This window comes from Vibrio neptunius (genome assembly GCF_000967495.1).
Lineage (GTDB): Bacteria > Pseudomonadota > Gammaproteobacteria > Enterobacterales > Vibrionaceae > Vibrio > Vibrio neptunius.
This window is the reverse complement of the sequence record NZ_JXXU01000059.1, coordinates 1-42,867: the sequence shown is the minus strand read 5'-3', so window position 1 is coordinate 42,867 and position 42,867 is coordinate 1. Positions and strand designations below refer to the sequence as shown.

At 45.7% G+C, this 42,867-nt stretch carries 33 protein-coding genes and 1 pseudogene; 11 read left to right on the top strand and 23 right to left on the bottom strand.

The features are described 5' to 3' along the window. Positions 1-280: 280 nt before the first annotated feature. From rlmB to kefG, 10 genes are all read right to left on the bottom strand, one after another. Positions 281-1,018 (bottom strand): 23S rRNA (guanosine(2251)-2'-O)-methyltransferase RlmB, encoded by a 738-nt coding sequence (gene rlmB / locus TW84_RS19850; protein ID WP_045977365.1) that lies wholly within the window; start codon positions 1,016-1,018, stop codon positions 281-283. Positions 1,019-1,030: 12 nt separating this feature from the next. After that, on the bottom strand, positions 1,031-3,496 hold the full coding sequence (rnr, locus tag TW84_RS19845; protein ID WP_045977364.1) for a ribonuclease R: 2,466 nt from the start codon (positions 3,494-3,496) through the stop codon (positions 1,031-1,033). A gap of 310 nt (positions 3,497-3,806) precedes the next feature. After that, the gene (motX, locus tag TW84_RS19840) at positions 3,807-4,445 is read right to left on the bottom strand and encodes a flagellar protein MotX (RefSeq protein ID WP_045977363.1); all 639 of its coding nucleotides are present in this window, start codon (positions 4,443-4,445) and stop codon (positions 3,807-3,809) included. A 72-nt stretch (positions 4,446-4,517) separates the two neighbouring features. Continuing rightward, positions 4,518-4,664, bottom strand: coding sequence for a hypothetical protein (locus tag TW84_RS24935; RefSeq protein ID WP_167336335.1), 147 nt, complete (start codon positions 4,662-4,664; stop codon positions 4,518-4,520). A gap of 53 nt (positions 4,665-4,717) precedes the next feature. After that, on the bottom strand, positions 4,718-6,034 hold the full coding sequence (locus tag TW84_RS19835) for an adenylosuccinate synthase (RefSeq protein ID WP_045977362.1): 1,317 nt from the start codon (positions 6,032-6,034) through the stop codon (positions 4,718-4,720). Positions 6,035-6,167: 133 nt separating this feature from the next. Then, positions 6,168-7,109, bottom strand: coding sequence for an isoaspartyl peptidase/L-asparaginase family protein (locus TW84_RS19830; protein ID WP_045977361.1), 942 nt, complete (start codon positions 7,107-7,109; stop codon positions 6,168-6,170). Between the two features lie 102 nt (positions 7,110-7,211). Continuing rightward, positions 7,212-7,793 carry a peptidylprolyl isomerase gene (gene slyD, locus TW84_RS19825; protein WP_045977360.1) on the bottom strand — a complete coding sequence of 194 codons (582 nt, stop codon included), beginning with the start codon at positions 7,791-7,793 and terminating at the stop codon, positions 7,212-7,214. A gap of 96 nt (positions 7,794-7,889) precedes the next feature. Continuing rightward, positions 7,890-8,084 (bottom strand): YheV family putative zinc ribbon protein, encoded by a 195-nt coding sequence (locus TW84_RS19820; protein WP_045977359.1) that lies wholly within the window; start codon positions 8,082-8,084, stop codon positions 7,890-7,892. Between the two features lie 67 nt (positions 8,085-8,151). Next, positions 8,152-9,945, bottom strand: coding sequence for a glutathione-regulated potassium-efflux system protein KefB (kefB, locus tag TW84_RS19815; RefSeq protein WP_045977358.1), 1,794 nt, complete (start codon positions 9,943-9,945; stop codon positions 8,152-8,154). Next, the gene (gene kefG / locus TW84_RS19810) at positions 9,935-10,528 is read right to left on the bottom strand and encodes a glutathione-regulated potassium-efflux system ancillary protein KefG (protein WP_045977357.1); all 594 of its coding nucleotides are present in this window, start codon (positions 10,526-10,528) and stop codon (positions 9,935-9,937) included. The genes kefB and kefG overlap by 11 nt, the downstream gene beginning before the upstream one ends. A 167-nt stretch (positions 10,529-10,695) precedes the next feature. On the opposite strand from kefG, the gene TW84_RS19805 reads away from it, so the two are divergent. The 6 genes from TW84_RS19805 (at position 10,696) to crp (ending at position 16,164) form a co-directional block, all read left to right on the top strand. Then, on the top strand, positions 10,696-12,618 hold the full coding sequence (locus tag TW84_RS19805; RefSeq protein ID WP_045977356.1) for an ABC transporter ATP-binding protein: 1,923 nt from the start codon (positions 10,696-10,698) through the stop codon (positions 12,616-12,618). Continuing rightward, positions 12,615-13,091 (top strand): TIGR02444 family protein, encoded by a 477-nt coding sequence (locus TW84_RS19800; protein ID WP_045977355.1) that lies wholly within the window; start codon positions 12,615-12,617, stop codon positions 13,089-13,091. Before TW84_RS19805 ends, TW84_RS19800 begins: the two co-directional genes overlap by 4 nt. 11 nt (positions 13,092-13,102) lie before the next feature. After that, the gene (locus TW84_RS19795) at positions 13,103-14,080 is read left to right on the top strand and encodes a hydrolase (RefSeq protein WP_045977354.1); all 978 of its coding nucleotides are present in this window, start codon (positions 13,103-13,105) and stop codon (positions 14,078-14,080) included. Positions 14,081-14,119: 39 nt separating this feature from the next. Continuing rightward, positions 14,120-14,332: a YheU family protein gene (locus TW84_RS19790; RefSeq protein WP_045977353.1), complete on the top strand. Its 213-nt coding sequence runs from the start codon at positions 14,120-14,122 to the stop codon at positions 14,330-14,332. An 87-nt stretch (positions 14,333-14,419) separates the two neighbouring features. Then, a complete protein-coding gene (locus tag TW84_RS19785) occupies positions 14,420-15,289 on the top strand; it encodes a phosphoribulokinase (RefSeq protein ID WP_019276788.1) in 870 nt (289 codons plus the stop codon). Positions 15,290-15,531: 242 nt separating this feature from the next. Beyond that, positions 15,532-16,164, top strand: a complete 633-nt coding sequence (gene crp, locus TW84_RS19780) for a cAMP-activated global transcriptional regulator CRP (protein WP_004410522.1) — start codon at positions 15,532-15,534, stop codon at positions 16,162-16,164. 266 nt (positions 16,165-16,430) lie between these two features. On the opposite strand, the gene TW84_RS19775 is transcribed toward crp, so the two are convergent. From TW84_RS19775 to TW84_RS23790, 7 genes are all read right to left on the bottom strand, one after another. After that, entirely contained in the window at positions 16,431-17,222 is a 792-nt protein-coding gene (locus tag TW84_RS19775) for a DUF1338 domain-containing protein (RefSeq protein WP_045977352.1), read from the bottom strand. A 179-nt stretch (positions 17,223-17,401) separates the two neighbouring features. Continuing rightward, on the bottom strand, positions 17,402-18,859 hold the full coding sequence (gene astD / locus TW84_RS19770; protein ID WP_045977351.1) for a succinylglutamate-semialdehyde dehydrogenase: 1,458 nt from the start codon (positions 18,857-18,859) through the stop codon (positions 17,402-17,404). Between the two features lie 17 nt (positions 18,860-18,876). After that, complete coding sequence (gene astA / locus TW84_RS19765; protein WP_045977350.1) at positions 18,877-19,896, bottom strand: arginine N-succinyltransferase; 1,020 nt, start codon at positions 19,894-19,896, stop codon at positions 18,877-18,879. A 196-nt stretch (positions 19,897-20,092) separates the two neighbouring features. Then, positions 20,093-21,307 carry an aspartate aminotransferase family protein gene (locus TW84_RS19760; protein ID WP_045977349.1) on the bottom strand — a complete coding sequence of 405 codons (1,215 nt, stop codon included), beginning with the start codon at positions 21,305-21,307 and terminating at the stop codon, positions 20,093-20,095. Between the two features lie 391 nt (positions 21,308-21,698). Continuing rightward, a complete protein-coding gene (locus tag TW84_RS19755; protein WP_045977348.1) occupies positions 21,699-22,277 on the bottom strand; it encodes an aminodeoxychorismate/anthranilate synthase component II in 579 nt (192 codons plus the stop codon). A 155-nt stretch (positions 22,278-22,432) separates the two neighbouring features. Further along, positions 22,433-22,696: a hypothetical protein gene (locus TW84_RS19750; RefSeq protein WP_045977347.1), complete on the bottom strand. Its 264-nt coding sequence runs from the start codon at positions 22,694-22,696 to the stop codon at positions 22,433-22,435. Then, positions 22,686-23,909 carry a hypothetical protein gene (locus TW84_RS23790; RefSeq protein ID WP_052707946.1) on the bottom strand — a complete coding sequence of 408 codons (1,224 nt, stop codon included), beginning with the start codon at positions 23,907-23,909 and terminating at the stop codon, positions 22,686-22,688. The genes TW84_RS19750 and TW84_RS23790 overlap by 11 nt, the downstream gene beginning before the upstream one ends. Positions 23,910-24,277: 368 nt before the next feature. Here TW84_RS23790 and TW84_RS19740 point away from each other — a divergent pair. Further along, a pseudogene (locus TW84_RS19740) lies at positions 24,278-24,691 on the top strand (IS110 family RNA-guided transposase); the annotation flags it as partial. A gap of 649 nt (positions 24,692-25,340) precedes the next feature. Here TW84_RS19740 and TW84_RS19735 read toward each other — a convergent pair. The 4 genes from TW84_RS19735 to TW84_RS19720 all read right to left on the bottom strand — a co-directional run bounded on the left by TW84_RS19735 (position 25,341) and on the right by TW84_RS19720 (position 33,128). Continuing rightward, on the bottom strand, positions 25,341-25,670 hold the full coding sequence (locus tag TW84_RS19735) for a hypothetical protein (protein ID WP_157634075.1): 330 nt from the start codon (positions 25,668-25,670) through the stop codon (positions 25,341-25,343). Positions 25,671-25,756: 86 nt separating this feature from the next. Next, a complete protein-coding gene (locus tag TW84_RS19730; protein WP_045977346.1) occupies positions 25,757-26,743 on the bottom strand; it encodes an Imm49 family immunity protein in 987 nt (328 codons plus the stop codon). A 9-nt stretch (positions 26,744-26,752) separates the two neighbouring features. Beyond that, entirely contained in the window at positions 26,753-30,703 is a 3,951-nt protein-coding gene (locus TW84_RS19725; RefSeq protein ID WP_157634074.1) for a DUF637 domain-containing protein, read from the bottom strand. A gap of 16 nt (positions 30,704-30,719) precedes the next feature. After that, complete coding sequence (locus TW84_RS19720; RefSeq protein WP_045977344.1) at positions 30,720-33,128, bottom strand: two-partner secretion domain-containing protein; 2,409 nt, start codon at positions 33,126-33,128, stop codon at positions 30,720-30,722. 435 nt (positions 33,129-33,563) lie between these two features. On the opposite strand from TW84_RS19720, the gene TW84_RS19715 reads away from it, so the two are divergent. Beyond that, positions 33,564-33,941 carry a hypothetical protein gene (locus TW84_RS19715; RefSeq protein WP_045977343.1) on the top strand — a complete coding sequence of 126 codons (378 nt, stop codon included), beginning with the start codon at positions 33,564-33,566 and terminating at the stop codon, positions 33,939-33,941. A gap of 52 nt (positions 33,942-33,993) precedes the next feature. Here TW84_RS19715 and TW84_RS19710 read toward each other — a convergent pair whose 3' ends face one another. Both TW84_RS19710 and TW84_RS19705 read right to left on the bottom strand, forming a co-directional pair. Further along, positions 33,994-36,591: an ExeM/NucH family extracellular endonuclease gene (locus TW84_RS19710; RefSeq protein WP_045977342.1), complete on the bottom strand. Its 2,598-nt coding sequence runs from the start codon at positions 36,589-36,591 to the stop codon at positions 33,994-33,996. 347 nt (positions 36,592-36,938) lie between these two features. Further along, positions 36,939-37,454: an FxsA family protein gene (locus TW84_RS19705; RefSeq protein WP_045977341.1), complete on the bottom strand. Its 516-nt coding sequence runs from the start codon at positions 37,452-37,454 to the stop codon at positions 36,939-36,941. Between the two features lie 319 nt (positions 37,455-37,773). Here TW84_RS19705 and aspA point away from each other — a divergent pair, with 319 nt between their 5' ends. The 3 genes from aspA (at position 37,774) to TW84_RS19690 (ending at position 42,626) form a co-directional block, all read left to right on the top strand. Continuing rightward, positions 37,774-39,225, top strand: coding sequence for an aspartate ammonia-lyase (aspA, locus tag TW84_RS19700; RefSeq protein ID WP_045977340.1), 1,452 nt, complete (start codon positions 37,774-37,776; stop codon positions 39,223-39,225). Between the two features lie 169 nt (positions 39,226-39,394). Beyond that, positions 39,395-40,702 (top strand): anaerobic C4-dicarboxylate transporter, encoded by a 1,308-nt coding sequence (locus TW84_RS19695; RefSeq protein WP_045977339.1) that lies wholly within the window; start codon positions 39,395-39,397, stop codon positions 40,700-40,702. A gap of 475 nt (positions 40,703-41,177) precedes the next feature. Continuing rightward, the gene (locus TW84_RS19690; RefSeq protein ID WP_045977338.1) at positions 41,178-42,626 is read left to right on the top strand and encodes a YfcC family protein; all 1,449 of its coding nucleotides are present in this window, start codon (positions 41,178-41,180) and stop codon (positions 42,624-42,626) included. Positions 42,627-42,867: the final 241 nt, after the last annotated feature.

The window sequence follows — 42,867 nt, the reverse complement described above, 5'->3', positions numbered from 1 at the left end:
GGGATGCGGGATGCGGGAACGGACTTCGTCCTATGGAGAGCTGGAGAGTTGGAGAGCTGTAAATGATTCCCCGCAAAGCAAAAGCTGTCATCCTCAAGAATGAGGGACGAGCGAATTGGGGATCTCGTAATTCAAGTAGATGTATTTGATAGATTCCCTACTCCCTCATTCTTCGGTCTATGGAATGACATACCTAGAGTCAAAGATTCCATTTAGCGATGTAACAACGTAAAAGAGCGGGCTGAAAAAACAGCCCGCTCTTTATATGTATTCCAACTTTTTACGCTAAACGCTGACGTACCGCTTCAAATAGACAGACACCAGAGGCAACAGAGACATTTAGACTTGAGACACTCCCTGCCATTGGGATCTTGATTAAGTCATCACAAGTTTCACGTGTCAGGCGACGCATACCATCGCCTTCTGCGCCCATGACGATCGCAAGAGGCCCAGTTAACTTGGCTTGGTAGAGGTCATGAGTTGCTTCGCCAGCCGTGCCAACAAACCAGATCCCCTGTTCCTGCAATGCGCGCATTGTTCGAGCTAAGTTGGTTACGCGAATCAAGGGGACTGTTTCTGCTGCGCCACATGCGACTTTGCTAACCGTAGCCGTAATATTCGCTGACTTATCCTTAGGAACAATCACCGCCGCCACTCCTGCAGCATCAGCATTGCGTAGACACGCACCTAGGTTATGCGGATCAGTGACTCCATCCAATACTAGCAATAACGGTGTGGAATGTTGGGCAAGAATGTCATCGAGATCATTTTCATTCAGCTGCTTAGCTGGCTTCACCTTAGCCATAATGCCTTGGTGATTCGCACCACGTGCTTTGTCATCCAGAGTTTTACGTGTCATTTGTTGAATCGACACACCACACATCTGGAGTTCATTCAAGATTGGCATTAAGCGGTCATCTTGACGACCTTTTAATACGAAGGCTTCAACAAAGCGCTCTGGCTCTTTTGCCAGTACCGCTTTTACTGCGTGAATGCCGTAAATAAATTCATTACTCATTAATTTATCCGATTACTGTTTTTTACCACGCGCTTTCTTTGCTTTGTGACGTGGCTTTTTCTTACGCGCTTTTTCTGAAGGTTTCTTCGAAGTTTTACTGCCTTTGCCTTCTTCCTGGCTGCCATCCGGGCGTTTTGTTGGTTCAACCATAGGCTTAGCTTTATCTGCGGAACGACGACCATTCGCTGCCGCATTTTTTTTGGCCTTAGCTTTTTTCTGTGCCTCGGCTGCACGTTTTTTGGCTGTTTTTCCTTTGCCGCGTAGCTTACGACTAGTTTCGACTAATTCAAAGTCAATTTGTCGATCATCTAGATTTACAGACAGTACTTTCACTTTCACTGCATCACCAAGGCGATAGATAGCGCCGAAAGTTTCACCAATTAGTCGCTGTCCAATCGGATCAAACTGGTAGTAGTCGTTTGCCAAAGCAGAAATATGCACTAGTCCGTCAATATGCAGTTCAGTTAAACGGACAAAGAAACCAAAGCCAGTCACATTGGCAATCACACCTTCCAGCTCTTCACCAACGTGATCTTGCATGTACTCACATTTGAGCCAGTCAGAGACTTCGCGAGTCGCGTCATCGGCACGACGCTCAGTCATCGAACATTGCTCACCATAGAAGTCCATGTCATCAAATGAATAGTGGCAACCACCTGTCGGTGTCCAGCGATCTTTCAATGTGCCATTCTCCTTGGCAATTAGATATTTGATCGCGCGATGCAATAGCAAGTCTGGGTAGCGACGAATTGGCGAGGTAAAGTGCGCGTAGCGTTTTAGTGCCAAGCCAAAGTGACCGCAGTTATCTGCGTTATAGACCGCCTGCTTCATTGAACGCAACAACATGGTTTGAATCAGCTCTTTATCTTGACGCTCGCTAATTTGCTTAACCAAATCAGCGTAGTCTGTTGGAGATGGCTCTAAACCGCCATTTAAATGCAGACCTAGCTCACCTAAGAAGTCACGGAAACCCTGCAAGCGTAGTTCACCCGGAGATTCGTGAATTCGATAAAGGGCTGGTTCTTTTGCTTTTTCGACCAAAGAAGCAGAAGCGATATTGGCTAAGATCATACATTCTTCAATGATCTTATGCGCATCATTGCGAATCACAGGTTCAATACTGTCAATCTTACGCTCCGCATTGAAGATGAACTTGGTTTCCACCGTTTCAAATTCAATCGCGCCGCGATTATCACGAGCATGCTTAAGCACTTTGTACATCTTATGCAGCTCTTCTAAGTGAGGAACTAACGGTTGGTATCTTTGGCGTAGCTCTTCATCCCCTTCAAGGATATGGTGTACCTTGTTATAAGTCAGGCGAGCATGGGAGTTCATCACCGCTTCGTAGTGCTTATAGCCAGATAACTTACCCGTCTCAGAGATGGTCATCTCACACACCATACATAGGCGATCAACCTGCGGGTTGAGAGAACATAAGCCGTTAGACAATACCTCCGGAAGCATAGGAACGACTTGCGATGGGAAGTAAACCGAGTTACCGCGGTTAATCGCTTCTTTATCCAGTGCACTGTCTGGGCGAACGTAATAGCTGACATCAGCAATAGCGACCCAAAGCCTCCAACCACCGCTTTTCTTTTTCTCACAGAAAACAGCATCGTCAAAGTCGCGAGCATCTTCGCCATCGATAGTCACGAGTGGCAGTTCGCGTAGGTCTACCCTACCGACTTTTGCCTCTTCCGGTACTTCTTCACCAAGCCCTTCGACTTGCTTATCGACCGCTTCAGGCCACTCATGCGGAATTTGGTGAGTACGGATAGCAATTTGTGTCTCCATCCCCGGGGCCATATTTTCACCCAGAACTTCAATCACTTTGCCCATCATGCCACGAGAGCGAGAGCCACGATCCGTAATTTCAATCACTACGACGTTACCCATACGCGCTCCTGCACGTAAGTCATTCGGGATCAGGATGTCTTGGCTAATACGCGAGTCATCGGGCACAACATAGGAATAGCCGTACTCCATAAAGAATCGACCCACAATTTGCGTCTGACGCTCTTCAAGCACGCGAACCAAACGACCTTCTTTTCTTCCTCGCTTGGAGTTCTGTGTTGGCTGGACTAACACATAGTCGCCATGCAGAACACTTTTCATCTGGTGATGAGGCAATACCACATCGTTATCTTTGCCCACACTCCCTTCAGGCCGCACCCAGCCATGACCATCTTTGTGTCCGATAACGTAACCTTTCACCATTTCGAGTTTTTCTGGCAAGGCGTAGCATTGACGGCGGGTAAACACCAGTTGACCATCACGTTCCATCGCTCTCAATCTACGGCGTAAGCCTTCATATTGCTCTTCACCTTCTAAATGAAGCGCTTCAAAAAGATCGTTGCGATTTAAAGGAACGCCAGCCTGCTCAAGAAATTCAAGAATGAACTCCCGACTGGGAATTGGGTTTTCGTAGTTCTCTGACTCACGAGCAGCAAAAGGATCGTTTGTGGTGTTTTCTGACATAGGCGCGCCTAATTAAACAAGGAAGGTAATTAAAGCTAGTATATCTGACTCACTTACTAAGCTACAGGAGAGTTAGATTAAAAAGCCAAATTCTCACTCTATTTTCATCACTGGCTATGATTGGTCTCAATCTTAGTGGCTTAAGATAGAGACCAGCTGTAGCTTTACGGGGTGAAGCGAACGAACACAAAAGCAAGGTTTCTCGCTAAACACAGGTGAGGAGTGCAACCGAGTAGTGGAAATATAAAGCAACAACGCCCAGCTTATGCTGAGCGTTGTGTTGTTACCTGAGTGCAGTCAGGTTAGTGGATTACCAGAAAGTATCGCGTTTTTTGGCTCTGGCGATAATATTCTGTGGCATTCTACGCTCTAAACCCTGGCGCAGAATTGAAATGCGTTTGTGCGTGCGCTGATCCGCCGTCACAGAGTTGTACAGCCAGCGATACGCATCTTCATAATCTAACGGGCTGCCGTAATCACGCAGCAGCAGTTCCGCCAAATGGATGCGTGCATTAAGATTGCCCATCGCAGCCGCTTCACGCAAGTAAGGGATTGCTCGTTCTTTGTCCTGCTGAACTAAGGTGCCGCGCGAATAATAACGCCCGAGCTGCTCCAATGCCGCAGGTAAACCCTGATGCGCTGCATTTTCCATATAGTACAAGCCAAGTTCCACATCCTGCTCGACACAAACTCCCCACGCCAGCATGTCTCCATACAAAAACTCGTAGGATGGTAGGCTGATCCGGGTCGCTCGAGCGACGATATCTTCAACTAATTGGCAATTATCTGACTTAACTTGTTCTAAATGTTTGTTTTCGTTGATCAGTTTTATCAATTCAGCTTCGGTATATATGGGAATAGGCTCACCGATTTCAGTAAGCTCATTGGCATTAGCCACTGAAGCCCCAAACAAAAATACCATCGAAGCAGCTAACTTTCTTAGCTTCATTGTCTGCACTCTTTGACTTCGATAATGTCTACACCTATCTGCTCACAAGACAGGTTCATACAAGCTGGGTTGTTAGCAACCTGTATCTTTAGGATTCACCGAACAAACGGCAACCTTGATACCTGTATCGGCAACGGCTGCTAACTCTTTAATCAAAATTGCCGACGACTGGCAAAAACTTGCCACTTTCAGTATAGATAGTGCATGAAAATTAAGCATAAAAAAACCAGCGCTAATGCGCTGGTTTTTACAAACGTGGATAACAATCAGAATTAAGCTTCGTAAGGATGAACCTTGATGATTGTTTCGTTGCGATCTGGGCCAGTCGAGATAATGTCGACAGGAACACCCGTTAGCTCTTCGATACGTTTGATGTAGTCTAGAGCTGCTTGTGGAAGCGCATCGATAGACTTAGCACCAAATGTTGTCTCAGACCAACCTGGCATAGTTTCGTAGATTGGCGTTGCTTCTTCGAATGATTCAGCAGCCATTGGAGACACTTCTAGGATAGCGCCATCTTTCATCTTGTAACCAGTACAGATTTTGATCTCTTTCAGACCATCAAGAACGTCTAGTTTAGTCAGACACATACCGGTTAGTGAGTTGATTTGAATTGCACGGCGCATTGCCACTGCATCAAACCAACCAGTACGACGTAGACGACCAGTTGTTGCGCCAAACTCGTGGCCAACATCGCCTAGGTGTTTACCAACTGGGTCTTGCTTATCTAGACCGTCGTATAGTTCTGTTGGGAATGGACCAGAACCAACACGAGTACAGTACGCTTTAGTGATGCCAAGGATGTACCCGATGTGACGAGGGCCAAAACCAGAACCAGCAGCAACACCACCAGCCGTCGTATTAGAAGACGTTACGTATGGGTAAGTACCGTGGTCGATATCAAGTAGCGTACCTTGAGCACCTTCGAACATGATCTTGTCGCCGCGCTTACGTGCTGCGTCTAGTTCATCAGTGACGTCCATTACCATTGAAGTAAGAAGGTCTGCGTAACCCATGCACTGCTCTAGTACCGCTTCGTAGCTGACTGTTTCTGCTTTATAGAAGTGCTCTAGCTGGAAGTTATGGAATTCCATCACTTCTTTTAGTTTCTCAGCGAACATTTCTTTGTCGAAAAGGTCACCAACACGTAGACCGCGACGAGCTACTTTATCTTCATAAGCTGGACCGATACCACGACCCGTTGTACCGATAGCTTTCGCCCCACGAGCGATTTCGCGCGCGTTGTCGATAGCGATGTGGTATGGAAGAATTAGAGGACAAGCCTCAGAAACGAAAAGACGCTCACGTACTGGAATACCGCGCTCTTCAAGAGGCTTCATTTCTTTAAGCAGAGCTTCAGGCGATAGTACAACGCCATTACCGATAACACATTTTACGTTATCGCGAAGAATACCTGATGGAATTAAGTGAAGAACGGTTTTTTCACCGTCAATGACTAGAGTGTGACCTGCGTTGTGACCGCCTTGATAGCGAACCACGTATTTTGCATCTTCAGTTAAAAGGTCTACGATTTTACCTTTACCTTCGTCACCCCATTGGGTGCCCAGAACGACTACGTTATTTCCCATCTTTCCAAGTCTGATTGGTAGTTAAAAATGGATTCTAGCACTGAATCACACTTCTTGCAGTCATTTTTTAATCATAGAAGTGTAATGAAGCACTAACCCTCTGTTAGTGCTACTATTAGGGGTCATCTTGACTCTATTCATCGGCATAAATCTTCACTAGCAGGCTGCCATCTGTACCAATGCTCGCCCGGTACATGCCGCTGCTGTTCATCGCAAAGTGAACACGTCCATCACCGTCGATGGCAATCAGCCCCCCTTCGCCACCCATGGCCTTCAACTCGCCTTGAATCACAGTCTCGCAGGCCGTGTGTACATCTTCCTTGAGATAACGCATTCGCGCTGCCACATCACTCGCAACGGTTTTGCGGATGAAATACTCGCCCATTCCAGTTGTCGACACAGCTACATTGCCATTTTCAGCAAACGTACCTGCGCCAATGATGGAAGAATCTCCCACTCGACCGTACTTTTTATTGGTCACACCACCAGTGCTAGTCGCAGCCGCTAAGTTGCCTTGCTGGTCCAGCGCGACAGCGCCGACTGTGCCGTATTTCTTGTCATCTGGGTATTTCGCCTCGGATAAGGCAAATAAGCCTTTCTCTTTCATCGACTGCAACTGGTCATAGCGTCGGTCAGTGAAGAAGTAATCTTGTTCGGTGTATTGATGCCCCTGCTCAAAGGCAAACTCTTCGGCCCCATCTCCGATCAACAGTACATGGTTACTGTCTGTCATCACATCACGAGCCAACTCAATCGGGTTACGGATATGACGCACGCCAGCCACTGCGCCTGCATTGGCTTCTTTACCGTACATAACAGAGGCATCCATCTCAACAATTTCTTTGTGGGTTAAGACAGAGCCCTTGCCAGCATTGAAGTTTGGTGAGTCTTCGAGCACTTTAACCGCTGCAACGACCGCATCCAACGCATCACCCGACTTAGCTAGAATGCTATGCCCAGCGCGAACCGAAGCTTCAAGGTCTTCTAAGATGGAAGCCTTTAACTCTTCGCTCATTTGATCACGCAATATAGTTCCGGCTCCGCCATGAATGGCAATTGAGAATGGTTGAGTCATCGACGGCTCTCCTAACAACGAGTTGACTGATAAGTTAATAACAAAAAGGCGTTTCCCGTACAGCGGGAAACGCCTTTTACAATCTAGCTATAAGCTAACGGATTAGTGAGAACCACAGCTACCGCCACCGCAGCAGCCATCTTTCTTCTCTTCGCTGTGATCATGGCCTTCGCCACCACAGCAACCACCTTCGTGATCGTGGTCGTGACCACAACCACCAGCTTGGTGAACATGACCGTGTTCAATTTCATCTGCTGTCGCTTCACGTACCGCTACAACTTCAACATCGAAAGTCAGAGTCTGACCCGCAAGCATATGGTTGCCATCCACCACCACTTCGTCGCCGTCCACTTCTGTCACTTCCACAGGGATTGGACCTTGGTCAGTATCTGCAAGGAAACGCATACCCACTTCAATCTCATCAACACCTTGGAATACATTCGCAGGTACACGTTGAACAAGTGCGTCGTTGTGATCACCGTAAGCCTCTTCTGGAGACACTGTTACTGAGAACTGAGCGCCCGCTTCCTTACCTTCTAGTGCAGTCTCAAGACCTGTGATCAGGTTGTTGTTGCCGTGTAGGTAATCCAGTGGCGCTTCTGCTGTTGATTGATCAACCACAACACCATCTTCCAGCTTAACCTGGTAAGCAAGGCTTACTACTACATTCTTTTCAATTTTCATAATGACTCCAAGGAGATAAAGAAACGGAGCAATTGAGTTGCTCCGAATAACAATTTTCTATGCCGGATATTATGGGGATCAAATAAAGAAACTCAATCAATCTGGCTTAAAAATACCAATCATCTCTTGTTGGGAGTGTTCGGTTTTCTCTACAGATTGCGGTTTACGCTGCTCCTGATACTCACACTCTACACACTCAACTAACTCAATATTGTTTTCTATCCACCAGCGCAAAGTATCTTGCTGAGCACATTTAGGGCAGCTAGCACCTGCGATAAATCTTTTTTTCATTTTTTCATTCCACAACGTAAAGCTTCACCAGAATGGAATGACTGCCATGCTCTGGGAAGATTTGGATTTAATCCCAGAAGTTCTTTGATTGCTGATCTTTTTCCATCTCGCGACCAAAAATTTCTTCCAGTTCTTTTCGGGCTTCTTTGGCTCTCATGGCCAATTGCTTGTCTTCATGATGCTGAGGTAATAATTCTTTCAACATCGCATTATCCAATTTTCTAAAGTGCGCTTCGGCTCGCTTGGCCTGATAGGGGTGCATCCCGAGCTCAGTTAACGCTTGGCGACCCAAGTCTAAAGCACCGAGAAATGTCTCCCTTGAGTAGTTTTCGACCCCGTGGCTCAGCAGCTGATAGGCCTCAACTCGACTTCGTGCCCGCGCCAAAAGCTTAAGATGCGGAAAATGGTACTGACACAAATCGATAATCTTCATAATTTCATCGGGAGAGTCGGTACAAATCACCATTGCTTCGGCTTTATCGGCTCCTGCAGCCCGCAGCAAGTCTAACTGCGTAGCATCACCATAAAACACTTTATAGCCATACTTTCTGAGTAATTGGATTTGACTGGCGTCACTTTCTAGTACCGTTACTCGAATTTTGTTGGCGTACATAAGTCGACCAACAATCTGACCAAAACGACCAAAGCCCGCAATAATCACTCTTGGTTCACGGTTAACCACATCCGTGCGCAGCGCCCCCGCATCATCATTCAAGCCACGTGCATACCACTTACTTTGCGCCATCAATAGCAGGGGTGTAGTGACCATAGATAAACTCACCACGACAAGTAGAAAAGCAGTTTGCTCTTGCGCTAACAGACCTTCTGCGCTCGCCGCTGTAAAAATAACAAACGCAAACTCGCCGCCTTGGCTTAGAATAGCCGCCATCTTACTGCGAGCTTTAGGTTTACTCCCGGCCAAGCGGGCTAAGAAATAAAGGATCGCTGCCTTGACGGCCACCAAGCCGAACACCGCCATCAGTACATTCCAAGGCTCCAAGGCTAACAGGCCCAGATTCACGGCCATACCCACGGCAATAAAGAACAACCCAAGAAGTAGCCCTTTGAATGGTTCGATAGCTATTTCAAGCTCGTGGCGATATTCACTCTCTGCCAGAAGAACGCCAGCAAGGAAAGTGCCGAGCGCCATAGAGAGACCAAGATGCTGCATCAACTGTGCAATGCCTATCACTAGCAGTAACGCAGCGACCGTAAATAGCTCTCGTACTCCACTCAACACCACGTAGCGGAATAATGGACGAAGCAGAAAGTGACCGCCAACCAGTAGGCCGATAACACCACCCAACATCCACATGGCATCGAGCCAATCCCCTGCGGTGTTGCCTGCTAGAATAGGCAGAATCGCCAACATGGGGATCACCGCAATATCTTGAAATAGCAATACGGCAAACCCAGACTGACCCGCTTCACTGCCTGCCAAACCCTGTTCTTCGATCACTTTCAGCGCAATGGCGGTTGATGACAGTGCCAAGCCCATACCAATCACTAAACTGGTTTGCCAATTAACGCCAGCGAGATTGGTCACACTCGCCAGTACCGCCGTCGTAATCACAACTTGTGCGCCGCCCAGACCAAGGATCGGCCCTTTCATCTGCAAGAGTTTTTTGGGATTCAGTTCTAAGCCGATCAAAAACAGCAGTAGCACAACACCAAACTCGGCAAAGTGGAGGATCGCTTCCACATCGCTAATAAGGCCTAGCCCCCAGGGGCCGATAATAATACCTGCCAGCAAATACCCCAATACCGAGCCAAGCCCTAAGCGTTGGGCCAACGGCACTGCAACGACCGCTGCTGTTAGAAAAATGACACTGCTCTGGAGGAAATCATTTTCAAGTGCCATGAGTTTCTCCTGAAGTTGCGTTCATCGTCGGGTTGAGCAGCCATTGGCGATAAGCCTCGGCGTGCTGATAGCGGTCCATATCAGAGACATTGCGAGCCCAGTAAAGTACCAACGGCTCAATCCATGTCATTTGGCACAACGCAGCCGTCAACTCAAACGGCTGTAAAATTTCTGACAACGGGTATTTGTTATACCCACTACTGCCAAAGGCCTCCTCATTACCGCCTGTAGTAATGACACTGCGCCAATGTTTACCTTTAAGCGCTTCACCTTTTCCATAAGCGAACCCCTTACCCAACACTCGATCCATCCACTCTTTAAGTAGTGCCGGGCAAGAATACATATACAACGGATGCTGAAAAACGATCACATCGTGGTCGAGCAAACGCTGTTGCTCGGCATCCACATCAATAAAAAAGTCGGGGTAATACGCATAGAGATCATGCACAGTAACGTGTTCAAGCGCCGCAGTCTTCTTGATCATCACTTGGTTCGCGACTGAGCTTTGCGACTCAGGGTGAGCATAAATCACCAACACTTTCAGTTTTTCAGGCGACTCAGCATTCAAATCATTTACAGCCATTCCGTAAGTTGCCATCCTTTTGTTTTCAATACCTAAATAGGTGTAAAGTACAATTTTATCGCTATCGGTTTGTTATACGTTGTTGTTAAGCATAACGCAATAATCGACATTTTATCTCATTCCCCCTACTATTCGACGCGATACGAGCAAGAATAAAGCACAAGATTATGATTACCTTTTCTGACATCCAGCTGCTGCGTGGCGGTAAGCCACTGCTGGACCAAACTTCAGCGACTATTCACCCAGGCGACAAAGTCGGCCTAGTCGGTAAAAACGGCTGCGGTAAATCTACCCTATTTGCATTAATCAAAGATGAACTGTCTATTGATGCTGGTAACTTCAGCAAACCTTCTCATTGGGAAATGGCTTGGGTGGCACAGGAAACGCCAGCCCTAGAACGCAGTGCGATTGAGTATGTCATTGATGGTGATCGTGAGTATCGCCGCCTCGAATCAGAGCTGGAGACGGCAGAGCAAGAGGACAAAGGCACCTTGGTCGCCGAAATCCATGGCAAGATTGAAACCATTGGTGGTTATAGTATTCGAGCACGCGCCGCAGAACTGCTTGATGGTTTGGGTTTTAGCCAAGATCAGATGAGCTGGAACCTCACTCAGTTTTCTGGTGGTTGGCGTATGCGCCTTAACCTTGCACAAGCCCTGCTTTGTCGCTCCGATCTTTTGCTACTCGATGAGCCAACCAACCACTTAGATCTTGATGCCGTGATGTGGTTAGAGCGCTGGTTGCAAAACTATCCGGGCACGCTCGTCCTGATCTCACACGACCGTGATTTCCTCGATCCTATCGTGGGTCGTGTTATTCATGTCGAAAACCAGCAACTCAATGAGTACACGGGTAATTACTCTTCGTTTGAAGATCAGCGTGCGCAAAAGCTCATCTTGCAGCAAGCACAATTTGAAAAGCAGCAAAAGCAAATGTCGCATATGCAAAGTTATATCGACCGCTTCCGCTATAAAGCCTCAAAAGCTCGCCAAGCACAAAGCCGTATCAAAGCCCTTGAGCGTATGGAAAAAGTTCTACCTGCTCAGCTTGACAACCCATTCAGTTTCCAATTCCGCGATCCCGATGCGTTGCCCAACCCAATCATTATGATGGATGAGGTCTCTGCGGGTTATGATGACAATCTGATCTTAGAAAAAATCCGCCTCAATCTGGTTCCTGGTAGCCGCATAGGTCTACTTGGACGTAACGGCGCGGGTAAATCCACCCTAATCAAACTGCTTTCTCGTGAATTGAACCCTCAAGGTGGCGATCTGACATACTCACAGGGGGTTAAGATTGGTTACTTCGCTCAGCACCAGTTAGAGACACTGCACCCAGAAGAGACACCACTGCAGCATATGATGCAAATTGCACCGGATAAAAACGAACTTGAGCTACGTAATTATCTGGGCAGTTTTGGATTCCAAGGTGATAAAGCGCTAGAAAAAGTGGCCCCTTTCTCTGGCGGAGAGAAGGCTCGCCTCGTATTGGCTCTGATCGTTTGGCAAAAACCAAACTTATTACTGCTTGATGAGCCAACCAACCACCTAGACTTAGACATGCGCCAAGCTCTCACGCTGGCTCTACAAACGTTCGAAGGTGCGATGGTGATTGTTTCACACGACCGTTACTTGCTGCGCGCGACCACAGACGATCTTTACTTAGTTCATGCTCGTCAGGTTGCCCCTTTTGATGGTGATCTGAATGATTACTACAAGTGGCTGACAGAACAGCAAAAAGCTGAACGCCGCGAAGCGCAATCTGCACAACCAGAGAAGAGCAACATCAACAGTGCTGCTGCCAAAAAAGAGCAAAAGCGTCGTGAAGCCGAATTCCGTAAACAGACCGCTCCTGCACGCAAAGCACTCACTAAACTTGAGGCTAAGATGGAGACCCTTGGTCATCAATTAGCGGAAGCAGAAACGCAATTATCTGATAACTCGCTGTATGAAGCGGAAAACAAAGCTAAACTTAGTCAGATATTAACCGTTCAGAGTCAGGCTAAAGCCGAACTGGAAGACGTCGAAATGGAATGGATGGCGCTACAGGAAGAGCTGGAGCAGATGGAACAGGAGTTTAACGGTCAATGAGCTCAAAGCACGCATCAACATCTCTGACACTAGAGCGCTTATGGCAGTTCAGCCTACAATATTACAGTGTTAGGGAAGTCAAAGATGCGTGCCTGAATTTACAAAACCAGTTCAAAGGCAATGTAAACTTGCTGTTGCTGCTGAAATGGCTTGATGAGCAGCAAGCTGCCTTTCTCGATGAAGACTGGCATAAAGTCGAAGAATGTTTGGGGCGCTCAGAAACCTTGTTACACAGCTATCGCGACCTGCGCCGTAAACTCAAATCTCATGTTTCTGAGACCCTCTACAGAGAGGCTTTGCAGTTCGAATTACAACTCGAAAAGCAGCAGCAGTCTGATCTGGTCGACTGCATCAATAGTATAGAATTACAGAATAACCAAGATGAACCGCTGACGTTAAGATATTGTCGTCAGCTTGGCGGAGAACATTTACACGCCGTTTTTGCCCAATCCATCGATGACCTCACCCACTGACAGGCTTTCTTATGACTCAATTTATTGCTGCCAAAGGATTAGCCAATCCGCACCTGCAAACTCTAGCGCCACGATTTATTCGCAAAAAAGCGCTATTTGAACCACTGTGGCAAACCCTGAATACTCCAGATGGTGATTTCCTCGATCTGGCGTGGAGTGAAGACTGGCAAACTGAACACGCGAAGAAAAAGCCTGTTTTTATCTTGTTTCATGGCCTAGAAGGGTGCTTTTACAGCCCATATGCCAATGGCTTGATGCACGCATTTTCTCAGCAAGGTTGGCTATCTGTGATGATGCATTTCCGTGGCTGTAGCGGTAAACCTAACCACCGAGCACGGGCATATCACTCCGGTGAAGTAGAAGATGCGCGTTTCTTCCTTGAGCAGCTCAATCAACAAGTGCCGAACGAAACCAAAGTCGCCGTTGGGATTTCGCTCGGTGGCAACATGTTGGCTAACTATCTAGCTGAGTACAATCAAGCGCCTCTGCTTTCTGCGGCGACCATAGTGTCGGCACCGCTTGACTTATCGGCTTGTTCAGAACGCATCGAGAGGGGTTTTTCCAAGGTTTACAAGACCTACTTACTCTCATCGTTGAAAAAAACGGCTTTGCGGAAACATCACCTAATTAAAGGCGAACTCGATGTGTCTTATCAGAGCATTAAGCGAGTCACCAAGTTGTTTGAATTTGATGACTTGATCACTGCGCCACTGCATGGCTTTAGAGATGCACAAGATTATTATCAACGTTGTTCGGGCATCCACAAATTGAAAGACATTCGCATACCGACACAAATCATCCATGCTAAAGACGACCCTTTCATGACCGATGCGGTGATCCCTAAGTATGTCCTCCCTGACAATATCGACTACCGGCTGTTCGAACAAGGTGGACACGTTGGTTTCTTAACTGGCAGTGCACTCAAACCTAGGTTCTGGTTAGAAGAAGCGTTACCAGCCTACTACCAAAGTCTGGCGGTTTCTGGATAATAGCCCTCAACTTTTCGAGCATAAAAGACAGAGGTATTTATGATCGTTCCATGGCAACAAATTGACCCAGACACACTAGACAACCTGATTCGTGAGTTCGTCCTTCGCGAGGGCACTGACTATGGTGAACTGGAAATATCCCTACCAGACAAAGTCGAGCAAATAAAAAGCCAGCTCGAATCAGGCGAGGCTGTTGTGGTGTTTTCCGAGCTTCACGAAACCGTCGATATTCAACTCAAGCAAAAGTTTTAATTTAAAACACATCATACCGTGCCCTTCCAATAAAGCGTGTTATAGTGACATGCAACAAGGGACAGTTATTTACAGACAAGGTTTGTCATGTCAGCAAAACATCCAATCATTGCCGTCACCGGTTCTTCTGGTGCAGGCACTACTACGACATCTGAAGCGTTCCGCAAAATGTTCAACATGATGAACGTCAAGCCCGCTTGGGTCGAAGGTGATAGCTTTCACCGTTTTACTCGCCCAGAGATGGATGTCGAAATTCGTAAAGCCCGTGAGCAAGGTCGTCACATTAGCTACTTTGGTCCGCAGGCCAACGACTTTCCGGCGCTCGCAGAGTTTTTCCGTAAATACGGTAACGAAGGGACAGGTCAGGTACGTCGTTATCTGCACACCTTTGATGAAGCTGTACCATACAACCAAATGCCGGGGACCTTTACGCCGTGGCAAGAACTGCCAGAAAACTCTGATGTGCTGTTTTATGAAGGCTTACACGGTGGCGTCGTTGATGGCGATGTGAATGTCGCTCAGCACGTCGATTTTCTGATCGGCATGGTACCCATTGTCAACTTGGAATGGATCCAAAAGTTTGTCAGAGACACCCGTGACCGCGGCCATTCGCGTGAAGCGGTGATGGATTCAATTGTCCGTTCGATGGACGACTACCTCAACTACATCACTCCTCAGTTCTCAAGAACTCACATCAACTTCCAGCGTGTTCCGACCGTCGACACTTCCAACCCACTTAATGCTAAAGGCATCCCAAGCTTAGATGAAAGCTTTGTTGTCATTCGCCTACGTGGTATCAAGAATGTCGACTTCCCATATCTGCTGGCGATGATTGACGGTTCATTTATGTCACGTCACAACACGCTCGTGGTGCCGGGCGGAAAAATGAGTTTCGCTGTCGAGCTGATTGTTCGCCCTATCTTGCAACAGTTAATTGAAACCGGAAAAATTGGCTAAGACTCGCGTTCTAAACACGATTACTTTTCATACCGTGATCATGTGCACATTTTTGCGTAGAAAATCGTAAGATGTACCCGATTAAAATCAAGAAATAGATTTCAAAAAAAGATACTATTTGAAACCGAAACAAAGATGGCTTGCAGCATTTGAAAAGTGCTCTTATCCTAGTAGGTCTTGATTCAAGGCTTAGCTAAAACATGGAAAGTAGCAAGCGTACCCTGCAGAGGAAGTGAGATATTATGGTTCTAGGTAAACCTCAAACCGATCCAACATTAGAGTGGTTCCTTTCACACTGTCATATTCATAAGTACCCATCAAAAAGCACGCTTATTCACGCGGGCGAAAAAGCAGAGACTCTTTACTACATTGTCAAAGGTTCTGTGGCTGTACTTATTAAAGACGAAGAAGGTAAGGAAATGATCCTTTCTTACCTAAACCAAGGTGACTTTATCGGTGAACTTGGTTTATTCGAAGAAGACCAAGAGCGTACGGCATGGGTTCGTGCCAAATCTCCTTGTGAAGTAGCAGAAATTTCATTCAAGAAATTCCGTCAGCTAATCCAAGTTAACCCTGACATCCTGATGCGTCTATCTGCACAAATGGCAAGCCGCCTGCAAGTGACCAGTCAGAAAGTCGGTGACTTGGCATTCCTTGATGTAACAGGCCGCATCGCGCAGACACTGCTTAACTTGGCAAAACAGCCAGATGCAATGACGCACCCAGACGGCATGCAGATCAAGATCACTCGTCAGGAAATCGGTCAGATTGTTGGCTGTTCTCGTGAAACCGTAGGTCGTATCTTGAAGATGCTAGAAGAGCAGAACTTAATTTCTGCCCACGGTAAAACAATCGTTGTTTACGGTACCCGTTAATTTCGATTAACCGCTAAGAATTTAAAAGCCACCAATGGAGACATTGGTGGCTTTTTTGTTTGCTTATGTCATCCCCGAGAGGGAGGGACGACCGAGTTGGGGATCTCTTCAAACAAGCGAGTAAATCTATAAAGATTCCCTACTCCGTCCTTCGTCGGTCTATGGAATGACGACTGTTCACCACAGCCCGTTCTAAATTCTCGCAGGGCGCAGCCCGAATCTCGAAGCGCAGCGTTCCCGAGGACGAAGTCCGTTCTCAGATTTTCCTACCCGTTAGTGCTCTCGAAGATCTTATCAGCAGAGGCTGCAACAAATCCTGGGTAGAGTTCACCGTTACTCATCGGGTAGCGCTTAGCAAACTCATAGAAGCCACCAGGAATCATCTCAGTCCCTTCTGTGAAGGTCACTGGCACTTTATCTGCCATGGTAGAGGATTGCTCAAGCAGCACATCAGGTGAGCCTTTTACTTCACCGCCTGATTCGTTGATCGTAAAACCAGCTTCACGCAGGTGATCATTGACACCTTTCACTTCCTCAAACGCATCCAGTTGATTGACACTCACTGTAAAGTGGTTGGCACCATAGCCGTGTGCCGCCAGCCAGGAAGCGTATTCACTCTCTTTTGCTAGTAACTGGTAATCAGCAAAACTCAGATCCCACAGACGCCCACCAGACAAGAACTCATGACCTTTGAGCTTATCGGTGTCCAATTGCTCAACCAGCTTGGCAACGATGGCCTGAAGCTCTGGAGAACACTCGTTCACTTTTAACTCACTGATAAACACTTTCGGCTGTTTTGGATCTGGGTGCTCAAAATGTTTCGCCACTAACTTCTTGCTTTCGAACTCATAATCACCGCATGGCTTGTAGCCCACGTCGATAAATGGTTTGGCCAGTGTTTCAATACCTAAAGGCGCTACGTTAAATGTACGCAGGGCGATGTGGTCATTGATCAGCGGCTCATTTTCCTGAAGCAGCTGGTGAACGTTATCAGCAGAGGGACATAAGCGTTGAATATAGTCATTCCATAACGACTGGAATAAAACTTGTGGCGTCATAACGCCTCCTTGTTTGGGTTTGTCTACGTTAACGGAGTTATACTTATTGTTTACTGAATTTTTTATAAAGGAGGCTATCTGACCAAATTTATCCAGAAATCTGATCAGATAGCCTTCAACCTGTGACGTTTAAAAACCTCCCTAAAAGGGAGGCGGTAAGGGAAACCCTTAAAATATGTTTATAACTCAACACCCGGGCTTAAGGTCGCGGGAAGTAGTGTTTCTCCCCCTTCCATTGAAGCCATTGGGTACGCGCAGTAATCTGCTGCGTAGTAAGCGCTTGGTCGTAGGTTGCCCGAAGCACCAGGACCACCAAATGGTGCATCACCGCTCGCGCCAGTCAACTGACGATTACGGTTAACAATACCAGCGCGAATGTGGTCAACAAAGTAATCCCACTCGCTGTCGTCGGTGGAAACGAGACCAGCCGACAAGCCAAAGCGCGTATCGTTTGCCAGCTCAACGGCTTTTTCCAAGCCTTGGTAACGCACCACTTGCAGTAGTGGACCGAAATACTCTTCATCTGGCAGATCAGCAATTGGCGTCACGTCAATAATGCCCGGAGACACAAATGCCGCTTCACCCGCTTTGGCTTCTAGCAAACTCACGCCGCCAAGGCTTTGTAAGTTGGTTTGCGCATTAAGAATAAAGTCAGCCGCGGCTTTAGAAATTTGAGGGCCCATAAATGGCGCAGGCTCAGCGAAAGGTTGATCAACACGAATCTTCTCTGTCGCTTCAACCAGCTTAGTCACCAGTTGATCGCCTTTTTCACCAACAGGTACGTAGAGACGGCGGGCACAAGTACAACGTTGACCTGCACTGATGAAAGCAGACTGAATGATGGTATACACGGTTGCATCCAACTCGCCATAATTCTCAGAGATCACCATAGGGTTGTTGCCACCCATTTCTAGCGCCAACATTTTACCTGGCTGCCCTGCAAACTGACGATGCAGGATATGACCTGTATTGGCACTACCGGTGAACAACACACCATCAATGCCTTTTGCATCTGCGAGAGCAACACCCGTTTCCTTCGCGCCCTGAACAAGGTTGATGACACCGGCTGGTAAACCCGCCTGTTGCCAAAGTTTCATTGCGAATTCGCCAGTCAATGGCGTTTGCTCAGATGGCTTAAATACAACCGTGTTACCTGCTAGTAATGCTGGCACTATGTGACCGTTTGGCAGATGCCCTGGGAAGTTGTAAGGGCCGAATACCGCCATCACACCCAAAGGACGATGACGTAGGACAATCTGGTTGCCAGCGGCTTCGCGTGTCGCTTCACCGGTACGGTCATGATAAGCACGGATAGAAATCGCTATCTTACCGGCCATGGCTGCCGCTTCAGTACGTGTTTCCCAGATAGGTTTTCCGGTTTCTTTCGCAATGATTTCAGCGATTTGTTCGCTGTTTTCTTTTACTTTCTCAGCAAACGCCAGCACGATAGCTTCACGCTCAGCGTAAGTCATTTTTTTCCAACTTAAGAAGGCGTGTCGAGCCGCACTGACTGCAGCTTCAACCTGCGCAGGTGACGCACTGTCGCCTTGCCAGATCACTTCATTGTTGTATGGGCTGGTCGAATTCATTGCTTCGCCCTGCCCGGCAAGCCACTCGCCTGCAATCCAATGTGTCATGTTTCTATTCCTTTCGATTACTGAGCCAGCATGCGAACGTATTCGCCTTCATTGACTTCCAGTGCTTTAGCCACATCCGGCGACAGAATCACAGATTCAGAAGCTTGGTCGTACGCCGCTTTAGTTGCTACAGCACGGAAGTTTTCAAACGATGTGTTTGAGATAAGGTAATCTTGCGAGCTGGTGTGCTCAGCAATGGTGATTTTGGCGCGGAAAGAGTGACGGACCGACTCAATATTACGCACATCACATTCCACGGACGGGCCGCCATCAAAGATGTCGACGTAGTTACGGCACGTAAAACCTTCTTTCTCAAGCAGACGCAGTGCAGGTTTAGTATTTTCATGCACCTGACCAATCACTGCTTGAGCTTCTTTGCTTAGCAAGTTGATATAAATCGGCAACTTAGGCATAAGGTCGGCAATAAAACCTTTCTTACCGATACCGGTCAGGTAGTCTGCCATCGTGAAGTCAATCGAGAAGAAATGCTCTTGCAGCCATTTCCAGAATGGTGAGTTACCTTCATCATCCGAGACACCACGCATTTCAGCGAAAACCGTTTCAGAAAAACGATGCGGATGCTCCGCCATCATCAAGAAACGACATTTCGACATCAGACGACCGTTGAGCCCAACGCGGAAATCCGGGCGTAGGAACAAGGTACAAATTTCACTACAACCTGTGTAGTTATTGCCAAACGTCAGCAACTTCACCACATTGTTCACCCCGAGTTTCGGTGATGAATGCACTATGGTGCTAATGTGGTAAGAATAAAATGGCACATCCCAGCCAATAGACGCTTCAATACCGGTACAACCTGCCACTTCGCCAGTCTCACTGTCGAAACCAACCATCAAGTAACCTTCGTCACCGGGCTCAGTCACATTATCTTTGGCAAAGCTGTACTCTGAATGAGTAATACGATTGGTTAACAGTTCTTCGTTAACCGGAAGAGATGTAAATCCATGACCCGATTCCACTGCACACGTGTGCAGCGCGTCGTAGTCCGACATTGCTATAGGGCGAACAACCAGCATCGATAATCCCTCCTGATGCGTGAACGCTAGTACTCATTAGTTATCCGTTTATACTTTGACTTCGTCATTCCCTACAGTGAGGAACGAACGTGATTGGGAATCTCTCAACGCGATGCAGGAGATCCCCAATTCGGTCGTGCCTTCCTCTTGAGGATGACACCGTTTATATCGATATGAGTACTAGACTAGGTGTTTCTTATTTAGCTAGCGTTGCTAGAGCTTTATCTAGTCTTGCTAATCCTTCTGCGATTTCTTCTTTGGTGATAACCAATGAAGGTGTAAAGCGAACCACATTCGCGCCTGCCACTAACACCATCAAGCCTTCTTTACCGGCTGCAACCAGTACGTCACGCGCACGGCCTTGCCACTCTTCATTCAGAGCCGCACCAAGCAGAAGACCTTTACCACGTACTTCTGAGAACATGTGGTACTTATCATTAAGTGCAGTTAAACCATCACGGAATAACGCTTCACGTTCAGCAACACCCGCTAGAGTATCCGGTGCGCTGACGATGTCGACCACCGCTTCTGCAACCGCACACGCCAATGGGTTACCACCGTATGTTGAACCATGTGTCCCCACTTTCATGTGCTCAGACAGTTCAGAGGTCGTTAGCATCGCACCGATAGGGAAACCACCACCAAGCGATTTTGCTGTGCTTAAAATATCTGGTGTAACACCCAGACCTTGGTAAGCGTAGAAGTGGCCAGTACGGCCGTTACCCGTCTGAACTTCATCAAAGATAAGCAGCGCATTGTGTTTGTCACACAGCTCGCGAACCGTTTGAACAAACTCGTCTGTTGGAGAAATAATACCGCCTTCACCTTGAAGTGGCTCCATCATGATGGCACAAGTACGATCAGAGATGTGCTCGCGTAGCGTTTCAATATCGTTGTATGGCAGGTGAGTCACATCACCAGGTTTAGGACCAAAACCATCAGAGTAAGCCGCCTGACCGCCTACCGTGACTGTAAAGAAAGTACGACCGTGGAAGCCTTGTTTGAAAGCGATGATTTCAGATTTTTCAGGACCAAACTTATCCGCAGCGTAACGACGTGCCAATTTCAGCGCGGCTTCGTTGGCTTCTGCGCCTGAGTTAGCGAAGAACACTTTCTCTGCAAAGCTCACCTCTGTTAGCTTCTTCGCAAGGCGAAGTGCAGGTTCATTTGTCATGACATTGCTCAGGTGCCACAGTTTCTGACCTTGCTCAGTCAGCGCATTAACCATAGCAGGGTGACAATGACCCAGACAGCTCACGGCGATACCACCAGCAAAGTCGATATATTCTTTGCCTTCCTGATCCCAAACACGAGCGCCTTCACCCTTGACCGGAACCATTTCCATTGGGTTATAACAAGGCACCATCACCTCATTAAACAAACCGCGTTCTACTTTATTTTCGACTGTCATTGCACATTCCCTCTCGATACCGCATGCCAGGTAATTTTTGCATCCTTGCTTTCATTTGACGAAAGCACATATTGTTTTGCATTTAAGCAATTGCGGCATTGTATTTACATTTAATTAACCATTTCAATAGTGAATTATTCTTTTTACTTCACTGCTGAAAGTCTGTTCTGCATTCGCTTTGAGTATTTATGCATTAAGCCACCGCTTTTATGAAGCAATATATTCTTATAACAAAGATAAGCTGTAGTTAAGCATAGTAATAACAAGGGCGGAGAGTCAGGCAGGGCAACGCTTACGAATAGTTTTTCACATAATATCCGCGCGCAACAATATGAAAGAAATGTTAAAAAAAGTGATCCCAGTCAGAATTTACTGAGGCCAACAGAGGGCATTAACGGCGTAAAAAGTTAGCAAGAAGCTCGTGCCCTTGCTCAGTTTTGATCGATTCTGGATGAAATTGCACCGCATCAATAGGTAACGTTTTGTGCTGATAGCCCATGATTTCATCCATTGAGCCATCTTCGAGTTCCGTCCAAGCGGTGAGCTCAAAACACTCGGGTAGCGTGCCGTTTTTCACCACTAATGAATGATAACGTGTCACTGTAAGAGGATTATTCAAACCAGCAAAAACACTGCGGCCGTTGTGTCGGATTGGGGAAGTCTTTCCATGCATGACCTGACGAGCACGCGCCACTTCACCACCAAACACCTGAGCAATGGCCTGATGGCCCAAGCACACTCCAAGTATCGGCAATTTACCGGCAAAGTGTTCGATCACCTCTAGGGTGATCCCAGCTTGATTAGGCGTACACGGGCCCGGAGAAATCACTAGATGGCTGGGTTTCATCGCTTCAATCGCTGCAATATCTGTTTCATCGTTACGCACCACTTTTACCTCGGCACCTAACTCGCAAAAGTATTGGTACAGGTTGTAAGTAAAGGAATCGTAGTTATCGATGATTAACAGCATGGGTCTGGATTGGTGTTGATAAAATTGCTTGTCAGGGGCGGTATTGTGCAATACCAAGGCGGAAAGGCAAGCAATAACTCCGCAAACGATAAAAATAACGCCAGACTACGCTGGCGGTATGGGTTTACAGTGCTTTGTTAGTATCTGCTTAAAAACTACTCGGACGAACTTTTTCTGCTTCGGCTATACCAATACATAAAAGTTATCAAAATCACATGCAGTGAAAATACCACAATAGGAATATTAACTAGAGTGTTCATTATATTTTGAACAGTCGCAATATCAGAGTCATCGACAGATGACCCAAGGCTAACCCAGTTTTTAAAAGTCATTGAAGCAAACATCGTAGCAATAAAGAAGGCGATATAAACAAATACAACACTCACTCCACCGACCAATATAATTAGCTTACGGCTCATTGCTACTACCTAAAACGCCACCACGAGTGCCACCAGAGTACCCTGATGAACTGCCTGCATATCCCGAACTTTCGCCAAAAGCCCCAAGGCTTTCGTCAAACGTTCCTGCATTCTCTAATGACGATAGATTACCTGTGTTGGGAAAACGGCTCTTCATCTGGCTAGTCACATCTATCGACATCATTTCAAAGCTCTGACTGACATCAATCATGTACCGCTCTAAAGATGATGGAATAACAAAATCTTCTGAATATTTAAGGCTAAACAATTCATTGTCAAAAATACGTGAGCCTGATGCTTTTAAAGCGTTAACACTATGCGTCACACAATTGTTTCCTGACAAATCATAATTATCAATAACTCGACCAAATAACTTTGTTGTCTCAGTTGCATCTTTTGCATCTGGCCGTTCAGAACTACTCCCCCATAACGCATTGAAATATTTGTTTATCTTGTCAGGGGACACATCATATATTTTAAAGACTTTTGCTTCCATTCTATATAGCAGCCGCAATATATACTCAATGGCATAATCGGCCTCAAGCTTGAGTAAAACGCCTTCACCAACAGCAGGAATTAGCCCCACATCATCGTAGCGCCCATACGAGAATACGGTCACTTTTTCAGGTTGATGTATGGATAAAAACGTATGTCCAGTTCCCTTCGATTCAATCCATAGAAAAATGCCTTGCTCAACTTCACGACTATTTATTTGTTTTGCGTTGAGTTGGGGTATATTCGATGAAATTGGAACAGATGTACTTACAGCTTCAATATCAGCTAACTCCCGGTTCATAGCTTGAACAGCTAACCGCGAACCTTCAGGCGTTTTAGGCGACACACTCACAAGGGGATTGCGAACCAATCTAGGATCGATAGCCTTTGCCCTTTCATGCTCATACAAAGCAACGGCTTCATCATAACTCACACCATATTGAGTATTCTGCCAAGCCATTGAGTGTCTTGGTGGAAATGGATACCTCTTACCATAGTGAGAATCAGGAGCGATAACTTTTTTTGGAGTATCACGATTAACAGGGTTACGCCTTATGTGTTGCTGTTCTTTACTTTGAGCATGGAAGGCTTCAATAGCCTCATCATAGCTCATTGAAGCATCACACCAGTACCAATCGTGGTGCCTTGGTGGGAAAGGATAGTTAAAGTTATAGTGATGATCTAGCTCTGACTTTAGATCGCTTGTGATGCCTTCCATAGCAAAATGTCCCAATAGTTACTTTTTTATTCATAACATTATATGAAACACTAACACTCAAAGAGCTCCTAAAGATACAGCCAAAAGAACCATTGGGGTTATCGTTTTGCTTCAGAATCAAGATTTGCGATGTTAGTTCATATTCTCTTGCAGAATACACTATCGTCTAAAGGGAGATGTGGGACTCCACTCCATTAATTCGCAAACAAATAAGGTTCTCAAAAACATCAACGTCATATCTTGCTTTGGAACAATACATCCACCCTGTGAATGAATTTTTTTAAAAGGACACACACCAGAAAGCACAATGGGTCATTTTTTGAATACTAGTCCAATTTAACCAGTGTTCATGGCATTGAAGTGTGTGTGCCCGTCAACACAAGGATTACGCGCTATTATCGAGCATCCCTGGCGTAGGGCCTCTTGTCGCTTCAGGCATCATTGGTTCGATAAACAGCGTTGGTGAGTTCAAAAATGGTCGGCAACTTTCCGCGTGGTTAGGGTTGACGCCATCTCAATACAGCAGTGGTAACAAAAACTATCTTGGAAAAATCACCAAACGCGGAAACCGAGAGTTAAGGAAACTGCTCATTCAGGGGGCAAGAGCGGTGATAAACTGGTGTGAACGAAAATCGGACCCATTCAGTCTGTGGCTACAGACATTAAAGCTCAAGATGCACGTCTGCAAATTGGTCGTTGCCCTTGCGAATAAGCTGGCACGGATTATTTGGGCCGTCTTGGTAAAAGGAACGCCTTACAATCCTGATTTGGCGTGTGGCTGATAAAGAGAACCATCTGTAAAAGAGCGGTAATACACTGATGTAAAACGGTTTGTCTTATTCAAAACCTGTTAGGGACAGCGGCTATTGAAAGCCATGTGTGTGTAGAGGAGGATAAGACGTCAATTTGGAACTCATTAGGGCGCAGCAAACTCAACGTTGCTATCAGGGTGAGAGCATACTAACTTAATCGTTCAATCCGCAAACATATTGGTCGCTTTTCAAACTGAGGAGTTTGTATTTTCTCGGCAGTTTTCGGGAAATTCGACTTAGATTTTAAGCTCGAATACGGCTTGATTAAGAAGTGAGCGAAGTGTGATCCCGCCCTGACGTTGCTATAACGACGCCGGATATATGTCGCAAGACCGTCGACCATCAATGTAAATCTCCGCAAAGGGGGCCTATGAATTAGCTCAAAGAAAAGATTGACATTAATTTCAATCGGGCCTTGCGATCAGCGAGGTGACCATATTTGTCCTTATAATCTTTCTTACTCTATTGATATATGACTATCAATAGAGTAAGAAATTATTTATTGCTTAAGCCAGATACGATCAATTATCGGATAACCAGACTGACTACCTCGCATTTGAATATAAGCTGATAAAATAAGTAGCATAGATAAAAGTTTAATTTTCATTTCATCGTACATTTAATCAAGTATGACATAGCCAATTTTGCAGTAGTTTTGGCTAGAACCGTCTTGATTGGTATACAAAAGAACATCTGTACCCGCATGCTTTGCAGATAACAGTGTACTAACATAGGTTTCATAGTTACTATCTGACTTATTCAGATATGCCCAAGTATGTTGGTTACCACACAAGGTGGCTTTGCTTGTAAACATGACTCGGAAGCCATAATTTTCGGCCTCAGTGACGTGCACTTGTTGAATTTTTCCTCGTATAATGCCATCCCAAGCCAATAGGCTATGAGAGTAAAATGCCGACAATAAAAATAGGAAACTGATTATTTTTTTCATGATAGATTGAATCGCTCGATAATATTTTGAAAGAGAAATAAGCCACACTTAATTAAAGCGTGGCTCATTATTTTTAGTGGAATTGCTTATTTTAAGCCAAACATCGACAAATCAAACTTAGGCATCGTTTGATTGAGTTCATCTAGCGATGGACCTTCGCCTTTAATTAGCCACAAAGGTAGAAATGGTGATTCAATATCCACGACTTCTCTTCTCTGTAGGTAAATAACACGTAAAAATGCCAGTATATGAATGTGCAGCAATGCATAATGATCATTTAGGTCCAAAGATTCAGGCCCGGTAACCTGCCCAGGCTGAGGCGCTATCTGACTAAAATAATCGTAATTAGCTTGCATCGCGGCTTGAGCGATTTCCTCTAACGACTCCTGCTGCACACCCCATTGATAACCGACCAGCTGAAAAAGCGGTATCTTCATAAACCAAGCATAAGTTTCAGCCAATTCCGTATCAATTGATGTAATCACACCAGGCTGAGCAAGGGCATTACAGCGGTTAAAAACGTCACTTTTTACTTGAATATCCTGCTCTCGGCCAAAAAATGCTTTGAACAGGTCAACAAAATGGACCGTTGTCTTAACGGGCGAAATGCTGCCCACGTTTAGAAAGTTCTCTGTGGGGTAAGCCAATAAATCCGCCAGTGCCGTTTTGTCACCGACCAACTCAGCAAGACAGACGGCATTTAACCATAGAGCATTACGTGTATAGTGTGACTTTTCTTCGCTGATAGCGCGTCGAGTCTGTCCAAACAGTTCAAAAGTGACTTCCGTACCTGGCAGGCGCTCCATATTAAAGTGGGCACAGTAGGCACTAACCGCCTCTTTCAGTAGCCATTTGACTTGGTTGTGTGCGCAACCAAAGATTTCACATTGTACAGCATACCCAACCAAATTCTCGGCAACACGACCCATAACAAAAGGGTATCGTTCATTGCCTAATAAATTAAACGTCTCTATACGGCGATGTACTTGATCTATCAGATCCTGAGGGCGACCTTCCAGTGCGCCAGACTCTTTTAATCGCTCCGGAAAATAATGTTGAGAAAAATCGTACATCCATTGCCTCTATTTAATATCGTAAGTTTTGACTAAGGTATTCCCTAGCTCCCCAGTTGCTGGAGAGATGGTTTGCACCACCATTTTATAGTCTAACTGACCAGATTCCCGTGCCAGCTCTATTGCGTCGTAAGTTTTACGATACGGGTGATCGGGGGCCAGCCCACGTGTCGCCTTCTGCATATGTGTCATCATACTATCAAAGTACTCTTGAGTACCTTGCATATATTTATTCTCACCTATTGTATGACCGCTTAAGCTTGGCGACTCAGTAATACTGCCTTTCGCCTCAAGAATACTTACTCTGCCATCCTTAACGTAGACCTGATCAAAGACAAAGTTGGTTTGCTTACTGCCTGGTATCTTATTTGTGAGCTCTTCACCTAAGTCCTTATCAATCGCATACATCTTCGCACGCATTTCACCTAGGGCTTCAGAGAAAACGTTAATTTCCGAAGGTGATGGTTTACGCTCATTGGGATCGTTTTCTGCTCGCCTGCTTTGCTCGAGCAGTTCTTGCCTACGCTCAGTTGCTGCTTTTACCGTAACTGGTTTCTCAAGCCCTTTAACCTTGATCTCATCATTTAGATTCAGCCAATTGCCATCATAGATCTTTTCTACTGGTGTAGCGCTATGTCTCTTTATTTTTAGGTCCTTCTTAACCCAAGTACCATGTCCTCTATCTGGTTCGTAATCATGAGTCTTTAGTTTTTCTACGACTTGTTCTGGCGTGAATTTTGAGTAAGGAGCCAAGTTTTTATGAGTCAAATACTTTCCATAATCCTCTTCACTCATCCCCGCCGGCTTTTTATACCACGATGAAGGCGCACTACCCGAAGCAACAGCGTTACCCTTTGCGTCCTTCTGAAAGTTATTTTCTAGGTGGCCTAATGCTGTCGCGTATTGCGCATGTCCCCGACCTAATAACGTAGATTTAGCGAGCTCCATCAGTTCATCAAATGGGAGCTTGTCTAGAGGGATCTTATTGATACCTTTCGTAACGATTCTAATGCCAAGTGAAGTAAGAAGGTTTATCACTGCCTGCTCAGGCGTGATATTAATCTCTGCATCACCATTCAGAATTCGATATAGCTGATAAATGGTTTCGCCAATGTCATAAACTGTTGCGGCCGCCATGGCCGCTTTAACGGCAATAAGCAGCGCAGGTATAACAAAGAAAGCATTATTCTGAGCGGCGTTGCCACCTGTAGAAATAGCGATATCTGTGTTACCGCCAAACGCAAAAACGGTAATTCCTGCCGCTAGGCGAGAGATATCGACACCCTGCTGCTGAAGCCTCAAAAGCTCCTGTTCATACCTAATGCTTAATTCTTTATTGCTTAACGTCGGGTTTTCCGCCCTAAGGTCTTCAAAAACGTCAGTTACAAACTCCTCGGATTCTGACTTCAGAACATCAGTATGAGCCTTATACTGCTGAGCGACGTACTCTCCAATCACTCCTCCCGCGGCGCCTGAAGCACAGCCATTACGGTTTGCACTACTATTACCACCGTTAATACTGGAGATAGCGGTCCCCAACCCACAGCCTAACGCTGCGTGAGCAATGTATTGGGTTGCCGTATTTATGTCCGGTTCTGTTTGTCCGTCTTGTATTCGAGAAGCTATGCCTATTTTATTGGCTAGATCTTTTCCTATATGCATTACTGCTGATATAGCAATACTCTGCACAAAGGCATCACCAAATTCTTCGATGCTATGTCCATTGGCTATCGCAGACACCCCCGTATTCACGGTTGTCTTTACCAACTGAGAGATAGCCTGATTAATAATGGGTTCACTAGCGATATTACCAAGAATATCATTGATGCTCTGGCTTACCCCTGCATCACCTGAAAACAGCGGAATATCTAAGCCACTTAATACTCCGGCTGTAACCATAGTCGTTGCTAACGAGGTAAGGGACTCATCAGACGCCAATTGCTCAAGTGTATCTTTGATATCAAAACCGTTTGCTAGCAGGCTCGCAACCGTCTGTGTCTCTAACGCTGCAATCCCTGCTCCAATAGCAGTGTCAAGAGCTACGCCAGCAGTCACTGTACCTGGAGTTGTTGCTAGGCTGGCACCACTGGTTGCAATAGCGATTACGACGGACAAAATTGCCATCGCAGCAGGGGTTAATCCTGATTGGTCATAATCCCATTCTTCAACCACCAACTCGATAGATTCCCAATCGACGTGGCTGTATTCAGGGTTGTTACGAACCTCTTGCATCCATGCAAGTTCAGGGCTCTGGGCCAAGTCGGCAATAATATGATCTAGATTTTTTGAACCTGAGGCAATTTGGATTCGTACTCCATGGGCACCATCCAAAATAAAGCCACCGTTGTTGATGAACTCCGAATAGTAAGCCACTTCACGTTGGTAGCCATTACCCTGATGGCGGAAAGACAAAGACCCTTCAAAAGACTGTTCATGGCTATAGGTTTCTAGAAGTTTCGCCAATTCGAAATCAATCGAGCCATTTTCAGCAATAATTTTTGACATGCCTTTGTTGTCAATCGTTACCGCCTCCAGTAGGACATTGCCGTTCTCAGTTGAGAGCAACATACTTTGGCCCGCTTTAAGCAGCGTTCTGACAATTTCAGCTTCCGTCGCACTCTCTGATTCGCTTTCCTTGGTGCCAAACATGCCACCGCTTTCCGCTTCGAACTTTCTCTCATAAGAACGTAAGTCTGCGGCACTTTTGAGCGTAATTCCGTGGCCTGCCAGGATCTGCAACAACCCCTGGCTCTCCAGAGCTGCGCCCTGAATAAACACCTCTCCACCTGCGATTAGTGAAAGTGTATCGACTGCCGACAAGCTGGTTTGTAGGTTAACGAGTGAGGACTCGCTATCAGACCAACGCTCACCGGATTCTGCTCGTTGATCTTTATCTTGCTGAGGAACAAGAATAATATTGCCACCAGCTTCTATCTCAAGAGAACCTTGAGAACTGAACCTGCCACCATGGCTGACAACGTCTCCCGACGTGTAAATATTCAAATTACCTAATGAAGAAATGGTCCCAATTTGGTTAAAGGTTTCTGAAAAGCCATGGCCATAATCTAAACGTGTGACCAAAGTGTCGTTGGTTAGTTTATTCGCAATGAGGGTGACGTCATCGCCAGTAATCGTCCCAGATAGGTTTTGCAATTCACGACCAGTACGAATCGTAAATTTTTGACCACTGATATGTCCTTGTGTGTTGATAAAGTCTTGCTCAACATCAATCAACGCATCGTGTTTAAACTCAACACGACTGCCATTGACAACAAAGGTTTGTGTATTGATTTCTGCACTGTTCGCGGCAAAAGTCGATTCAAGTAACTGTTGCTCTTGTATCGTTGCTGGCGTCAAATACACAAACGGCACCAAATATGACTTGCCATCAATCGTTCGAATTTCAGGCCAGACAATATCTCTTGTCAACGCAGCGATTTGTTGTTCGGTCAAGCGTTGCCCCAGTTGAAAGCCATTCTCTTTAGCCACTTCCACGGCATTTTCATAGAGCTTTTGGGTTTGCTCGTTGTAGCTTGAATAGCCTGGTTTACTTATCCAGCTCTTATTGAGAAGTTGGCTAATTTGGTGGCGAATGATGCCACGTTCAACATAAGGGGAACCAAATCGCGCGGGCAAAGTTGTTAATTCAACGGGCTTGCCCATCTCTGCACTGTAACCAGGGATAAGTTCTGGGTTACTTGTAGTCAATAAGTTGAAGAAGTGAGTAAAACCATCGAATATACCCAATTCATCGCTTTCCAGTGCACCTGTGTAAAGGTATTGGTCAACCGATTCCATCAGGTTATAACGTGCGGTATAAGCCACCGCTGCCTTAATTTCTTCGAGCGCAATATTTGTTTTCACCGACGCATAAACAGGGAAGGACAGGTGAGTAACGAACGCTGCGAGTAACGTATTAGAAGTTACTTTTTGCCATAGCGGCGTTTTTATCTTGTTCATTTTAACCAACTGTTTTTTATTCTTGGAAATTTGGGTTAGGGACAAAGAAAGTAATTCCAGAGCTAACTATTGGAATATATTTACTTGGCTTAATTGGTGGGGCAGGTTCTACTTTAGGAATATAAGAAGTAGCATATGGTCCAAAAGTAATATCCTGCATCAATACTCGTGATATCCCGAACCCTTTATGAATATGGCCATCAACATAAAAAACAAACGGGTATTTAGACGCTTGTTCATTCTTTGTTAAATCTGTTCGAGAAGTGGTCCAGTAATCTGTTCTTCTTCTTACACATTTCCTAATGACACGCTTAGTACAATAAGTTCTTGAATGATTCGTTACTGTTGTTGTTTCCCATATCTCACGAAGACTCAACCCTTGCATCCACACAGAGTTTACTGAACCAAATACATCTTTTCTAACTTCAATTGCACTATGTTCATTGTTCAAATCTCGAGACTTTAGAATCAAATCAGAACCAGTATTAATATGAGCTAGCGGTGACAGCGCTTTAATATACTGACGATGCCTTTCGGTAGTTTGAGTTGAATAACTATTACAACTTTGAGTCAATTCGATAAGTTTTCGGAATCCATATTTTTTTACTAGTTGCTGAATTATTCCATTGTCTACTGTAGCCTTTTCAAGTAATACACAATCATGAGGCTTCGGAACTTTAACTATATCTGTATGAGTGTGTGCCCAAATATAGTACCTTTCATTATCAATTTGAGGTGCATCTATGATTGTGTTGCCAGTCCAAGATTCCGCGATGGCCGATATATTCCAAAATCGGTAGCTAAGCCGCAGATCCAAAGTTGATTCGGCTGATACTATTACCTGACTGCTTTTGGTGTAGTCCAAAACCAGTTCTGGCTCGTTGATGGAATTTCTCGAAACGTTATAAGGGTTCGAATTAATAAACTGTTGAGCTTCAACACGAATATTTTGCCCTAAAATAAAAGCTTCTAGGCTATCCACATTAATTTTCATCATTGAATCTGGCGCAGGTGGTACTGCTAACTTAGCACCCAATTCTACTTCCGGCGAAGTATTAACAATACTTCTATAGTTTCTTACAGTGTTAGACTTCTGGTTTGGTTTAGGGACAAGCCTATAGGGGTATAAGGAACCATTTGTCACAAGTAACTCTGACTTTAGCTGAATATTTTCACCTAACAGTACTCCACCAAACTGATTTTTTATTGCTTGCTTACCATTGATGTAAATATCACGCGATACTTCAATGTCCCCTTCGTTAAACACCTGATTACCAGATAAATACGTACTTTCAGCAACTATAGCACCTGTGTTTTCTATAATACCCACAGCAGCAACATCTACTTCAGCCGCACGAATGTTATCGATACCAAACCGTTTGACCCCTCCCTCTGGAATAATGCGAATATCATTGGTCGATTCCAACTCCACTCGGTTGGCAGCAATAATCTGGTCATAGATTGAGATATTGCCATTCGACTTAACCTTGACTGATTCGAGCGGAACAATACTTTGGTTGTTATATCGGCCAACATATGTCCAAGCGCCGTTGGCGCGAATTCGACCATCGATTGAAATATCACCATTTTCATAGGTCGATTCTAAATGCAGGTTACCGACTGTGATGTCAGCGTTGTCTGTTAGGGTTAACGCATTGCCAGAAAAAGTCTTGAAGTTGGCATCCGATTGACGGTCGCTGTAGCGGAACGTGTTATCTCCGACGATGATTTGCACATCACCATTGGATACTTCCAAAGTTCCTGCTGGGTCAATCTCCTTTAGCTCCTGGTTAGCCCGTGTCACCACACGACCTTTCATGTTCGTGGTCAATGGCGCATCAATGATGACTTGACCTGCGGTAATATCGACCAAACTACTTTGTGACGCTGAGAAACCAGCACCGCTAACCGTTATCCCTCCAGAAGAAAGGGCAATGCTTGTTAACTCACCGCTCTCATAAACGGCTTCGCCCGTCGCAAGCGTCACGCGTTCAGCATTGACCACTGAACACCCGTTACAGGTGATGCCTTTTGGTGCTAATACAATGACATCAGCTGCGCGACCTTCGACCCTAATTTCGGCAAAGTCTGCGACTTTACTTGAGTCCAATGATAGAACAATAGTTTGCGCGGGAGCGCCAGATAACTTGGGGTTTATCTGATAAGAGTTGGCAAGCACAAGCGTCTTACCCTTTGTATCAAGTTCGCTAAGTGCATTGATGGAATAGCCATATTCATTGGCTTTAGCTATTTTAACGAGATACTTAGATTGAGTTGCGATAACGGTCGGTTTATCTGCTCCGCTTCCCTGCAACGGGGCTTTAACATCAGCTTGAACGCTCAAGCTTATGGTTAATGCCACCAACGAGGTTTTCGACAGATAACACGCCGCAGCTTTGAATAGACAAAAGAGTTGATTTTTCATTAGCCGATTTTCGTGTGTTTTAAGGTGTATTGTTTTGAAAGGAAACGGGCCGGGAGCAGTACTGCCCTTGCCAGCGAAACGAATAGTAAATATATAAAGGATGCACAATATATAGATATTTTGAATGTAATCAAATTATGTGTTTGTGAGTGCATGACATCACTCACAGGCAATCGAAAAGTTAGTACTTTAGTTTTAGTGTCAGATATTTAAATTAGAAAAAATAAATATAAGGCATCGAACCAATGATGGTTGGTCAAGAAATACACAAAAAGTATTTAATTAAACCACAGTGGCTTTAAGCAAGGCTCTACGCCTTTAAATTCACACTTCTCTTATTTTTATAAATTTATCACTACACATTGGTAACGGTTATCAATAAAATCCTCCCTTTGTTAAGAATCGTCCTTAATTTCCTATCAACCGAGAACCATAATGACACTAAAACATTTTGCGCTGGCGTGCTTTTCAGCGTTGGCTTTGAGCGCTTGTCAAACAACCAACATCGAAGATTTACAACCGACAGCTAGTCAAGAAACTATTGATACAGCTAAAGAGCACCTAAGTGATATCAAAAATTTAAAAGTAACTGATCATGGTGTGATCTACTACTCGGCGAGCCTATCTGGCAACACTCGTTGGGCAACTGCGCACGTTATTGAGTTGAGCTACCGCTACGCTTGTGAAGATTTACGTTGGTATATAGAGCGAGGCATGATTGCAAGGTTTCACTTCCGTGGCAGAAGCGGCACCACTCGTGATTACGATCTAGCTCGCTGTGAAACCGAAGTGCCAACCGACTTATACGAATAAAAAAACCGCCACTGAATGTGGCGGTTTTTATTTGGTTTATCTAAACATGGGATTACTTACGACGACGCCATAGTGCTAAGCCAAACAATGACATTAATGCACCAAAACCGAATGAACCTGCCATGTTCAGTTCTAGAACAGCTGGATCATGGTCAGAAGAGCGGTAGTGGTCGTTGTACTTCGGCAAGTCACCTTTGAATTCATCATTGTAATCAAACAATGTCGATTCACCGCCATTGATATGCCAATCTGTCGCATCCACAAAATGCTTCTTCAGACTTGGGCTGATGAGCAGGTGGTCGAGCGCGCCGACTTCATCATTGTACGAGTAGCTCCAGCTATCTGGATGTTTCATCGCAACAGCATTGATGTAGTTGTAACCTTCAGTAATCACCGCACCATTATCACCAAATTGCTCTGTCTCACCAATGAAGGTATTACGCGCCGCTTTGATCTGCTTACCGTACTTCTCTTCACTGTAATCGGTCAGAACCAGCATTGGATCTTCCATACCGTAAGAGTTCAAGTCACCAAGAATCACTTTATGACCTTTGATGTCTTTCAGCGCGTCGCCCAGTGCTACCGCTGCTGCAACACGGAAATGCTCACAATTGCCTTGCTGGTCAGTATCGACACCGCCCTGACCGCCTTGGTCAACGGGTGCTGCGTCTTCCCAACATTTAGAACCTTTCGATTTGAAGTGGTTTATCGCAACTGTGATCTTCTCGTTTGTACCTTTGATCTTGAACGTTGGTGCTAATGAATTACGCTGGTAGTTCTTACCATCTTCGATCACTTTACCATCATCATCTAGCACAGCTGGCGCTCGCTGGCTTGGCATTTCGATAACGCGTACTTGTTTAAGCTTCGCCACTTTAGAGCGGTAGATAACACCTGTGGTGATAACGTCAGTACCAATTGAGTCGTTCTCATCCGTCACTTTATCGCCATTGCTGTCAACGGCCACGAAGTCATAATGATCTTTCTTCTCGTCGATACGCTGGTTGAGCTGATCAACAAGCTGGCGAATTGCACCACTGTCACCAAAACCATTGTTTTCGATTTCCATCAAGCCAATGATATCGGCGTCAAGACGCAGGATAGCGTTAACAATTTTCGCTTGCTGGACTTCGAACTCTTCATAGCTGTTAGCACCACGGTTGTCGCCGTGCTGGTTAGCGTCACCGCCAAATGGGGAGTTGAAGTAGTTGAGTACGTTGAACGTCGCGATACGAAGATCACCTTCTTCCATATCGATACCTTCAGTACGAGGATCGTTACGTACGAAGTTTTCGTTAGTTAAGGTGTTGGTAGCAATCAGTCGGTAATCACCGTAGCTATAGCTTAGAACACCTTCCAAACCAACGACGGTGTCGTCGATGCGGATGTAGTCTTCTGTTGAACCATTCTGGTCAATATCAGTGCGGCCGAAGTCTGGGTAGTAAGGAACTTTACCGTTAGCTGCCTTAACATCAGATTCAATGAACAGACGACGTTGTGCGTTGTCAGTGCTCTGCTGTTTCGCGTCTTCAGAGCCTGCTGCAAAATTCTGGTTAGGGTGCATGTTAACGCGGCCATGAGCAACAACCATGTTGTTACGGCGCGAGCCGTAATCGTAACCAAAGGTGCGAGTAACGCGCATATCCAGCGCTTCCGTGGTCTTCACCAACATGCCTTCGTAACGCTCTAGCGTTTGATCAAAATTGGCATCCTCCGTCATCACTTCAATCGCCGTGGCCACTGGTGCAGCTTGCTCACCTTGCTTAACCCAGTTGTTGTTTTCAGCTTTTAGTTGCGTCAGGTTGTAGCTCTCTTGAACTTTACCCTTCACACACACCACATCGCCCGGTTTAAGATCAGAGCTTGACTGATTGGTATGGACGAACAGGCCTTCCGATGTTTTCGGATTGTAATCATCTTCCAGCGCTTGTAGATAGAAGCCTTTTGTTAGGCTTGTCGTCACTGCACTGACAACACCTTTAACGAAGAAGTCTTCATCGGTGATAAATGGATAGCCATTGATAAATGGAGAAGTATCACCTTCACCCTGAATTTTTTGAATTGATGTAAAGACAGGTTCACCACCGTCTTGAGTACAAGCGAACGGCTCTGGTGTCTCACCGCCATCCAGTACACCTAAACCCTCGATGCTGTCTTTTGCTAGCGATGACCATTGAGAAGCGTCGTAAGTAGAAGAAGGCGTCATCGCATCAACATTGCGTACTAGAGTGACATCTTTTGCGAAATCTGAGCCACCCATGCTACCCAATACATCATGTACGTTGCCATCTTTAAGTAGCGCAACCGGGTCATTACCGTTAAATCCAATCACAGAGCCATTTAGGATGTCACTGACCGCTTTGATTTCATCACTTGAACTAGTATGTGCAACAACCAGAACGCTTTGTGCTTCCAATACACGGCCATCGAGAGCCAGTTTGCTGCCCCACTCACCGCCGCCATTAGTCGATTTTGCTAGCTCATAGCCATCAAGCGTTACGGCAGAGTCACCAGTGTTGGCAATCTCAATAGCTTTATTATTGCTGCTACCTTCTACGTACTGAGAAATGACGATATCCGCCATCGCTGGAGCGGAGAGCGCACTTGCAACCACTGCGGCAAGTAAGGTTGGGGTTAGTTTTTGTTTCATTCTGTCCACCTTGTATCGCTTTCTTTGTTGTATAGGGATTAGAAAGCGTGTTTCAAATCACCTTTTCTATTGAGAAAAGACTTATAAAGCACGACAAGTGTTTATCTTTTTCATGAAACTAAAAACAACATTCAGTGACAGTGAGATTTCGGTCTCATAGATATGCTGAATATTTGAAGGTACTTCAAATTTTAAACATAAGGTGAAACGTTTGTTGCACAAATGAGATTAGGTCGCTGATTTAGTTTAGCTTTTGCTTATAAATAGAATTAAAGCTCTAGAGGCAAATACCAATAAAGGCGCTGGGATGCGCCTTTATTTACCAAGTCTTGACGAGGCTTTTGCCATTAATTGAGACGATTGTTGTCGTCGCCATCCTTACGCTCATATTCCCCTTCGAACGTGTTGCCGTCTTTATTAGGTTGGTGATTAAACGGGTCTTGATCAAAAGGGCCTTGTTGGAAGTTTCCAGAGCCAAAACCGCCTTGGAAACCACCGCCGACAGACTGCACCGTCATCTTACTCATAAGGAATTTGGCCATCGCAGCGCGTGGTGCCGGTAATAGCACCAACATGCCGAGCGCATCGGTCATAAAGCCCGGTGTAAGGAGCAGTACCCCAGAGACCGCTAGCATCACTCCTTCAACAATTTGTTGAGCAGGCAACTCGCCTTGTTGCAATCGGTTTTGCACTGACATCAAGGTCTGCAAACCTTGGCTGCGTACCAAAGAAGCACCGACAAACGCGGTGATCAGTACCAATGCGATCGTCGGCCACAATCCTATATAACCGCCGACCGAAATAAACAGGCCTATTTCAATAATAGGAACAAAAATAAACATCAATAATAAGATAGGAAACACACACCCTCCTTTGTTAGACCCAGTGTAAGCGCAAAGCGGATTCAAGCTCAAATCAAAGCTGTAAAAAAGAGTGATAGAAACCCCAATAAGTCACGACTATTTTATTGTTATTAATACCCTGTTCATATCTTGCAAAAGTTTAACTAAACAAAAGCAAAAAAGGTGATCAAGCTACTATTTTTATCCGCTGGGTACAGTATCATGAGCCCCATAAGTCAGGACGGATTTTACAGCCAAAAATTCTGACGAAAGGATTCTTACACTGCAGAATGGCTAGCATTTTACTTTATCATCAGAATAATTATCTAAGGATCCTGTGATGGCTACCCTAACTGATACTCAAAGCACTGCAGCTGCAGCCACTCGTATCGAACAAGACCTACTTGGCGAACGCCACGTTCCTGCCGACGCTTACTACGGCATCCACACGCTACGCGCTATCGAAAACTTCAACATCTCTAATGTCACCATTTCAGACGTACCTGAATTTGTCCGTGGTATGGTGATGACCAAGAAAGCCGCGGCGTTAGCAAATAAAGAGTTAGGCGTTATTCCTAAAGATGTAGCGAAATACGTGGTTGAAGCGTGTGATTTGATCCTTGAAACAGGTAAGTGCATGGATCAGTTCCCTTCAGACGTCTTCCAAGGCGGTGCAGGCACATCAGTCAACATGAACACCAACGAAGTGATCGCCAACGTCGCACTTGAGCTGATGGGCAAGGAAAAAGGTCAGTACGAATTCGTTAACCCAAATGACCATGTTAATAAGAGCCAGTCCACTAACTGTGCTTACCCAACGGGTTTCCGTATCGCCGTTTACAATAGCGTTCACACTCTGATTGAAGCGATTGAATACCTGAAAGGGGCGTTTGAACTCAAGAGCCAAGAGTTCAAAGACGTGCTTAAAATGGGTCGTACTCAGCTTCAAGATGCGGTGCCAATGACCGTAGGCCAAGAGTTCCACGCATGGGCGGTGACTCTAAATGAAGAAATCCGCGCTCTGGAGTACACTTCAAAGCTACTGCTGGAGATCAACTTAGGTGCCACTGCAATCGGTACTGGTCTGAACGCAGCGGAAGGCTATCAGAAACTGGCGGTGAAACACTTAGCTGACGTAACTGGCCTAGACGTAGTCCCAGCAGAAGATTTGATTGAAGCAACATCAGACTGTGGTGCTTATGTCATGACGCACGGTGCGCTGAAGCGTTTGGCGGTCAAACTGTCTAAGATCTGTAATGACCTGCGCCTGCTCTCGTCTGGCCCACGTTCCGGTCTTAACGAACTAAACCTCCCAGAACTGCAAGCCGGCTCTTCTATTATGCCAGCTAAGGTTAACCCTGTAGTACCTGAAGTGGTCAACCAAGTCTGTTTCAAAGTACTGGGTAATGACAACACTATCTCATTTGCCGCAGAAGGTGGTCAGCTACAGCTCAACGTGATGGAACCTGTTATCGCGCAAAGCATGTTCGAGTCTATTTCTCTGCTGTCTAACGCGTGTGTCAACCTGCGTGATAAATGTATCGATGGTATCACGGTTAACAAAGAGATCTGTGAAGGCTACGTTTACAACTCAATCGGTATCGTGACTTACCTCAACCCATACATTGGCCACCATGAAGGTGACATCGTAGGTAAGATCTGTGCGGAAACGGGTAAGAGCGTCCGTGAAGTCGTACTAGAGCGCGGCTTACTGACTGAAGAAGAGTTGGACGATATCTTGAACGTTGAAAACTTTATGCATCCTAAGTATAAAGCGAAACGCTACGAATAAGATTGCTACCAAGGAGGGCCCAATAGGGCCCTTTTTTAGTCACGAATACGGTTAACCACAATTTTATCAGGGTTAAGCCGTTCAGTGACTCCCTCCTGCGATTATCTAAACGTTTAGACACTGAGTGTTTAGATAATCGAATTTAAGTTAACAATATGAGGTATCTATTATGGTAGCGGTCGAACTGTTAGTCGTTCTGCTCTTTATCTTTTTAGGAGCTAGGATCGGCGGGATTGGCATCGGCTTTGCGGGCGGTGCAGGCGTTATCGCATTGTCATTAATTCTTGGCGTACCGACCAGTCAGGCATACATTCCTGTTGATGTTATTCTGATCATTATGTCGGTCATCACAGCAATTGCTGCAATGCAAGTTGCCGGTGGTATGGATTGGTTAGTACAACTGGCAGAAAACTTCTTGCGCAAGAACCCTGAGCGCATCACCTTTTATGCGCCTATCGTCACTTTCCTTATGACATTAATGGCCGGTACCGGTCATACGGCCTTTTCAACGCTACCCGTCATTGCAGAGGTCGCAAAAGGTCAAGGCGTTCGCCCATCTCGTCCTCTCTCCATTGCTGTGGTCGCATCGCAAATCGCGATTACCGCTTCACCTATCTCAGCGGCAGTAGTGGCATTCGCCGCAATGCTGGCACCCATGGGGGTCGACTACCTAACACTGCTTGCGGTGTGTATCCCAACTACCTTCATCGCTTGTATGATTGGCGCTTTTGTCGCGAACTTTATGGGCAGTGAACTGAAGGATGATCCAATTTATCAGGAGCGCTTGGAGAAAGGCCTAATCAAGCTCGCAACGGAAAAGCAACGTGACATTCTTCCGACGGCGAAAACAGCCACATACATTTTCCTTGCGGCAATTGGCTTCGTGGTTTGCTACGCGGCAGCCATCTCTAAATCAGTCGGGCTGATTGTTGACCCAGCACTTGGGCGTAACGAAGCGATCATGACAGTGATGCTGGCGGCAGCGGCAGCTATCGTTCTATTCACGAAGATTGATGCTTCAAAGATCCCTAACGCCTCGACTTTCCGTTCTGGCATGACCGCTTGTGTATGTGTGCTAGGTGTGGCTTGGTTAGGTTCAACCTTCGTCAATGCACACGTGGATGGCATTAAAGAAGTGGCAGGTGCGCTGCTTTCTGATTACCCATGGATGCTGGCCATGGTTCTGTTTTTTGCCTCTATGTTGCTTTACTCACAAGGCGCCACGACTGTCGCTCTGATGCCTGCTGCTCTGGCAATTGGTGTTGCTCCACTGACGGCAGTCGCGTCTTTCGCCGCAGTGAGCGCTCTGTTCGTTCTACCAACCTACCCTACGTTGCTTGCCGCCGTTGAAATGGATGACACAGGTTCAACTCGCATCGGTAGCTACGTATTTAACCACCCATTCTTCATTCCTGGCGTGGTGACCATTACATCTGCGGTTGGATTAGGCTTCACTTTCGGTGGCCTACTGATCTAATCACTACTGTAATCAGAAAGGGAGCCAGTGCTCCCTTTTTTATTTTGTTTCCAATAAAAAGTTTTACATCACAGTTTTATTTTGATTTTGGTCAAAAGATCTTTCAAAAAATGCTCTTGAATGAAAATCCGAGTTCATGAATAAAATTCCATATCTTATTTATTCACCATCAATCATCTCCGAAATAACTTGCCCTTACATCCAGAGAAGGAATAGAAATTCATTTTAATTAAACAAATACTCCAGCATTAATATTTTTTTAAAAACCAATAAGTCAACACTAGATATTTTTGTGAAGATCAACAAAGTTAGAAAGTCTATCAATAATTAAAATGGATTCTAAGAGCTATTTGTAAACAGCTCAAAATAATTATCATGTTTCCAATAACTTAGTATTTGTGAGTTTTATATTTGTAACTCTAGTCGCTGATTAACTTTTATTTGTTATTCAACAGGTAAGAGTAAGGAGATCACTATGACCACCCAAACTGTACCTACTGAAGAAAAAAAAGGCGGCTTTTTTGCCAATTTTAAGTTCCCTTCAGCCTACACGATTCTGTTTATTTTGATTGCATTGGTTGCACTGCTGACCTGGATTGTCCCTGCTGGTCAGTATGATCGAGCAATGAATGAAGAGTTGGGGCGAGAAGTCCCTGTCACAGGCACTTACCAATCTGTGGAGGGTAACCCTCAAGGCGTTATTGACGTGCTTCTGGCACCGATTGACGGCTTCTATGACCATAATAGCTATGAAGCCGCTGCGATTGACGTATCTCTGTTCATCCTTGTGATTGGTGGCTTCCTCGGGCTGGTGACCAAAACAGGCGCTATAGACGCTGGGATTGAACGTGTAACACAGCGTCTCCAAGGCCGAGAAGAGATGATGATTCCTATCCTGATGGCTCTGTTTGCTGCCGGAGGAACCGTCTACGGCATGGCTGAAGAATCCTTGCCATTCTACACTCTGTTGGTACCAGTGATGATGGCGGCTCGTTTTGACCCATTGGTTGCCGCTGCAACTGTGTTACTTGGTGCTGGCATTGGTGTTTTAGGTTCCACTATCAACCCTTTTGCTACCGTGATTGCCGCTAATGCTTCTGGCATTCCGTTTACTGATGGCATCATGCTACGTGTCTTAATGCTAGTGATCGGCTGGATCATCTGTGTTGCCTACGTCATGCGCTACGCGCGGATGGTGCGAGAAGACCAAAGCAAGTCAATTGTTTACGATAAATACGAAGAAAACAAAGCGCATTTCCTTGGTAATCAAACTGGCGAATCTCTTGAGTTCACTACTACACGTAAAGTGATTTTAACCATCTTCGGCGCTTCATTTGGCGTGATGATCTATGGTGTCTCTGTCGCGGGCTGGTGGATGGCGGAAATTTCAGCCATGTTCTTAGCAGCAACGATTTTAGTTGGGCTCGTCGCACGTATGAGCGAAGAAGAATTTACTAACAGCTTTATCGATGGCGCTCGTGACCTACTCGGCGTAGCGCTGATCATTGGTATCGCGCGCGGGATTGTGGTGGTCATGGACCGCGGTATGATCACTGACACCATCTTGTACTCAGCGGAACAGATGGTGACGGGTCTGTCTTCGGTCGTGTTCATTAACGTCATGTTCTTCCTTGAGATATTGCTATCTTTCCTTGTACCTTCAACCTCTGGTCTGGCGGTACTCACCATGCCAATTATGGCCCCACTCGCAGACTTTGCTGGTGTCGGACGTGATCTAGTCATCACGGCTTATCAATCTGCCTCTGGGTTGGTTAACCTCATTACCCCCACTTCGGCAGTCGTTATGGGCGGCCTTGCCATTGCCCGTGTGCCTTATGTGCGCTGGGTGAAATGGGTGGCACCATTGCTAGCCATTCTGACGCTATTCTGTGTTGTGATGATCAGTATTGGTGCGCTTATCTAACTGACTATTTTCCTTACACTCGCTCACAGGGCGTGGGCTCTCAAAGCCGCTTTAGTGCGGCTTTTCTTGCTTCTAGGCTAAGTAAAAACCGTCTAGAGATTCCCTACTCGTTCCTTCGCCTCTCTATGGAATGACTAACAAAACTCCTCTTCACTACAGCACTGTCATCCTCAAGAGTGAGACACGAACGAGTTGGGGATCTCTGGAAGCAAGCAGCGTTACTTTAGAGATTCCCTACTCT

What these genes read in the sequence shown, in the direction of transcription:
- rlmB (WP_045977365.1), bottom strand. Translation starts at nt 1,018, where the DNA reads ATGAGTAATGAATTTATTTACGGCATTCACGCAGTAAAAGCGGTACTG.
- rnr (WP_045977364.1), bottom strand. Translation starts at nt 3,496, where the DNA reads ATGTCAGAAAACACCACAAACGATCCTTTTGCTGCTCGTGAGTCAGAG.
- motX (WP_045977363.1), bottom strand. Translation starts at nt 4,445, where the DNA reads ATGAAGCTAAGAAAGTTAGCTGCTTCGATGGTATTTTTGTTTGGGGCT.
- TW84_RS24935 (WP_167336335.1), bottom strand. Translation starts at nt 4,664, where the DNA reads ATGCTTAATTTTCATGCACTATCTATACTGAAAGTGGCAAGTTTTTGC.
- TW84_RS19835 (WP_045977362.1), bottom strand. Translation starts at nt 6,034, where the DNA reads ATGGGAAATAACGTAGTCGTTCTGGGCACCCAATGGGGTGACGAAGGT.
- TW84_RS19830 (WP_045977361.1), bottom strand. Translation starts at nt 7,109, where the DNA reads ATGACTCAACCATTCTCAATTGCCATTCATGGCGGAGCCGGAACTATA.
- slyD (WP_045977360.1), bottom strand. Translation starts at nt 7,793, where the DNA reads ATGAAAATTGAAAAGAATGTAGTAGTAAGCCTTGCTTACCAGGTTAAG.
- TW84_RS19820 (WP_045977359.1), bottom strand. Translation starts at nt 8,084, where the DNA reads ATGAAAAAAAGATTTATCGCAGGTGCTAGCTGCCCTAAATGTGCTCAG.
- kefB (WP_045977358.1), bottom strand. Translation starts at nt 9,945, where the DNA reads ATGGCACTTGAAAATGATTTCCTCCAGAGCAGTGTCATTTTTCTAACA.
- kefG (WP_045977357.1), bottom strand. Translation starts at nt 10,528, where the DNA reads ATGGCTGTAAATGATTTGAATGCTGAGTCGCCTGAAAAACTGAAAGTG.
- TW84_RS19805 (WP_045977356.1), top strand. Translation starts at nt 10,696, where the DNA reads ATGATTACCTTTTCTGACATCCAGCTGCTGCGTGGCGGTAAGCCACTG.
- TW84_RS19800 (WP_045977355.1), top strand. Translation starts at nt 12,615, where the DNA reads ATGAGCTCAAAGCACGCATCAACATCTCTGACACTAGAGCGCTTATGG.
- TW84_RS19795 (WP_045977354.1), top strand. Translation starts at nt 13,103, where the DNA reads ATGACTCAATTTATTGCTGCCAAAGGATTAGCCAATCCGCACCTGCAA.
- TW84_RS19790 (WP_045977353.1), top strand. Translation starts at nt 14,120, where the DNA reads ATGATCGTTCCATGGCAACAAATTGACCCAGACACACTAGACAACCTG.
- TW84_RS19785 (WP_019276788.1), top strand. Translation starts at nt 14,420, where the DNA reads ATGTCAGCAAAACATCCAATCATTGCCGTCACCGGTTCTTCTGGTGCA.
- crp (WP_004410522.1), top strand. Translation starts at nt 15,532, where the DNA reads ATGGTTCTAGGTAAACCTCAAACCGATCCAACATTAGAGTGGTTCCTT.
- TW84_RS19775 (WP_045977352.1), bottom strand. Translation starts at nt 17,222, where the DNA reads ATGACGCCACAAGTTTTATTCCAGTCGTTATGGAATGACTATATTCAA.
- astD (WP_045977351.1), bottom strand. Translation starts at nt 18,859, where the DNA reads ATGACACATTGGATTGCAGGCGAGTGGCTTGCCGGGCAGGGCGAAGCA.
- astA (WP_045977350.1), bottom strand. Translation starts at nt 19,896, where the DNA reads ATGCTGGTTGTTCGCCCTATAGCAATGTCGGACTACGACGCGCTGCAC.
- TW84_RS19760 (WP_045977349.1), bottom strand. Translation starts at nt 21,307, where the DNA reads ATGACAGTCGAAAATAAAGTAGAACGCGGTTTGTTTAATGAGGTGATG.
- TW84_RS19755 (WP_045977348.1), bottom strand. Translation starts at nt 22,277, where the DNA reads ATGCTGTTAATCATCGATAACTACGATTCCTTTACTTACAACCTGTAC.
- TW84_RS19750 (WP_045977347.1), bottom strand. Translation starts at nt 22,696, where the DNA reads ATGAGCCGTAAGCTAATTATATTGGTCGGTGGAGTGAGTGTTGTATTT.
- TW84_RS23790 (WP_052707946.1), bottom strand. Translation starts at nt 23,909, where the DNA reads ATGGAAGGCATCACAAGCGATCTAAAGTCAGAGCTAGATCATCACTAT.
- TW84_RS19735 (WP_157634075.1), bottom strand. Translation starts at nt 25,670, where the DNA reads ATGAAAAAAATAATCAGTTTCCTATTTTTATTGTCGGCATTTTACTCT.
- TW84_RS19730 (WP_045977346.1), bottom strand. Translation starts at nt 26,743, where the DNA reads ATGTACGATTTTTCTCAACATTATTTTCCGGAGCGATTAAAAGAGTCT.
- TW84_RS19725 (WP_157634074.1), bottom strand. Translation starts at nt 30,703, where the DNA reads ATGAACAAGATAAAAACGCCGCTATGGCAAAAAGTAACTTCTAATACG.
- TW84_RS19720 (WP_045977344.1), bottom strand. Translation starts at nt 33,128, where the DNA reads ATGAAAAATCAACTCTTTTGTCTATTCAAAGCTGCGGCGTGTTATCTG.
- TW84_RS19715 (WP_045977343.1), top strand. Translation starts at nt 33,564, where the DNA reads ATGACACTAAAACATTTTGCGCTGGCGTGCTTTTCAGCGTTGGCTTTG.
- TW84_RS19710 (WP_045977342.1), bottom strand. Translation starts at nt 36,591, where the DNA reads ATGAAACAAAAACTAACCCCAACCTTACTTGCCGCAGTGGTTGCAAGT.
- aspA (WP_045977340.1), top strand. Translation starts at nt 37,774, where the DNA reads ATGGCTACCCTAACTGATACTCAAAGCACTGCAGCTGCAGCCACTCGT.
- TW84_RS19695 (WP_045977339.1), top strand. Translation starts at nt 39,395, where the DNA reads ATGGTAGCGGTCGAACTGTTAGTCGTTCTGCTCTTTATCTTTTTAGGA.
- TW84_RS19690 (WP_045977338.1), top strand. Translation starts at nt 41,178, where the DNA reads ATGACCACCCAAACTGTACCTACTGAAGAAAAAAAAGGCGGCTTTTTT.